Here is a 57,671-nt window from a genome sequence, read left to right on the forward strand (position 1 = left end):
CGTGCCATCAACGCCCTCTGGGAACTTTGGCATCATCACTGTGGCATCTACTTGCTGTGCTGCTTTCAATGCTTGCGTCAGGCCAGGATTCCCAGGCGTATGACGATCATTGTCAGCGGCGATGATAATTTTTGCATCGGGAAAACGCTCTCTCGCCCCTTGAGCTACTTTCACAAGGTTTCCTGCGTTCATTGCGCAAAGAACAAAGTCCCCCAGAACCTCGTGCAAACTTGCTCCTGTTGCCCAACCTTCACAGATCACCAACCTGGAGAAGCTGTTCATTGTGTCCAATCCGATGGGGCAATACAGACCGCTTACCCTTCCACCGGATTCAAAACGCTTTTCTCCATTGGCATAGATGGTCTGGAAGTTCCAGAGCATCCCATGAAAGTCCATAAGCGGTACAAGCAAATGGTTCTTTATTTGCCTCAGGTTATGCGTCCCTACCTGCTTTGTTGTCAGATAAGGGTGTTGTGGATTTACGGGCGACGCACTGAACCATTTTCTCTGAGACAACTCCGCTACAGTGATATGATCCTTATATCGATCGACCTTATAGTCACTTCTTGCTTTGTCGATCTGGGCTTTTAGATGTTCACGAATCTGATCCGACACACGAGAGCCTTTGGAATACCAAGTAAACTTTTCACCTGTCCTCCATGATCCATAAACGCCAACCTCACCGTAAAAGACATACCATCCGTTGTTCTTCCCTGGCTTGTCACCAGAAACATGGAATCGATGAACCTTGCCATCGGCTACGATAGGCTCCTTGCAAACCAGCCCTTGAAATCGCATGGCTTCTTCAAAATTCTGCATATTATTTGCGGCGTGCATGGACATTCCCCCTCTGCTTTTCGGGGAGGTATCCCTCAAGTGTCGATAGCCACGTTTCGAGACTGGCTTTCGTTACGCAGGTACGCTTGCCAATCTTGACTGCTTTCAGTCGCCCACTGTTCAGCTCCTGATACAGCCGCGTGCGCCCGATCCCAACCATTTCGATGATCTCAGGCACAGAATAAAGTGCCCTTTCTTTAGGTTTCGTCATATCTTTCTCCTTCTTTTCGTACAGGCGTGAATCATTCAGCCCGTGTACGAATCAAGATAAAAGACCGCGAACCTAAGCGGCACTGGGGAGAAAACGCGAAATTCTCCCCAATCAGGAATTTTCGGAGTTGGAAGCTGCCAGAGCTTCTTTCGCTACAGCTAGCAAGGCGGTACGATCATGTTTGCGGGTCTGATACCTGTCATACTTCTGCGCCCACAAATACAGGAAAAGCGGCTCTTTGGCCCAGGTGTCTACCGTACGACGATAATCACGCTCGTCATTGCCAGCCTCATCATCCAAAGGGCGTGCGGCCTTTAACACTCCGCCATGCTCTTTCAGAATCTCAGAGATTCCGGTTTTCGCACCCTCTGGTAAACCTTGCCCAAGCTGCACTGGTTCGTAGTTCTGCGCCAAGAAACTGATAGCGGCAAACTTTGCAACAGGCCAATCATGCCGATCTCCGAATAAACAACCAACTAGCATGACTAGATCAACAGGCGGCGCGGTTTCTTCAAGATGGCACTCCCAAATCAATCGCATTACATCACGTTTGTATTTATCTTTCCATTGACCAACTCTCGGCGTCTCTGCATCAGCTCGCAGAAATGTCTTCATCATCTCTGCCGCCTGCTCTGTAATAGACGCACTCTCATCTATTTTAAAAATCATGGTCTATGCTCTCTTCTTTCTAAAATCCGCAAAAACAATCTTGCCTCCAGATTCCACTGAATCCAGATAGTCGGCCCATTCCTGCATCATCACAATGCGATCAGGAAGAAACTTGGAGCGGTCGTAAGCGCGGTCAATTTTACTTTTGTGGGCATGTGCCAACTGACGATCAACAATCTCATGGCGATACCCCAGATTTTCCTTGATCGTGGACATGGCCAGCGCACGGAAACCATGACCCGTCATGCGCCCTTTATACCCCAGCCTACCGATAGCAAAGAGAAGCGTGTTGTTGCTCATATGCTCCTTTGGACGCACCTGACTTGGAAATACCCATTTGACGTTGAGATGCTCGGTTTCTTCCTTCAGTTCTTTCAGGATTTTTATGGCCTGTCTGGACAACGGTACGGTATGCGCACCTCCGACCTTCATACGCTCTGCGGGGATCACCCACCGGCCCTCTTCCAAATCGAACTCATCCCATGTCGCCTTAATCAATTCACTGGTGCGAACAAAGGTCAGCATCAGTAGCCGGATTCCCTTGCGCGTGCGGCTGAAAAGCCTTGGTTCATTACGCTCCAGCGCTTTCAGAAATTCCGGCATTTCCTTGATGTCCAGCGCTGGATAGTGCTGGGTCTTGGCTGTTTTCAAGGCTCCCCTAAGATCGGCGGCGTGGTCACGCTTGCAACGCCCTGTTGCAATGCCGTACCTGAAAACCTGTCCGCAAATCTGCTTTACCCGCGCCGCCACGTCCAGTGAGCCGCGCTTTTCGATCCTCCGCAGCACTTCCAGCAACTCAGGCGCATCAATGTCAGCAATCGGGCGGGAACCGATATAGGGAAAAATATCAATATCGAAACGTCGCATGACGTTGAGGGCGTGGTTTTCGCTCCAACGGTCGAGCTGCCTCTCATGCCATTCGAGCGCAACGGCCTTAAAGGTATTCTGGGCGTTGCGGACTGCCGTGCGCTGCGCAGCCTGCTTCTGGGCCATAGGGTCTTTGCCATCGACCAGAAGGCGCTTGGCATCATCTCTGCGCTCACGGGCATCAGCCAGCGATATGAGGGGTATGGCCCCAGCGCCAGCAGCTTCTCCTTGCCCAGAAAACGGTATTTCAGCCGCCAGTGCTTTGAGCCGTTGGACTTGACTAGCAGATACAAACCGCCGCCATCGGCCAGTTTGTAAGGCTTTTCTCGGACTTCCGCATACTTGCAATCGTTGTTCGTCAGCTTCATCGTACCCCCATCTCTTGAACTGTACCCCTAAAACGTACCCCCAATTCTTCTGACTGTAGGCAACCAAGGACGAATCCACGGTTATCCAATCGCGTGAAAAATGCAATAGCATCAATCACTTGCAAAACATCAGCGAATTGTGGTGAACATCTGCGGAAAAAGAAATGGAGCGGGTGAAGGGAATCGAACCCTCATAGCCAGCTTGGAAGGCTGGAGCTTTACCACTAAGCTACACCCGCGCTCCGATTGGATGGACCATATCTAAAGCACGAAGGGGCAAAAATCAAACCGAAATCCACGGTTTTCCGCCCGTTTTGCCGCGATCCGGGCCAATTAACAGAATCATAAAGCTTTTCGCCCACAATTCCCCTGAAGAACCATGAGGATTGGACCGCGATGGCCGATGAACCGAATGCCACCCAACCGGACCAGGATGTCCCGCTGAAGCCCGTGGGCAAGGCCGGGAAGGTTATTGCCCCGACCGCAACGCAATCGGGCGCGGGGGTGGCGTGGAGTAACGGGGCCGCGACCTATGCCGGCAGTGACGGCAAGGACATGTTCAATGGCAGCGAGAAGGACGATATTTTCCTGTCCAACGGATCAACCAAAAACACCGACCCATCCGATCCGGGTCGTGACCGTGAAACCATGAACGGGCACGCGGGGCACGACGTCGCCGTTCTGCCCGGTTTTCGTGAGGATTATAAGGCGGTGATGCCGCACGCCACACAATATCCGGGCGCCAATTCCCCGGCATGGGAAAACACCGATACGCTGTATGGCCGCGTGATCGCGCTGGAGAATATTCATACGGGCGAAAGTTACGTGATGAGCAATGTCGAATCCGTTGTGTTCGACAAGGGCGACCCGTTTGCCAACCCGAAACAGGCGGTGCAAAACCTGCCCGAAAAAATTGCAAGTGGCGCGATGCAAAGCGCCAGCACACAGGAATTGCATTTACAGGCGCAAGCCGATTTGTCGCCCGCCGAGCAACGCACCGCCAAAATCGCCGCCACCCGCGAATGCGCGCAAGAGGTGGCCGGACAATATAAGCTGGGCATGGGCGTTGAGGGCATGATCGACATGGCCGATCAGGTCGTGCAAAAACTGGATCAAAGCGGAATTGAGGTGGATAGCCGCAAGCCGCCGGAAGCCGACCAGCCAACATCGAATGTCACGCAACGCGCCTTTGCCATGGATATAAAGCCGATGTAGGCCACGGCTTTATTTTTTCAGCGTTTCAACACCGGAACCGCCCGGCCATCCTTGCGGTAATCGCAAGCCGATCCGCCCGCTTCATAAACACTCTTCAAATAATCGAAATAGGATTTCACAACCCCGTAGGCGCGCGGATAATGGCGCGACAGGTTGCTACCCCCCTGCCCTGAGGCTTCGGCCCAGAGTTCCGCGAAGACTTCACGGCGCAGGCGCTGGCCTTCATCCTGTTTGCCGCCGATACGGATCGGCATGTAATAATCCAACGCCACCACATCCGGCTTTGTCCCGCGAATATGGCGCAGATCGTCGGCAATGGCGGTGCGATAATCACGGCGGTCGGTTAAGCGACCTTCGGCACGGGTGCCGCTTTGTTCAAAACTGTAATTACCGAGAATATCATCCACCATATGACCCGTTTCATGGTTGGCAATGCGTACACCGCGCGCGGGTTCTTCGTAAAACCCGATGGAGCGGTACGTGCCGTTTTTGTTTTTACGCACATCGGCCAACATGAAGGGAAAATACAGACGGCGTTCATATTCCAAATACAGCCCCGGCGTGGTGTAGCCATTGGCCGCGTTTTTGCGCGATGGCAACGATTCCGCCAACCCGTACCGCGACCACACAAACACACCGCCATCATTATAGGTCAGGGCCCGTGTATGGTGCGGGATGGTTGCGTAAATTTTATCGGCCCGCGCGTGCATTTTTGCATCGAAATGGGCCGATTGCATGACGTAGGTCAGCCCCTTTGTCCGGTATTCCGGTGCCGGATCAAGGCCGGACGTCACGGGGATGATCGCGGCGCGACGCTGCATTTCCTGCACCGCGCAGGATGCGCCGAGCCGCTTGCTCAGGCCCGCATGATCAAAGGTCGCCGCAAGATCGGCCGCCTGCACCGCGGATAAACCAAGCCCGGCCACAGCCGCGCAGAAAATTTTTGTAAGGGTCATAATGCCCCGCCCCAGTTCGTTTTTTATTGTTTGATGGGCGCGACGCTATAACACCCCGCGCCGCCTGCGCAAGAATAAAGAAAAAGCCGCTGAAATCAGCGGCTTTTTCCAAATCTTCAAAGGCCTTTTAGCGCCAGTTGACCTTAATCCCGCCCGGCGGGGTGCCGAAGCTTTTCGAGGCGTTGCCGCCGCGTTTGACCATTTCGGCAAATTCCATGCGCGATCCGTCCGGCAAGGCCCAGCCCGAGCTGCCCTTGGCCAAACAATATTCACCATCCGCCACGGCAAAAATGCCCGTGCCGACCATGGCCACCTGTTCCCGGCCATTGATTTCCACGGTGACCTTTTCACCGTGATGCGCATCCAGATCCTTGGGATCGATCGAGCACTTCAGATTGCCGTACCCATCGGTGTAGACAACCACGTTTTTCGGCAACGCATCCGGCACGGTGTGGGTGACATCATCACCCAACAGGCTTTCATCCCCGCGCGCAATCGCTCCCACGGCCACCGGAAAATTATCCCGGGACCGGAATTGCGACCCCGCCGCAGAAACCTTAATCAAACGGATGGAATCGGTGAACGGTTTGATCAGGGTCAGGGAATAACCACTGTTCACCGCCACCACCCGCACGCCGTTTTTCAATTTGGCGTAGACCAGACCTTCGCCTTCGTTATCGACGCGGGCTTGCGCCTTGTCCTTGCGCGGGGCCGTATTGACGTAGAAAATATGGCGGTCACCCAGCGGAGAATTCACCGCCAACTGCGCCAGCATAAAGCCCGTGGCGATCGTGTCGAAGACGGGAACGGACGACAAACGCACGCTGAAATGCGCGCCCGGAATATCCATCAACTGCGCATCCAGACGGTCAGACACCTCGGCAAAGGCCATATCGCCCAACTGGCCGTAATCACCAATCACCCGTACGAAATATTGTGTTGTCATGTTTGCACCCTTTTGTTGCACGTTCAGATTTTGAATTTAAAGCCGCGATCCAACATGTGGTCGACCAAAGCCAGCGTGTCATCGACAATATCGGCCTGATCATGCGCCAGGATGATATGCGCCGTATCGGTGCGTTGCAGCCACGGATCGTTATCAATTTTCGCCTTCAAATCATCCAGCGTTTTATAGGGCCAATTACCCTTATGCCGCGGGGTAATCATCCAATCCGAAGTTGAAAAAGTAAACATGGCATCAATCGCCTGCGCCATTTCGGTATCGCGATACCAAGGCAGGGCGACATTGTTAAAGGCAGGTTTGGTAAAGCCGTTGGATTTCAGCCACAATTGCAATTGCGCCTTTTTCCCCTTGGCTTCTTCACTGGGCGGGTCCATCGACACGTTCAAACCATCGGCGAACAATTTAATCAGAATATCCCGATGTTCGTCGGGAACCTTTTGAAAATCTACAACCCAACCGCCCGTACCGCGATCCATGTGGGGAAAGCGGAAATATTTCGGCCATGTATCCATACCTGCATCGGCCCAGCATTGGTCGAGCAATTTTTGCGTCGCCGTGATTTCCGCCGTGATTTCATCGAATGAAATCTGACTGGAACGGCGGTGGTTATAGGCGTGGTTGGCGGCGATAAATCCCTTTTTAATTGCACGCGTGACCGAAGCACGGTTTTTTTCCAGCAAATCCCCACGGCAAAAGAAAATTGCCGGAACACCGGAAGCCTCCAGCGCATCCACCATATCATCCATACGGGATGACGGTGAATCATCAATCGTCAGATAGGCAATACGCTCAGTCATCTATCCATTCTTTCTGTTACTGCGATCCATGGCAATCAAACCGCGCAGGGCGATATACGGATCATTCACGATAAACACGGGTGTTTTATCCAGATCGGCCTTCACCGACGGCGCGGGCTTCAGGGTCATAAAGTCCAAAACACGCGCATGATCAAACAAACCCTTTTCATACAGACGGGCCGTCAACCCGCCATCCAGATATAAACCGCCATACGATTCCAACGTAATCGCCACATTGTGCATAAACAGCCCCAGAAATTCATGGAACAGGCGCAACGTTTCAACCACCGACGGATTATCGGCATAATCCAGAACATGGGCCGCGTTTTCCAGCGGCAGTGGTTCATCGCCGTTCATCTGGCACACGGCACGGTACAGGGTCGGTAAACCGCGGCCGCTGACCACATCTTCGACAATGACCATGCGATCATGGCCATTCAACCGTCCAACCAGTTCGCAAATCAGATGATGTTCATCATTCAAACACGACGCCATCATGTGGCCGCCATGCGTCCCCTGCACGCGCCAGCGCCCGTTTTCCAAAGGCAGCGCATAGGCCAACCCCAGCCCCGTCCCCGGGCCCAGAATGGCACGCGGGTAATGATGATCAGATTGCGTCCCCCGAATGGCGTACAAAGCATGGTCCGGCACGCACGTCATGCCCCAGGCAGAGGCCGCGAAATCATTGATAACGCCGTCCAGAGCCATACCGCGCTTGCGCAGGGCCGCCGGATCAATCGCCCAGCCTTCGTTGTTGAAAAACCGGTAAACCCCATCCCCCGCATCATTCGCGGCGGCGGCAACGGCCACAGAATCCGGATCATGGATATCCGTTTCCATACAATAAAATTCAACGGCATCATACAGGTCGGAAAAATTGGATACGGCATAACGACGCGGATCAACCGGATCACGGCCGCCGTGGTCTTGGGCCAGACGAATATGCGTTCCGCCAATATCACAAATCACGCGCATTAATGATGCACCCCCGGCACGGAATGGCGACTGTCGTCAATATCACCAAGCGGGTCCATATGGATCATCACTTCGGCATTCGGAAATTCACGCACCAATGCAATTTCAATATCGCGCGTAATATCATGCGCGTGAATCAGTTTCATGTCCGGGTCCAGTTCGACATCGAAATAAATGTAAATCTGCATTCCCGATGCCCGGGTGCGCAGATCATGGATACCGTGAATGCGCGGCTCGGCGCGAATGATCTCCTCAATCCGCGTCCGGGTTTCGCGCGGCAATTCGCGGTCCAGCAGCATGTCGATCCCCTGCCGCCCGATGCCCCACGCCAACCATCCCAACCAGCCCGCCACACCCAGGGCAAAAACCGGATCAATCCACCACGGCCCCCCCATGGATTGCACGGCCAGCGCCGCAATCACCCCGCCATTGACGACGATATCGGATGAATAATGCGCCCGGTCCGCCTGCACCGCCAGGGACGGCGCGGCCCGCAGGATGCGATTTTGCACCAGCACCAGACCAACGGAAAGCACAATGGCAATCGCCATGACGATGATGGCCACGCCATGGGCTTGAATATCCTGTGGTTCCGCCAGACGGCGCACCGATTCCAACGCCAGGAAAACCCCGGCTCCGGTAATAAAGGCCGCCTGCAACAAGGCTGCCAACCCCTCAACCTTGCCATGACCGTGGCGATGATTCTTGTCGGCGGGCAACAGGGAAATATGGATGGCCAGCGCATTCATCCCCGACACAACCGCATCGGACAGAGAATCGATGAGTGAAGCCAAAATACTGACCGACCCCGTCATAAACAGGGCGATTGTCTTGATAACAATCAGCACGCTGACCGTCACGATCGAGGCGATCGCGGCGTGCATGGCGCGTTTGGGTTGATAAATCGGCGTATCCGTCATAGCTCGTGCAGGATGCCATGATTTGCGCCCCCGTTCCAGACAGGCACAAAAAAAGAGCGGATTTAACCGCTCTTTTTCGTAAGGTCCGATATAGGCTTATTCCGCGTCAACCGCCGCCAGTTGCTGGGCGCGGGTGGATTTGGACGCGGCACGGTGATCTTTTGCCAGAATCGTGTATACGGACGGCAGCACGAACAGGGTGAACAGCGTCCCGATCAGCATCCCGGCCACAATCACCACACCGATGGAGAAACGGCTGGCTGCCCCGGCCCCGTCGGCCAGAACCAGCGGGATCAGACCCACGACCATCGCCGCCGTGGTCATCAAAATCGGACGCAGGCGCACACGGGCGGCTTCCTCAATCGCGGCGCGGCGGTCCAGATCATGTTCCACCTGGGCCTTGTTCGCGAATTCGACCATCAAAATCCCGTGCTTGGAAATCAACCCAACAAGGGTAATCAAACCAATCTGGGTATAGATGTTCATGGTCGCGACACCAAGGAACAACGGCAACAGTGCACCGGACATGGCCAGCGGCACCGTCATCATGATGACCAACGGATCGCGGAACGATTCAAACTGCGCCGCCAGAACCAGGAAAATGGCGATAATGGCGAAGCCGAACGTGATGTAAAGCTGGCTACCCTCGTTCACAAACTGGCGAGAATCGCTCATCCAGTCATAGCTGAACCCCTTAGGCAGGATTTCATCCGCCTTGGCCTGCAGGAAGCTGACAATATCACCCATCGCCACACCCGGCATCGGAATGGCCGAGAAGGTGGCGGAGTTCAGCTGGTTAAACTGGACCAGTTTGTCAGGGGAGGATTTCATGCTGACGCTGGCCACGGTGGACAACGGCACCATATCGCCATTGCCGGCACGCACATAATATTGCGTCAACGATTCCGGCGTAATTCGGTCGGCACGCGGCACCTGCGGAATAACGTCATAGGACCGCCCATCCAGGTTAAAACGGTTCACATAGTTTTCACCCAGCATCAGTGCAAATGTATCGCCGATATCACGCATGGTGATGCCCAGCTGGTTCGCCTTGTTCCGGTCAATGGTGATTTCAACAACCGGGGTGTTAAAGTTCAGATCGGAGTCGGTCATCATGAACATGCCGCTTTCCGCCGCCGCTTTTTTCAGATCTTCCATCACGCGGTAAACGGTTTCATACCCTTCGGTCGAACGGATAACCATCTGCACCGGCATACCGCCCGTGGACCCCGGCAGAGCCGGCAGAGAGAAGGTAAACACCAGTTCCCCATCAATCGCACCCACCTGTTGCTGGATATCCTGTTGAATTTGCGACGCGGACCGATCCCGCTCCGACCAGTCTTTCAACAACATGCCACCAAAGCCGTTGCTGGGCCCATCGGTGCCGACCAGAACGAAGGTCGAGCTGACCTCGGGAACGGCGCGGAAGATTTTTTCAACCTCGCGCCCGAACGCCATGGAATAATCCAGGTTGGCATATTGCGGTGCCTTGGTCGCGGTCAAAACAATACCCTGGTCTTCTTCAGGGGCCAGTTCACTGCGGGCACCACCGAACAGCAAGCCCAGCGACATCAGGATGCAGAAGCCGAAGAACAAGGTCACCGGACGGAATTCCAGCGTGCCGTGCAGGCGGCGCGCATAAAATCGTTCCAACTTGCTGAACGTTGCATCGACCTTGCGCGCAAACCATGTTTCGTTCATGCCGTGTTTCAGCAGAACCGAACACATCATCGGCGACAGGGTCAGGGCGACGATACCGGAAATAATCACGGCCCCGGCCAATGTGAAGGCAAATTCCTTGAACAGTGAACCCGTCACGCCCCCCATAAACCCAATCGGCGCATACACGGCGGCCAAAGTAATGGTCATGGCGATAATCGGACCGACGATTTCACGGGCGCCCTGAATGGCGGCCTGAACCGGGGTTTTGCCGTCTTCGATATGGCGGAAAACGTTTTCCACGACAACGATGGCATCATCCACCACCAGACCGATGGCCATAACCATGGCCAGCAGGGTCAGCAGGTTGATCGAAAACCCCAATGACAGCATCAGGAACGCCGCGCCGATCAGCGACAGCGGAATGGTCACAATCGGGATGATAACCGAACGGAACGTCCCCAAAAACAGGAAGATCACAACCATAACAATCGCCATGGCTTCGATCAGGGTTTTTTGCACTTCATGAATGGCGGCATTAATGAAGATGGTCACGTCAAACGGAACAGCCACCTCCATCGACGGTGGCATGGTTTTTTCCAATTCCGGCAACATCGCCCGCACTTCCTTGACGATGTTCAGCGGGTTACCGGTCGGGGTGGCGTTCACACCGATATAAACAGCACGCTTGCTGTCCATCAGCGCGGCTTGATCGTAGTTTTGCGATCCCATTTCGATGGTACCGATATCGCGCATCCGCACAATCGACCCATCAACGGTTTTTACAACCATGTTGCGGAATTCTTCAACATCAACCAGATCGGTATTGGTTTCGATGTTGGTGATGATATAGCTGCCCTTCATCTGACCGGGCGCGGATTGATAGTTGTTGGCCTGGATCGCCTGTGCCACGTCGGATGCGGTAATTTTTCGCGCCGCCATTTTTTGCGGGTCCATCCAGATCCGCATGGCCAGCGTCTGCCCGCCAATCACATCGGCGGACGCCACACCCTCAACCGTGGCCAGCATCGGCTGAATCACGCGGATCAGGTAATCGGTAATCGCCGATGTCGGCAATTCGTCACTGGCAAAGCCCATATACATGATGGCCGACACGTCACCCGTGGATTTCAGGATGATCGGGTCGTTCGATTCCTGCGGAATCAAATATTTCACTTGGTTCAGCTTGGCCTGAATATCGACCATCGCCTTGTCGGAGTCGGAGTTCAGGCGCAAGTGTGCCGCGACCGATGACCGCCCCTGGGACGAGCTGGAGACCAGATACTCAACCCCCTCCGCCGTGGCGATGGCCTGCGCGATCGGGGTGGTCACGAAACCCTGCATCAATTCCGGGGACGCACCGGGATAGCTGGTCGTCACGGTGATCACGGCCTGTTCGATTTCCGGATACTGACGGATCGGCAGATCAAAGGCCGCGCGCAGACCGACAAGCAGAATCAGGATGCTGACCACAACGGCCAGAACCGGGCGCTTGATGAAAATATCGGTGAAAACCATGGTCTTTCCCGTTTCTTTGAACACTTGAAGAAGGTTACGCCCCCGCGCCATAGGTGGCGCGGGTCGGATTGATTATTCCTTGCGGTCGCTGTTTTCGTTGGCCTTGGTTGTTTCGGCCAACGTGTCTTTGGTTGCAATGGTCACGGCCCCGCCGGACGTCAGCTTCAGCTGACCGCCCGTAACGACGCGGTCCCCTTCGTTCACACCCTCCAGCACGACCACCTCGCCCTTATAACGGGGGCCCGTCTTGACGTATTTCCGCGTGGCCGTCAGGGTCGCCTCACCCGCTTCATTCTTGCCCTCGGTCACGATATAGACCGAGTCACCATAGATGGTGAAGTCGATGGCCGTTTCCGGCAGGATTACCTGATCCGCGCCATCGGGCAGCAGCACCGTCGCGCGGGCAAACATACCCGGTTTCAATTTACCGTCTTCGTTCCCCAGGATCGCCTGAACCTTCACGGTCCGGGTTTCATCACCCACTTGCGGTTCAATCGCATTTATTTTTGCGATGAACACATCAGCCGGGTACGCATCCACGCGCAACTCCACCGCTTGTCCAACGGCGATATCGGCCAGCGTTTGTTCCGGCAGGGTAAAGTTCACAAACAATTCAGACAGGTCGGTCAGCGTCACAATCGCATCACCGGGGTTCAGATATTGCCCCAGATTGACCTGACGAATACCCAGCACACCATCGAATGGCGCGCGGATTTGTTTCTGGCGGATCACGGCTTCGGTCCGGGCGATGCCGCCTTCGGCTTCGTTCAATTCGGCACGGTCGCGGTCAACGGTGGACCGGGTCGATGCCACATCGACCAGCTTGCTGGACCGGGTCAAATTTTGCTGGGCCAATTTTGCCTGGGCCTGAAACCGGGTCAGATCGCCCTTGTCCGGTTCATCGTTCAGCTGCACCAGCAAATCGCCCGCCGCCACCAGAACGCCGGCTTCGAATGTAATGTTGGTCACGCGGCCACCCACTTCCGGCGATACGGTCACCTGACGCACGGCTTCCAATGTGCCGATGCCATCCAATGTGCGGGACACGGGTTTTTTGTCGGCTGTCACGACCACGACCGGGGCCGGGGGCTGGTGCGACATCATGGCCAGGAACTGCCCCATCATCTTCTTCTTGAACATGTCAAACCCGATCAGCCCCGCAAACAGGATACCGACCAGAATCAGGACGATGATGAAACGCTTTGCCATGATATTACCCTTTGCCTTTTTATACGCGAGCGCACGTGTGGTTCACGCCCACCTTGTATATAAACTGTGTGGTTTAGTCTACTTGATTCGCCAGACACGCACCAGAGCGGGCCAGATCGTCCGCCAAAATGCTGAAATTCCTATGCAATAATCTTGCCAGCGCGCCAGACCGTCACGGCAATCGAGATATGACAAATGGAAGGCTTGTCTATCCCCACGCTATTCACGGTCGGAATCCTCGGCCGAAACCCCAGCTTTCAAGACCCGCAGGGTCCGGGCAATCAGGTCGTCGGGCATGAATGGTTTGGCGACATAATCTTGCGCTCCGGCCTCCATCCCGCGGTCAATATCCCGCTGATCCTTATGACCGCTGAGCATAATGACGGGGATGTCTGCAGTTGCCGTATTGGACCGCACCCGTTTGAGCAGGGAAATGCCATCCACCTCGGGCATCATCACATCCAGAATAATCAGGTCGGGCGGATTAACCCGGATAATGTCGAACGCATCCTTGCCATCGCCGGCCAGCACGACCTTAAAACCACGATTGCGGAATTTGCTTTCCAGCAATTGCAGGATCAACGGGTCATTATCCGCGATCAAAACAGTATAACGGCTGGCATCCAGGATTTTTTCCACGCGTGAGACCAGATGGTCCGGATCGAACGGCTTGACCACATAATCAATCGCACCGGAATGCAGCGCGCCGACGACATCCTGTTGCTGGGCCCGCCCGGTCAGCATGACCACCGGTACATCGACATAGGTCGGATCCTGTTTCAAGCGGCGCAAAACCTCATGCCCGCTTAACCCCGGCATCATAATATCCAGAATGATCAGGTCGGGAACACCCTTCTGACATTGTGACAGCGCAGACGCACCGTCACGGGCGTTGATAACATGAATTCCCTTCTGCGCCAGCTTCAAGGACAGCATCCGGCTCAAACTCTCATCATCATCAACGATCAGGACATTCAGCACATCCTTCACATGCCCGTCACGGGCGGCGGCCTGGTCCTTTGGAATTGCCGGGCTATCGCCCCCTTTGCTGACGGCGTTACGGCATGTGCCCTGCAACACCTTCATCAGCATTTCGAATTCGGGATAGGATTCATCGTCCATCGTGCCATCATCAGGCATGGCACGGATCAAACGTTCCAGAAAAACATCCGCCTTGCGCCCGGCATCGCTGACCGCCGAAAATCCGAACGTCGCCCCCGACCCGGACATGCCATGCGCCAGCATCTGGGCGCGCAGCAAATCATCCTTGGTCAGAGGATTTAACTGGCGTTGCGCCAGAATGTTATCAATCGCCTCCACCGATTTTTCGAGCCGGCGGATATATTCGTATAAAAGCTTCTGGTACGTCTCCTCGTACGAAGGGCGTTTGACCATTTCAATGTCATCGGGATTATGCTGATTCGTCATACTTGTCTCTTTCGAAAAATTCTATTTATCCTGAAATGTATTCCAAACATTGCGCACCTGATCCGCCAGCGTCATGGGATCGAACGGTTTGGCAATGACCCCCGCCACACCCAAACGCATCAGGTCCGAAATTTCTTCCGGTCGTATTTTGGCCGTCATAAAGGCCACTGGTATATCCGCCAACTCCGGGTCCGCGCGCAGGGCCGCAAACGTTTCCGGTCCGTCCATGTCCGGCATCATCACATCCAGCAGTATCATTTGCGGTGGGTTGGCGCGGGCCGCATCCAGCCCATCCCGCCCGCAACAACACACGGCCACATTCATGCCGCCCACCATTTCCAGCGCCATTTGCGCCACGGTGCGGATGTCCTCTTCGTCATCAATATATAAGATATGTTGCAGGGGGGCCTTTGTCATTTCTTCCATCCCGTCACGGTTTTATCGGTTTCACCCAGCAGGGTCTTAATAATTTCGATCATTTCCGATTCCGGCGTCCGCGCTTTGACCAGGCAGGCCGCCGCCAGCGGCTTGATATCATCCGGAATGTCATAAGCCGAGATCACCACGATCGGGCATTTATCCTTATGCTTGATATGCTCCAGCAACGACAAACCACTGCCATCGGGCAGACGCAGGTCCAGAATGATCAAATCAAAATCGCGCCGGTCAATCATAATGTCTGCATCGCGTAATGTACGGGCATTACGCACGACGATCTGCGGTTCCAGTCCACTGCGGATAACGCGATAAAAATCCGGGTCATCTTCGACATGCAGAACGGATTTTTTCAACTGGTCCACCAGCGGGTCTTCGTCATTGGCCGTCTCTGCCGCGTTATAGACGGGCAGTTCAATAAAGAACGTCGTCCCCTGCCCCTCTTCCGTTTCAAAGTACATCCATCCGCCCATGCGTTCACACAGACCCTTGGCAATACTCAGTCCCAATCCGGTCCCGCCCTGGGCCCGGGCATCGGACGAATCGGCCTGTGCGAATTTTTCAAAGATGCGCGATTGGAATTGCCGCGGAATGCCGGGGCCATGGTCGCGCACATGCAGGCGCACACGCGATCCGTCAATGACATACCCGGCCTCAACCGTCGCCCCACGGGGGGAAAATTTAATCGCGTTGGAAACCAGATTCGATAAAACCTGCTGAAAGCGGTGCTGATCCACCAGGACGGAAACGGGGCCGGGGGCCGGACCGAGCCCCAGTTGTACACCGTATTTATCGGCATAACCCTGATTGGCCTCGACCATCTCCTGTAACACCATGCCCATATCATGCGGGGCCATATTCAATTCCAGCTGGTCCGCCTCCAGCTTGTTCATATCCAGAATATCGTTGATCAGCAGGATCAGGCGGTCTGAGTTTTTATAGGCAATATCCACCAGCTCCTGTGCCTTTTGCGGCAAGACGCCCGCCACACCGCCCGCGACCAGACCCAACGACCCACGGATGGATGTCAACGGCGTACGCAATTCATGGCTGACGGTTGAAACGAACTCGTCCTTCATCCGCTCCATGTCTTTGCGCTTGGTAATGTTTTCGACGGAAATAATGATCCCGTCCGACTGCCCGCCTTTTACATTGCCCCAGGGATGCAATTCCCATCGCGCCCAGACAGCCGGACGCCCGGGCTGGGTAATCTTGTCTTCGGAAACCACAACCGTTTCGCCGTTCAGGCATTTTTCGACCGCCTGTTTCCAGTCATCACGTGTTTGCAGGTACGGCAAAACGTCTTTCAGCTCCATGCCTGTGGCACTGCGATACCAATGACTGTCAAATTCGCTGGACCATCGGTCACTGGCGATCACGAAACGCAGATCGCGGTCCAAGGCACCAATCGCAGCGGGCGCGTGACGGATAAACGCGCGCAACTGTTCATCGGTGCGTTCAATCCGACGACGGTCACGAATGGCGCGCTCACGACTGGCCGCCAACCCCCAGAAGGACAGCAGCAACAAAACACCCAGAACAATATTGCCAGCAATCACAAAGCGGGAATACGACGCCATGCGCAAATCTGTTTCATGCAGCATTGTGCGGGCGGATTCTTCGCGAATAGCGATCAACTGTGACACAACCGCGCGAATATCGTCCATTGCGGCCTTGCCCTGACCACTTTTTATATTCTGAACTGCGTCATCAAACCCGCGATCCCGCACCAGCCGCAGCGTATCATTCGTCACCATACGCTTGCGATCTACCAGCGTGCGCAGATCATTCACCAGCGCAAGACTGTCCGCATCATCGGCCAGCTTCTGTTCAAGATGACGGATTTCATCCACGATATGGGCGGGAGCCACACTCTGATCCAGAAACGGGGCAGAGACGATCCGGCCATCATCGGCAAAATCCAGTTCATCGACCCGCATGTCATAGAGATGAAGAAATGGGCCCAGAAAATCCGGGTCGCGGGTCAGGATATACCCGCGCTGGCCGGTTTCCATGTCCTGCATCGTATTCATCAGGTGGTGCAATTCACCGATGACAATGTAGTCCACCGTCACCCGTGCATCAGCATTGCGAAAGCTGGACCACTGGATATAGGGCAAAACCCCCAGCACATTGACCAGAAGAACCAGGATCAGAAAACCAATAATCGCGTAATATCTGACTTTCACAGCAAACTTGTCCGGCGTGGATTCGATTGTGGATGACGGCCTGATTCCATTTAAGCGTTATTTCGCCTAAGAAAGGATGAAGGAACGGGCTGGGGTATGCAACCCAGCCCGTTGATTTTTCAAAATTTTTCCATATAACACGCCAAAAGCGGGACCTTCGCCCACCCCGGAACGATCAGGCCCGGTTCCAGGGCATACGCCGCAACACCATCGCCAGACCGCACCATCCGGTCAGCCCCGCCACAAACAAGGCTACCCCCAAAATCCCCGCCAGCACAAATCCCAGCGTCAGTCCCAGAAAACCAACGATCACCAACGCCGCCACCAGCGCCCCGACAATCACCTGAACCTGACGAAAAATTGACAGTGCCGGGCTCGCCGCACCGACGACGGGCAAGCCCGCATGCTTCCATGCGGTGATTCCGCCTTCAATGTTGTAAACCTCATAATCACCCACGCGATCCGCGGGCAACGCCACACAGGCGCGCCCTCCGCGCCCACCCATCAGGCATTGAAAAATTATCTTGCGCCCCTTCGGCACAGCCATTTGATCAAACAGGTCCGGAATGCGGGACAACGGCACAGACGCTGCACAGGCGATGTGCTCTGCGCTGAATTCATCGGCTTCGCGCACATCGATCAAAATGGCCTCACCGGATGACAGCCACCGATGGGCGGTTTGCGCATCAATATTGTTCACGCTCATTTCACACCTTTTTTCTTGGTTTGCGGGGTACAGAATTTTTCATACAGAATGCCCATGATCTGCACCACGTCATGCTGGGCGATGGTGTAATACAGGATGCGATGCTCACGGCGATAGGTCACAATGCCCTCGCGTTTCAATTTCGCCAAATGTTGCGACATGGATGTTTGCGGAATACCCGTCAGGGTGATCAGGTCGCTGACGTTTTTTTCACCATCCAGCAAATGACACAGGATCATCAAACGGTGACCGTTCGACAAACCTTTTAAGAACGCGGCGGCCTTGTCGGCCTGTGCCAGCATATCGTGCATTGAATGCCCCTTTACAATTTATATTTTTATGATATTATATTTTTATGAATTGATCAAGGAGAATGTCACCATGACAAAAGATTACAAACAGCTCACCCAGGATATTTCGCAATATATGGCCGAATTGCGCACCCTGACCCCCGATGCGATGCAGGGTTTTTCCGCCATGGCCAAGGGCGCGACCGCCGATGGTGCGCTGGACAAGAAAACCAAGGAATTTATTGCCCTCGCCATCGGCGTCAGCCAGCGGTGTGATGGCTGTATCGGCTTTCATGCCAAGGCTCTGAAAAATCTTGGGGCGACGCGACAGGAAATCGCCGAAGTGGTCGCCATGTGCACCTATATGGGCGGCGGACCGGCGTTGATGTACGCGGCTGACGCCCTGCGCGCCTTTGACCAGTTTAGCGCCGAAGGCTGATCCGAATACAAAAACCCCCGGCCTTTCCAGCCGGGGGTTTTTATCATTACAGCTGAATAAAAACCTGTCTATTGCATCGGCGGCACATGCAGGACAATTTCTTGCCCCTGAGCATTCCGCAAAATCACCGTCCCATCCCGCTGCGCCTGCAACTCTGTCATGCTGGTCAGCAAGGCGGTGAAAGCCGCTTCCTGCTGTGCAACATCGTCGGACAGGCACGCCATGCGCGTCATCGCCATATCCGGCTTGATGGCCAGACCATCACGGCTCAGCTCATACGTCCCGTTAAAACGGTTACAGCCGGCAAACCCGCTAATCCGCCCCTGATCATCAAAACGCACGGTCAACGGACGGTCCCCGACCGGAGCGGTATCGTTCATCATCTTCACCTGCCATTCGGTGTTTTGCACGGATGATGTTTGCGCCGGGATCTGGTTCACACTATCGGGCGTGCCCATTTTTGCGCCCTGAACCTGGCAGCTCATCTCGCCATGACCGGGAATATTCGCCAGCGCCTCATCCCCCTTGCTCCACAACATGGCAGCAGGCGTGACGCCGGAGGCCGTTTCATATTTCGCGCCCGATGCGGATACAACCGATTGCAGATGATATGTTTGATCACCCACCATCATCACGACCTTGTCCTGCCCGTCAAAAGCGGCCTGCACGATCACTGATCCGCAATTAAAAATCACAGCCCCCTGGGACAATGTTGCCAAGTCCGGTGAATCTGCTTCCGCTTGCTGGGCGTCAGAGGCCCCCGCATTCCCTGTATCCTTGTCCTTTTTCGGCAGGCATCCGGCCAGCGCCAGCGTGGCCACACCCATTAAAATCATCATCCGAACCATGGTTTCCTCCTTTTTGTGGGGGTAGTGTATCACACCTGTTTATGGCGGAAACAATCGATTGTGTGATCATTGACCATGCCAATCGCCTGCATATAGGCATACATGATCGTCGGCCCAACAAACGTCATGCCGCGTTTTTTCAGATCCTTGGACAACGCCACGGACTCCACGCTTTGGGCTGGAACATCCTTCATCGTTTTACGTTTATGGTTGATGGGTTTGCCCTCCACAAATTGCCAGACATACGCATCGAAGGAGCCGAATTCCTTTTGAATCGCCATGAATGCAATCGCATTCTTCCGCGCCCCGAACACTTTCAGCCGATTACGGATAATATCACTGTCTTTCAATAATGCGTTCAGATCCGCATCGGTCATTTTTGCAACCTTTTTGACATCAAAATTCTTGAACGCTTTGCGATAAGATTCGCGCCGTTTCAAAATCGTGGCCCAGCTCAAGCCGGCTTGCGCACCTTCCAGAATCAGCATTTCAAAATGGTGGCGGTCGTCATGCACGGGCACGCCCCATTCCACATCGTGGTAATGAATGTAATAATCAGCCCCGGATTCAACGAATCCCGCCCCAGCCCAGCCACAGCGTTGCTTTTCTTTAGGCATTTTTAAGCCCTCTTGCCCATTGTCAAAACCCATCTAGTTTTATCCGCACGTTCACATTTTGGCCACGACCATTTTTAAAAGAAGGAATCTGTCGCTATGTCCACCAAAGCCTACGCCGCACAAACCGCCAAAACGCCACTGGCTCCCTTCACGCTGGAACGCCGGGCGGTTGGAGCCAACGATGTCGCGATCGATATTTTATTTTGCGGCGTCTGCCATTCCGATTTGCATACGGCCCGTGGCGAATGGGGTGGCGTGAAATTTCCGTCGGTCCCTGGCCATGAAATTGTCGGGCGGGTCACTCAGGCGGGCGGTAACGTCAAAAATTTTAAAGTCGGGGACATTGTCGGCGTCGGGTGCATGGTCGATAGCTGCCGTACCTGCCCGTCTTGCAAAGACGGGTTGGAGCAATATTGCGAAGGGCCCGACGGTTTTACAGGAACCTATAACGGCACGATGAGCGGCCGTGGCGATAACACATTTGGCGGCTATTCCACCGATATCGTTGTGGATCAGCATTTCGTTCTGAAAATCAACCATGACGAATCCGATCTGGCCGGCGTGGCTCCGTTGCTGTGTGCGGGCATCACCACCTGGTCCCCGTTACGCCATTGGAACGTTGGCCCCGGAAAAAAGGTTGGCATCGTTGGCATTGGCGGGCTGGGCCATATGGGCATCAAACTGGCGCATGCGTTGGGCGCCCATGTCGTGGCCTTTACCACATCGGAATCCAAGCGTCAGGCTGCATTGGACCTGGGTGCGGATGAAGTGGTTATTTCAAAAAACAGCGCGGACATGAAAAAACACGCGCTCAGCTTTGATTTCATCCTGAACACCGTGGCCGCACCGCATAATCTGGATGCTTTTATGGCGTTGTTGAAACGTGACGGCACGATGACCCTGGTCGGAGTCCCATCGGAGCCACACCCATCGCCGTTCGTCGGGAATCTGATCTTCAAGCGCCGTCAATTGGCGGGATCCTTGATCGGCGGCATTCCGGAAACGCAGGAGATGCTCGATTTCTGCGCCAAACACAACATCACCGCCGATATCGAGATGATCAAAATGCAGGACATCGAAAACGCCTATGAACGCATGTTGAAAAGCGATGTGAAATATCGCTTCGTCATCGACATGAACAGCCTGAAAACAGCTTAAAATCACCACAGAAGGAGAGAAATCATGAAAAAAATCGCTTTATTATCCGCCACCATCGCAACCCTGGGATTGGCCACGGCCGCACAAGCCGAATATACGGGACCGGGCGCAGGCACACCAGCCCCCTCCACGGTTGCCGCAGTTTTGAGCGAAGGCCACGACGATCAGGATGTCACCTTGCGCGGACATCTGGTCGAAAAAGTCGGCAAGGAAAAATACATTTTCGCCGACGACAGCGGGAAAATCCGCGTTGACATCGATCATGATGATTTTCCAAACGCTGCCGTTGACGAAAAAACCATGATCGAAATCACCGGAGAAATCGAAAAAGACTTCATGGAAAGCCCGGAAATTGACGTCGACAAACTCACTATCGTGAAATAAGACACAGCATATAAAGAAAACCCCCGCACCACATGCGGGGGTTTTTTATTAATGCGGCAGGCTTTATAGTGATTCGCAACGCCGATTTCAAACCGAGGCCCCGTATGAATACACCCCCGCCGTGCCCACAATGCCAATCTTCCTACACCTATCATGACGGCGTTTTATATAACTGCCCAGAATGCGGCCATGCCTGGTCCGCTGAAATTTCCGGAACCGCACAGGACCCAGATGAAAAGATTGTCCGTGACGCCAACGGTACAGTTTTGAATGATGGCGATACCGTCACCGTTATCAAAGATTTAAAAATCAAGGGATCGTCCGACGTGGTCAAAGTCGGAACCAAGGTCAAAAATATCCGCCTGGTCGATGGCGACCATGATATTGATTGCAAAATTCCGGGCATCGGCCCCATGGGGCTGAAGTCTGAATTTGTGAAAAAGGTCGTAGACTAGAGGCCCATCCTATGAACGTTTACGCATCCGTTAGCGATGCGGCCGTGCGCGCAATCAAAACCTTATCAATCCGCAATCCATCCATATCGATGATTTCAAAGCGGTATCCCTTGAAATCAAAAGACATGCCGGCGCTTAATGATCCGCGCAGATGCATCATCACAAAACCGGCAATGGTTTCATAATCATCATCGGCAGGAACATCCTCAATCCCCGTTACCATGTGAATTTCTTCAATCGGTGTCAGCCCATCGACCAGCCATGATCCGTCTTCGCGCTGGACAATCAACGGCCCTTCATCATGGTCATAGTTGGAGGGCATCATTCCCACAATCGCTTCCAACAAGTCTGACGTCGTAAAAAGCCCGTCAAACGTACCGTATTCATCAATCACCGCCGCGATATGCAGGCTCTTGCGGCGAAACAGGCCCAGGACATCAAGGCAAGACGTGCTTTCATTCACGAACAGGACATCCTGCATATAATCGCGCACGCGGAAATCCTGATCTTTTTTATATCCGGCCAACATCTGTTTGGCTTTAACAAAGCCCAAGACATGGGTCTTGTCCTTATCAATCACAGGGTAGCGGGAGTGCCCGGCCTCGGCGATTTTGCGGCACACATCTGCAAAACTGTCATCAACATCAATAAAGCTGACATCGGTGCGGTGGGTCATGATGGATTTAACATCGCGATCCCCCAGACGGATCACACGGCGGATCACATCATGTTCTTCACCCTCAATCGCGCCACTCATCACACCTTCGGCGATCATGGCGGTGATTTCTGTTTCGGTAACACCCTCGTCCCGCGGCTTAATCCGCATCACAATCATCAGGAACCGAGCCGATAATTCCAATACCATCACAACCGGCGTACAGATTTTTGACACCAGCTTCATCAGCGGTGCCACCAGCATCGCGAATTTTTCTGAATTGTTCAGCGCCAGCTGCTTGGGCACCAACTCACCGACAACAACGGAAAAATAAGTAATCAGACCCACCACCAGCATAACGGCAACCGTTTCGCCATAGGGTGAAATGAACTCGATCTGGTTGAACGGTTCTTTTAATTTTTCGGCAATCGTCGCGCCGCCATACGCGCCGGCCAAAATCCCGACCAATGTAATGCCCACCTGTACCGTCGACAAAAAGCGCCCGGGATTTTCCGCCAAGTCCAACGCCGCCTGCGCCGCCTTTTTGCCCTGTTTGGCGTATTGACGCAGCAGGGGCTTGCTGGACGACACAATGGCCATTTCCGACAATGCAAAAAATGCGTTCAACAGCAGCAAAAAGGCAATAATCAAAATCTCGTTCGACATGGTGGTCCGTATGCGGTGGAAATGAAAAACAATACCCGCTTTTTCATAGCATATTTTTTGTTCTATCAGAACCATTTAACGGCCCGCAGACGCCATAAAAAAGGTGTCGCAACGGCCGTTGCGACACCTTTTCATCTTTTCACCATTTATAAGATCAGAGCAAATCAAACCGATCCGCGTTCATCACCTTGGTCCATGCGGCAATGAAGTCGTGGACGAATTTTTCTTTGTTATCGTCCTGGGCATACACCTCGGCATAGGCGCGCAGGATGGAGTTAGACCCGAACACCAGATCGACACGCGTCGCGGTCCATTTCACCGCACCGGTTTTGCGATCACGGATTTCGTACAAATCCTGGCCTGCCGGCACCCATGTATAGTGCATGTCTGTCAGGTTGACGAAGAAATCCGTGGTCAGCGCGCCTTCACGGTCGGTGAAAACACCATGCTTCGTGCCACCGTGATTGGTACCCAACACCCGCATTCCGCCGACCAGAACGGTCATTTCCGGCGCCGTCAGTCCCATGAGCTGGGTGCGGTCGAGCATCAATTCCTCGGTGCTGACAACGTAATCCTTTTTGACCCAGTTACGGTAACCATCATGAATCGGCTCCAGCGGGGCGAAGGATTCCGCATCCGTCATCGCCTGTGTGGCATCGCCACGGCCGGGGGCAAAGGGAACCGTAACATTGAATCCAGCCGCTTTCGCCGCTTTTTCAATTCCAACATTCCCGCCCAGAACAATCACATCGGCCACGCTGACTCCTGTGTCTGCGGCAATTTTTTCATAGAGAGCCAGAACCTTGGACAGGCGGGCAGGTTCGTTCCCCTCCCAATCCTTTTGCGGGGCCAGACGAATGCGCGCCCCATTGGCCCCGCCGCGACGGTCAGACCCGCGGAAGGTCCGCGCGCTGTCCCATGCGGTTGTGACAAGTTCGGAAACGCTCAACCCTGCGGCTTCAATCTTGGCCTTCACCGCGTTGACATCATATGTCGTTTTTCCCGCCGGAATCGGATCCTGCCAGATCAAATCTTCCTGCGGAATATCCGGGCCGATATAAATCGATTTCGGACCGAGGTCGCGGTGGGTCAATTTGAACCACGCACGGGCAAATGCATCCGAAAACGCATCAAAATCATTCATGAAGCGCAGGGAAATTTCGCGATAAATCGGATCAACGCGCAACGCCATATCGGCATCGGTCATCATCGGATTGTGACGCATGGACGGGTCTTCGACATCGACGGGTTTGTCTTCCTCCTTGATCGAAACCGGTTCCCATTGCGTCGCCCCCGCCGGGGATTTGCGCAATTCCCATTCATGGCCGAACAGCATTTTAAAGAAGCCGTTATCCCACTGCGTCGGGTTGGTCGTCCATGCGCCTTCCAGGCCGCTGACCATCGTGTCACGGCCAATGCCGCGCCCCTTGGTGTTCATCCACCCCAACCCCTGATATTCCGGGCCTGCGGCTTCCGGGTTCGGGCTCAAATCCGACGCCTTGCCGTTGCCATGGCATTTGCCAATGGTGTGGCCACCGGCGGCCAGGGCCACAGTTTCCTCGTCATTCATCCCCATCCGGGCGAAGGTTTCGCGCATTTGCGCAGCGGTCGCCAACGGGTCGGATTTTCCGTTCACACCTTCCGGATTGACGTAGATCAATCCCATCTGCACCGCGGCCAGCGGGTTTTCCAACGTGGATGGATTTTTTACATCGCCATAACGACTATCGCTGGGGGCCAGCCATTCTTTTTCATCGCCCCAATAGATGTCTTTTTCCGGGTGCCAGATATCTTCGCGGCCGAAGGCAAAACCAAATGTTTTCAAACCAGCTTCTTCATACGCCATGGTGCCGGCCAGCATGATCAGATCAGCCCAGCTGATTTTATTGCCGTATTTTTTCTTGATGGGCCACAACAGACGGCGGCCTTTGTCCGTGTTGACGTTATCGGGCCAGCTGTTCAGCGGGGCGAAACGCTGGTTGCCGGTGTTGCCACCACCACGACCATCGGTGTTGCGGTAAGACCCGGCGGCATGCCAGGCCACGCGGGCCATCATCCCGACATAGCTGCCCCAATCGGCGGGCCACCATTCTTGCGAATCCTTCATCAGCGCGCGCAAATCCGCTTTCAGCGCAGCAACATCCAGTTTCTTCAACTCTTCGCGGTAATTAAAATCTTTGCCCAGCGGATTGGTTTTCGCATCGTGCTGATGCAGGATGTCGAGGTTCAGCGCATTCGGCCACCAATCCATCACAGACTTACCCATCGCGGTCATCCCGCCATGCATAACGGGGCATTTACCGGCATTTTTCATGATTGTCTCCTGTATGAGTGTTTGACGCAGTGTTTTGACCAGAGGACTCCTGACACGATGGACAGACGCCCCAGAAAATCACCTCGGCCTGATCAATGGCATAACCATGGGTGCTGGCCGGGGACAGGCACGGGGCCAGGCCCTTGCAATCCGTATCCTCGATATGGCCGCACGTACGGCAGACAATATGATGATGATTGTCCCCCACCCGGGTTTCATACAGCGACACCCGCCCCTTGGGCTTGATCTCCTGAATGATCGCGGCCTCGGTCAGGGCGTTGAGATTGTTGTATACGGCCTGCAATGTGGCGGTTGGAATTCGCTGCTGGACCGCCGCGAAAATCGTGTTCGCATCGGAATGCGGATGATCATGCAACGCCTGCAAAACCGCCAAACGTACGGCGGTCAGACTGAGGTTATGATCTTTGAGCAGATGGGTAAAATCGACGTTCATGGCAGTTTTTATAGCAGATTAAAAAATTGAATCAATCAATTTTTCTTGGGCCGGCCCCGCATTATCGCAAATATTCCAGCCTTTCACACCCTCTCGCCCTGATCCAACATCCTGAAAAATCGTTTTGTATCGGCACGCACCGCGTCTTTTTTTTCATCATCCATGGCCCCAAGGGTACGATAGGTATGCGCCAGGCGCGGATTGGTTCGAAAAACATCCGCATGCCGCAAAAAGAAATCCCAATACAGATAATTGAACGGGCACGCATCGGCGCCATTCTTTTTCGCAACTTTGTATGAACAATTTTTACAGTAATTTGACATGCGGTTTATGTAGGCGCCGCTAGCCGCATACGGTTTGCTGGCCAAAAGACCGCCATCAGCATACAGGATCATGCCGCTGACATTGGGCATTTCCACCCATTCATAGGCATCGGCATACACGACCAGATACCATTCATTCACCTCATCCGGGTCCAACCCGGCCAGAAGTGCAAAATTCCCCAGAACCATCAAGCGCTGGATATGGTGCGCATAGGCATGGGCTTTTGTTTCCATGACGCATTGGCGCAGACAATTCATCTTTGTTTCACCGGACCAATACAGCCACGGCAACGCCCTCTGCGCCCCAAGATAATTTTCACGGGCGTAGTCCGGCATTTTCAGCCAGTACAGGCCCCGCACATATTCACGCCAGCCCAAGATCTGGCGAATAAAGCCCTCGACCGCATTTAAGGGAGCGATTTGATTATAATAGGCTTCCTCGGCCCGGATAATCACCTCATGCGGCAGCAACAGGCCGCAATTCAGATAAAAGCTGATATGCGAATGAAACATCCATGGCTCACCCTGTAACATCGCATCCTGATATGTTCCAAAATTTTCCAGCCGCTCTGTCATAAAATGATCAAGGGCTTTTAACGCATCATCACGTGTGACAGCGTAGTGAAATGGTTCCAGATCGCCAAAATGATCACCAAAACGCTCCGCCACCAGATTTATACAGGATCGGGTGATTTCATCCGGCGGGACGCTGAACGGCTTTGGAATTTTTATTCCGTCCTTTGGCGGCTGCCTGTTATCCGGATCATAATTCCATTGCCCGCCGACAGGGTCAGTGCCATTCATCAGGATCGCATGACGTTTGCGCATATCACGATAAAAGAATTCCATGCGCAGCTGCTTGCGCCCGGCAGCCCATGCGGAAAATTCCTCAGGCGACGATAAAAAGCGATCATCCGGGCGAATATCCACCGCAACGCCAAAATCTTCCGCCCACGCTTCCATGTCCTTCAAGACGCGATATTCACCCGGAAACGTCACCACAATGCGGTCAAACAGTTCGCCAGCCAACGCCCGCCGGATTTCACCGCGGAAGGATCCGGCATTGTCAGCATCATCCAGCTTTGTGTAACACACACGAAATCCAGATTGCACGAGTTCCCCGGCGAAATGCCGCATGGCAGAAAATAAAAAGGCAATTTTCTTTTTGTGATGCTTGACGTAGGTCGCTTCGTCCCACACTTCGCACATTAAAATCGTGTCGCTTTCCGGATTGCAGTCCTTCAAGCTGGATATAGCGTGCGAAAGCTGATCCCCCAGAATAAGACGAAGCGTTTTCATGGCGGCCTATCGCTTTATCCCGCGCATCAGACGGAAATAAAACGGATAGGGAAGAATCCGCAACAGCTTCATCAAAAACGTAAATTTTTTGGGAAAATGAATTTCAAAGCGTCTACCCACCAGCCCATCGGCAATCGCCCGCGCCGCCGCTGGCGGATCAATGATCATTGGCATGGCAAAATCATTTTTATCCGTCATCGGCGTTCTGACGAACCCGGGGCTGATTAAACGGACATCAATATTGTCATCCGCTACCTCAGCACGCAGGGATTCTGCGATACTGATGATGGCCGCTTTTGTCGCGCTATATGGTTGCCCGCCGGGCAATCCCCTATATCCTGCGACACTGCCGCACAGGGCAATCTGGCCGAAGCCCTGTGCCCTGTAATGTGGAATCACATGGCGCAGCAATGTCAGCGCTCCCTCAAGATTGATGGACATGGTTTTTTCCACATCCGCCGCCTTGATATCGGCAATTTTTCCGGGCGTGTAGGTTGCAGCCAGATAGATCACACTGTCAATTGTACCGACAGCCTTGAAGGCTTCTGAAAATTTATCCTGATCTGTAACGTCAAATGCGATGACCTTATGCCGCCCATCCAAAATCCCATTCAATCGCGACAAGGCCGCATCATCCCGTGCCGACAGGATCAAGGTCGCACCACGGTTATGCAATTCCTGGGCAAGGGCGTGGCCAATTCCCGAACTTGCGCCGATAATCCATACCGTCTTTCCCGTATAGTTTTTCATTTATGTCTTTCGAAAAAATCAATCATATCATCGCGGACCGGGGCTTTATCTTGCCACACCCAGCTCAGCGCGCCTATGATTTCCTTGTGGTCAATGCCGGGGTAAATATTCGATTCAACCACACCACCACGGTCATCAATTTTTGCTTTCAAGCGATCCAGATTACGTTGAATAACATCAACGTCATCCGCCCCATGCAGCAGAAGCATGGGTGGCTGGTGGCCATCCACGAATGTCGGCACCTGCATGCGCGGGTAATGCTCTGGCGGGCCAAACATGTCTTTTAGATCTTCATCCTCGGGGATGAAATCATAAGGGCCCGCCAACCCGGCGAATCCGGACACAATCGTCCGATCCTTGCCCATATTTTGCAGGTAGACCGGATCAACTGCCACAAGCGCCGCAAGATGCGCACCAGATGAATGACCCGAAAGATAAAGACGGCGGTTGTCACCATGATACGCACCAATATGGTCATAAACCCACGCCGTGGCCTGGGCTGCATCCTGGGCAAAGGTGGGGAATTTAACCCGTGGGTATTTGGAATAATCGGGAATAACAACAATATACCCCCGCTCAACGAACGGAAGCGCAGCAAAGGCATATTGTTCCTTGTTACCAAACGTCCATCGACCGCCATAGAAGAAAACCAGAACTGGCGCTGGTGCGGAAACGGTTTTGGGCACAAATATATCGAGCTTCTGCCACTCTTCCGCGCCATAGGAAATGTCGGCATATTTTTGCGCATCGGTGAACGCAACGGGCATATTGGCCACAAAAAACGATGTCGGCGCACAGGCGGCAACCCAAAACATGGCCAACACGGCCAGAATCATCGGAACGCGCCGGGCCATCGTTTTATTTCTTCTTCATAAAGATCGTCAGTTCGGCCACCGTAATCCCGAATTTTTTGATGTATGAACGATTGATCAAGACGCCATCTTTCATGGCAAACATCCAGTCATCGAACGTGACAAGATATGTTTTTCCATCAACCTCAAGGTTCATCTGATATTGCCACTGCACAGCATTACCATTGGTTTGGCCACGGGCCTTGCCCTTGATATCGCTGGCTGTGCCTTCATAATCCTTGTCGGAAATTTTGGTGATATTCCATACACGGCGCTGTGTCTTGCCATTATCATAGACAAAATCTTCTTCCAGCGTGCCGGTGTCACCGTCCCATGACCCCACCATTTCAATGTCGAATTTACGCGTCACGTTGCCACGCCAGTCCTGAACAACACCCCAGGCCTGAATGGGCCCGTCGAAATATTCCTTGATATCAAGCGTTGGCGTCGTGTTGTCGTAATGGCTCAACGACGGTGATGTGCAGGCACTAAGAACCATGACCGCCCCCAGAAGAATGAGATTTTTCAGGCGATTCATGATCGTAGTCCTTTCGTGAATGATTCAAATTCAACAAACTCTGCCGCAGGGCGGGCGTGCTGGTCTGTGCATCAAACCAGATACGGAAAAATTCGCGACCGAACGCGGGATCATTCACGCGTCCAATCTGTCTGTCTTCTTCGAAGAAAATCGCTGGACCGCCGGGAACATACACACCTGTGATCACGCTGCCCGGGGATACGTCGGGGAAAATGCGGCTCATCTGGTCATGCCAGGCCGCGAGCTTGACCTCGTTTCCGTATCCAAGACGGCGCATTTCACTCACGGCATGGTCGGCAATTTTGCGACCTTCCAATTCTTGAAGATAATTCAATTCCAGTGCAAAAGGCTTGTTATGATCATAAACACCGCGCGGCGCATAAAGCTTCGCCTCATACACATCCCAGAGCAAAACCTGTGCCCGCCCTTGCCCGACCAGCTTCGCTTCCGGGACATGGTTGCTGACATACTCCGCCGCATAAACCGGCGTAATTCCAATCATCGCCAGCGCGCAGGCGGTCCGCACGACGCTACGCATGGGAAACCTCAACCTGCATGACATTTGTACGGCCCGCACGAAAACCGCCCGCACAAGCCCCAAGGTAGAAGCGCCACAGGCGAATAAACCCATCATCAAAACCAAGGGCACGGACCTGATCCACCTTTTGGTCAAAGGTTTTAAGCCATTCGATCAAGGTGCTGGCATAATCCTGGCCAAAGAAGAATTCGTTCTTCACTTTCAAGCCAGCTTTTGCAGCTTCCTGGCGGAAACGCGACGGGGACGGAAGCATTCCGCCAGGAAAGATAAAGCTCCGGATAAAATCACCGCCAACACGGTAGCGGTCAAAATCCGTGTCATTGATTGTAATTGTCTGAATAACGGCCTTGCCATCCGACTTCATCAAATCACCCAGCTTTTTAAAATAAGCGGGCCAGAAACGTTCACCAACCGCTTCAAACATCTCAATCGAAACGATGCGGTCATACAGGCCGGATTGATGTCGGTAATCTTCCAGCACAATATCGGCATACCCGGCAGTCCGCTTTTTCGCGTAATCATGTTGTTCATCAGACAGGGTGATACCCTTCAACGCAAAATCGCCGCGCGCATGGGCGCGCTCCGCAAATCCACCCCATCCGCATCCAACCTCCAGCACACGCCCGGACGCAGTCTCCATACGGTCCAGAATCCGGTCATATTTATTCGTCTGCGCCTGCGCGAGGGTTTCGGAATCATCTTTGTAAAGAGCCGATGAATACGTCATCGTTGGGTCCAGCCACAGGGAATAGAAATTATTCCCCAGATCGTAATGTTCATGAATGTTCCGACGGCTGCCCTTCACCGTATTCATTCTAGCCAGATAAGAAAACATCGACGCCGTTCGCATGATCTTGCTGCCGGCAATCAACCCATCGAGCGCGCGGCGATTTTTTAATCCGATCGCGGTAAAATCAACCAGATTGTCCGCCTGCCATTTACCGGCGCGATAATCCTCGGCCAGACCAATATCGCCCTTACAGATCATATTGGTCACCACGCTCCAATCATGCAGCTCCAGATGCGCTGTCTCACCCGGCTTCCGCCCTTGGAACACGCGGGTTTTGCCATCGGGCGTCGTAACCGTCAGCGTGCCGGATTCCAGGGAATTCAGACGCTTAAATAACTGATCTGATGCAAGCTTTTCCAACATAATTAAATTGTATCTCCTGCGGCCTTGAGCCTGGGTTACATCAACATTAAATTTTTTTCAGATTCCCGGTCGCGCTGACATGGCGCGGATCCTGCGGCGGTTTGGGGATATACCGAATGCCCTTCATCATCAGCTTTAACGCCTGATAATGAATAAGCGTAATGGCCTTGAGGGTAATCAATGGATAAGCCCAGATCATACGGCGGCATGATTGCTTCGTCATGGCGATATAGGATCCAGCCAGCGTCGTGACCAATTTTTTCTGTCCCTCTCCATCGTAATAATCAATCCAGACCTTGAATCGATCATCTGTGGAATCGAAACGAAATTCATAATGCCCTTCCCGTTCCAGAAAGGGCGAAACGTGGAAAATTTTCTGCGCCGTCAGGGTTTCATCAGGCGTTATGGCGCGGCCATCATCATGCGCACACAGATATGTATGCGCCTCACCAAACGTGTTGTGAACTTCACACAACACGGCTTTTAAGACACCTGATTTATCGTGACACAGCCAGAAACTGACCGGATTGAACACATAGCCGAAAATGCGCGGCATACAGACCAGAATAATGTCACCATCCAGATGGATATTCGATTGCCCCAATATGCCCCGCGCCCATTCTTCCAGGCCGCCATCTGTACCATTCCCATGATCGCGATCGTAAAAACTCATCGCCCCGAAGGCATTATAGCGAACGGGCATTTTCCCCAGCATCGAAAGCGGCAAGGCCAGGTAATAAATGCCATAGCGAAAATGATTTTTACGCGGGAACAACCGCCCGTGCATCACATGGCCGGTCATAAGCTGGGGGCTGGTCACGACCATGGTATCGCCACCCCCATTTTGCGCGCAATATTAACCGCGCTCCACAACCCATCTTCATGGAAACCATAACGTTGATAAGCCCCACAAAACCACAATCCGTTGCGGCCTTGTATTGCGTCTATTCGCGCCTGCGCACGAATGGCCGATTCATCAAAGACAGGATGGTGAAAAATATGTTCATCATAAACCCGGGACGATTCCGGCATACGGCCCGGATTCAACGTCACCAAAATCGGCGTTGATGTCGGCAATGATTGCAGATTGTTCATCCAATAACTCAAAGACACAGAGGACTTATCGTCCCTGGGCGTATCATTCAGGTAAATCCAACTGGCCCAACAGGCGCGGCGCCGTGGCATAAAACTTGTATCGCCATGAACCACAATTTTGTTTTCCTGATACCGAAAACTGCCGATAACCGCTGCCGTTTCGGCCTCTGGATCCTGGATCATCCCGATGGCTTCATCGGGATGACAGGCGAAAATAACCTGGTCAAAAAGATAATCCGCACCGTCCTGATCCACCAGCCTGATCTGGCCATTCTGGCTGATTACCTTTTTTATGCTGATCCCGGCACGAATCTGATGGGAAAAATCCTGAGTCAGGCGACGGATATATTCACGGCTCCCTCCCTTGACCGTGTACCATTGCGGGCGATTTTTAATGTTCAGCAACCCATGATTCTTGAAAAACCGAACATAGGTCGCGGCAGGGAAGTCCAGGATCGTGTTGATCGGGCAACTCCAGATCGCCGCCCCCATGGCCAGAAGGTAATAGCGACGGAACCAATCCCCCATCTTCAATTCGTCCAGGCACTGGCCCAGTGTCACCGACGGGTCTTTTTCCAAATATTGTTCGGCGCGCTTATTAAACCGCAGAATATCAATGATCATGCGCCAATACGCAGGGCGCAGCATGTTGATTTTCTGCGCGAACAGCCCGTTTGAACTGTACTCCAGCAGATTGCCGATGCGCACGCCGAACGACATGTCGCTTTTTTCATACGGCACGCCGATATGATCGAACAATTCGAACAGATTGGGATAATTCCAGTCGTTAAAAACGATAAATCCTGTATCAACAGGGACCGTCGCGCCATCCGCAGGAACATCAATTGTCCGGCTGTGCCCACCGACATAGGCATTTTTTTCAAAAACGGTAATATCATGGGTGTGCCGGAGCAGCCATGCCGCTCCCAACCCGGAAATTCCAGCACCGATAATTGCGATTTTCATTTGGTTATGATGCGACAAGCGGACTTACGCGTCCATGGATCAATAATTACAAAATGGTAATAATTGAAAACCCGTCCGAGGTGTTTTCGGCCCGAACCTGCCCGTTATGCAGCGCGACAACCGCCGCAACCAGACTGAGCCCCAATCCGGTTCCCGCCGTGCTGCGGCTTGCTTCCGTCCGGTAAAAACGCTCAAAAATCTTGTCCAAATCCGTGCTGGCCACACCGGGGCCGCTATCCGTCACGCACAGGCGGATGCACTCCCCTGTATGCTCCAGCACAATCCCAATCGTGCCGCGCACGGGGGTGTATTTGAGAGCGTTGTCCAGAATATTGGCAAAGGCCTGAAACAGCAGATCCCTGTCCCCGTCCATCGGCGCGCTACTTAAGGAGAGATCAAGAGTGATTTCTTTTTCTTCCGCTAGCGGCTCATAAAAATCAACCACATCGCGCACCACATCGCACAGATCGATGGCCTGAAACCGGCTGCGCTGCCGCTCTGTCTCAATACGCGAGATTCTCAGAAGCGCATTGAACGTGGACAGAAGATGATCCGCCTCCTTCAAAAGCTCATCCTTCTTCTCACCATTTGTGGATTCAATTTTTTGGCGCAGTCGCGTCAATGGCGTGCGTAGATCATGGGCGATATTGTCGGACACCTGCCGCACACCGGTCATCAACTGCTCAATACGCGATAACAGCATATTCAAAACGGTCGTCATATTTCCCAGATCATCCCAGCGTGATCCAATATCAATGCGGCGGGTCAAATCGCCCGTTTCGATAATTTCGCGCGCCGTATTTGCGATCTTGTTCGTGCCCTTAACGACGAACACGCTGATAATATAGCTGACGAACACAACGATCATGACAAACGCAATGCTGCAAATACCAATCCACTGCATAAAACGAAAATCATGGACAATCTCGGTAATGTCATACCCGACCAGAAGACTTCGCCCATCCGGGAACTGATGGATTTTTGCGGCATACCGACGCCCATCTTCCGGATAAACAAAGACCAAAATCCCTTCACGCAAAACCGAAAGGTCAGGCTGCACATCGCCGGGGATTGTTCCATCATCATCCAGCGGGAGATAAAGCCGGCCGGGATTCATGGGCAGGGAGGGCTGGCCCACTTTTTCTTCAAGATAACGAATTTCGGATTCAAGCACGGCTTCCGTGCTTTGTTCAAAATGTCCGCGTGCGAAATAGTTGATGAAATACCCAAGGCTCAAAGCCGCCGCACCACACAAAATGGTAAACAGCATCGCCATGATGAAGCTGGAGCTTTTGATATAGCGACGGCCAGTCATCATACTATTCATCCCGGATCATATACCCCGCACCGCGCACAGTATGGATCAACGGATTTTTTGCGTTTTCGTCGATCTTGCGGCGCAGCCGGGAAATATGAACGTCAATCACATTGGTTTGTGGGTCAAAATGATAATCCCACACATGCTCCAGAAGCATGGTGCGTGTTACCACCTGCCCCTTGTGGCGCAACAAATACTCCAAAAGTTTGAATTCACGGGCCTGAAGATCAATGTCACGCGATCCGCGGGTAATTTTTCGGGACAACAGGTTTAGCGTCAAGTCACCCGCGGCCAGAATTGTCTCCGCCGTCTGCGCGCCATTCCCGGTTCGTCGCGCCAGAATTTCAACCCGGGCCAGAAGTTCGGCAAAGGCAAAAGGTTTGACCAGATAATCGTCCCCGCCCGAGCGCAAACCCTTCACCCGGTCATCCACCTCCCCCAGCGCACTGAGGATCAAGGCGGGTGTCGTGTTTCCGGCCCCTCGTATGGTTTTGATCACGGTCAAGCCATCCAGTTCAGGCAACATGCGGTCAACGATCAGGACGTCATAATTTTCCGTGGTGGCCAGGAACAATCCCTCCTTGCCACTCGCGGTCGTATCGGCCGTATGGCCCGCCTCCCTCATCCCTTTGGCAAGGTAGGACAGAACTTCTGGCTCGTCTTCTATAATTAAAATGCGCATGGGATCATTATATTACACACATTCATGCAGCCCGCATAAGGCTATTTTGATTATGAATTATTTGTAATTCTGGCCCTCATGCAAAGGCGAGCGCCAGACAGGGTATCCCCGCCCGGCGCCCGCCTTGCACATGATTTCAGGACACGCGCATTTCCTTGCGGGTCTTGAGCAGGGAGAAAATAATCCCGGAGGCCAAAATCGTCAGGGTAATTCCCAGCGACAGCCCCGGGTCCATCTTGCCCACAAGCTGATTCCAGAAAATTTTTCCGCCAATAAAGATCAGAACCACCGACAGTGCATATTTTAAATACACGAACCGATGCATCATGGCGGCCAAGGCGAAATACAGCGCCCGCAACCCCAGAATCGCGAAAATATTGCTCGTATAAACAATATACGGATCCGTGGTAATCGCGAAAATGGCCGGAACGGAATCGACGGCGAAAATGATGTCGACGAATTCCACCATCAGCAAGGCCAAAAATAACGGCGTCGCATACCGTACATATCGGCCGGTTTTCGGGTCCTCTTTCTTGATGAAGAATTTTTGGCCGTGGATTTCATCCGTCACCCGCATATGGCGGCGCAAGAATTTGATGATCTTGCTGTCCCCCATATCCTTTTTTTCATCGCCGGAAAACATCATCTTAATCCCGGTCAGGATCAGGAACGCGCCGAATACATAAAGAATCCAGCTGAACTCGCTGACCAATGCGGTCCCAAACCCGATCATGATTCCGCGCAGGACGATAACGCCCAGAATCCCCCAGAACAAAACCCTGTGCTGGTATATCTGCGGCACGGCAAAGTACGTAAAGATCAGCGAGATTACAAAGATGTTATCCAGCGCCAACGTCTTTTCGACAAAAAATCCGGTCAGGTAATTCATACCGGATTCCCGGCCCATTTCCCACCAGACCCAGCCACCGAAAATCAGCGCAATGGTAATGTAACCTGCACTCATCCACAGGCTTTCTTTCACGCCAATGACGTGATTGTCCTTGTGTAAAATGCCCAGATCAACAACCAAAAGCGTTACAACAATCCCCATGAAGAGAAGCCACAACCAGGCCTCCTTGCCCAGGAACATCAGATTTAAAAAATCTAGCGAAAGATCCATTTTCCCAATCCTCAATAAGGAAGGGCGAAGAGGACTCCCCCCTTCGCCCCATTAAAATCAGAAGTCAAAGATGTCGACGATCCGCGACAACTTGCTTTTCTTCCCATGGTGACGATAATTTTTTTCATAGCGATCATCATCGTCGTCATCATCGCGTCCATATTTTGGGGCACGATGATCCGGACGCGAAGACGCATATGCGGCGGATGATTCATTCACTACATCGTCCTTGATAATCGCCATCAGCTTCTCAAGCTCACCCCTGTCCAACCAGATGCCGCCGGATGTAGGGCACACATCGATTTCAATGCCATAGCGGTGGATCTGTCGCATCGGCGACCCGTCAATCGGAGATATTAAAAGAGGCATAACACCTTTCCTTCGTTGTCATTGTTGTAAAAATCAGGGGATCAGTTGCGCCGCCATTTGACGCGGACCGGAATGGGCTGAGCCGTGGGGGCAATAGGCCCCCTCCACACGTCACGACCCTGCGCGACCCTGTAAAGACGGTCGCGGATCAGCAGGCGGAGCTTTTTTAATTTGAGAAGCCGCATCCAGTCTGGCCGTGGGCGTTTTTGCTCCCGCTCAATCTGCTCCTCAATACGGGCGGATTTGAACAAAAGCGACTTAAAATCGCTCGTTCGTAAGGACGTACCGGTTCGACCCCGGTCGGGGCCACCAATTAAATCAATAACTTATGGGATAATTTCCCCTCGTAAACATTCTGCGTTATACTTACACAAGACTTACACATTTTCACAGGTGGAGGCTCTTGATGGCAGAATCAGCAAAACACACCCTTATGGGTGGCAAACTCCACGTTTATAAGCGCGAAAACAGCGAGGTTTGGCAGTGCTCAACCTATCTCGGCGGCAAGAACAGACGCGTCAGCACCAAAGAAACCAGCCTTGCCAAGGCCAAGGATTTTGCCGAGGACTGGTATCTGGAATTATTCGGCAAACACCGCCGGGGCGAGATGAAAGATGAAAAGACCTTCAAACAAGCCGCAGATCAATTCCTACGCGAATACGAAATCATCACCGAAGGCCACCGCAACAAAGAGTATGTGAAAGGCCACGGTCGCAGACTCAACGCCCACCTCATCCCCTTCTTTGGCGAAATGGGCCTGTCCGAGATCACCGCCGGACAATTACAGGAATATCGAATCTATCGTCTTGAAAAAGCAGCAGAGCGTTGGGGGAAACCCCCAGCCCGAAACACCATCCACCAAGAAATCGTAACCCTACGCCAAACCCTAAAGGTAGCCCTGCGCCATAACTGGCTTGCCAACCTACCAGATTTTTCAGAGCCCTATAGAAGCTCCGGCAAAATCTCTCACCGTGCTTGGTTCTCCCCAGAAGAATATAAAACATTATACGAAGCCACGCGTGAGCGTGCCAAATCCCCTTTAAGAAAACGCTATCAATGGGAATCCGAACAGTTACACGATTATGTATTGTTCATGGCAAATACAGGGCTGCGCCCCGATGAAGCCATGCGCCTTGAGTTTCGTGACGTTGTCATTGTTGATGATGCTGGTACAGGCGAAACCATCTTAGAAATCAGTGTTCGAGGAAAACGCGGTGTCGGTTACTGCAAAAGTATGCCGGGAGCCGTAAAACCATTTGAACGCCTGGTCAAACGAAACAATCCACAAAAAACAGACAACCTATTTCCTAAAACACACAGACAATTATTCAATACAATTCTTGACGAGTTGGGTCTTAAATTTGACCGCGAGGGTAACCGCCGCACCGCCTACAGTCTCCGCCATACCTATATTTGTATGCGATTGATGGAGGGAGCAGACATCTATCAAATTGCCAAAAATTGTCGCACCAGTGTGGAGATGATCGAAAAATACTACGCATCACACATCAAAAACATGCTGGACGCCTCGGTAATCAACGTGCGCAGATCCAAAACAGGCAAACAGATAGAAAAAGACTTTCAATCCATCCTCGACGAGGATGGTCAACCTCTAAACAGAGGGTGAACACCCTCTGCCAAGGCGATGGGTTTGCCCCTAATCGCCAACTAGTCGCTTGGCGACATAAATGAAAGCAATCCTGAACTGCATTTTCGGAGAGATTCCCTTATATTTTCTTACATGTATTCTATAGTCTATAAACTTTTTCATAGATTATCGTAGGGACTTTCTAAACTGCCGGCTTTGAAAACCATCGTGGGGATAAACCTCACCGATGGGCTCGAATCCCACTTTTTCCATCATTTTATTTATTGCGGATTAGACTTTTAAAATGGAATTATAATCGAAAGAAAAACAGCTTCATTCATATCTTCCTCCTAACTAATCCTTCCTCGCCAGCGTAAAAGGCGCATTGCATTGGCCGTTACCAGCACGGTTGCCCCTGTATCGGCCAGAATGGCGGGCCATAATCCTGTAATACCCGCAATGGTCGTGATTAAAAATACGACTTTTAAACCCAAGGAAATTACAATGTTCTGGTGGATATTCTCCATCACTTTTTTAGACAGGGAAATCATATTAATGATATCAAGAACCCTGCCGTGAAGAATGGCAGCATCCGCTGTTTCCAAGGCAACGTCCGTGCCGCCGCCCATAGCAATGCCGATATCTGCCGCGGCTAAGGCGGGCGCATCATTAATGCCGTCGCCTATCTTGGCGACGATAAAACCGCTAGATTGCAGTTTTTGAATAATGGCCTGTTTATCTTCCGGCATCATGTGCGCGTAAATTTCCGAAATCCCCATGCTTCTGCCAATAGCATCCGCCGTCCGCTGATTATCGCCGGTCAGCATCAGCGTAACAATTCCTGCATCTCTTAGCGCTTTAAGCCCCTCAAGTGCATCTGCGCGCGGTTCATCACGAATTGCCAATAATCCCGCAATCTCTCCGTCCACAAGCAAAACCGACACGGTTTTCCCCTCATCGTTGAGAAGCTCGATCTTGGATATTTGATCTAAACTCAACGGGGCCACTTTTTGCGCCGCCGATGGGGAATATAAATAGACAGTCTGGTCGGCCACACTCCCTGAAACGCCTTTCCCTGCAATGGCTTTGGAATCCGACGCGATTGGAATATTCACTTGTGCAGCTTTTGCCCGCGCGACAATGGCAAGTGCCAGAGGATGGGAGGAACCTGTTTCTATGGCAGCAGCAAGCGACAGGATATCCGGCTCTGTACGCCCCAATGCGATTACATCTGTAACGACCGGCTTGCCTTCCGTGATTGTTCCGGTCTTGTCCAAGGCAACATGCGTGACAGATCGTAAATTCTCTAGTACCGCGCCGCCTTTCATGAGAAGGCCGCGCCGCGCGCCCGCCGCCAGTCCGGCGGCAATAGCGGCAGGCGTGGATATAACAAGGGCGCAGGGACAACCTATCAGAAGAATTGCCAGCCCTTTATAAATCCATTCATACCATGATTCCCCCATGAACAGGGGCGGAATAACCGCCACCGAAAAACCGAGCAGCAACACAGCGGGCGTATAATAGCGCGAAAACCGAGTAATAAATCGTTCCGTGGGCGACTTGCTTTCCTGCGCTTCCTCGACAAGCTTGATAATCCGGGCGATCGTATTGTCGCTGGCCGACGCCGTGACCCGAATACGCAGAACACCGTCGCCGTTGATTGTTCCCGCGAAAACCACGTCGCCCGTTTTCTTTTTCTTTGGCACGCTTTCACCCGTGACGGGAGCTTCATCTATTGCGCTTTCGCCCTCGATAATCTCACCGTCTGCCGCAACCCGATCACCGGGCCGCACCAGAATAACGGAACCGATAGATAAAGTTTCGGCCAGAACCTCGCTTGTTGTTCCGTCTTGTTCCAAAAAAGCCGTTTTAGGAATAAGCGCCGCAAGGGCCTGAATGCTGGCGTTCGCCTTACGCGTGGCTATACCTTCCAGCAATTCGCCAATCAGGAACAGCAATACGACCATTGCAGCTTCCTGCGTGGCACCGATAAAGAACGCCCCGGTTGCCGCAATCGTCATAAGCATTTCAATGGTGAAGGGATTTCCTTGTCTGGCCCCGTCATAAGCGCGGCGCATGATAGGAACTAGTCCCACAGCAAGAGCGACCAGAAACGCGATATCTTCTAAAGAAGGAATTAGAAAGCCAATAATATAGGCAAGTCCCAGCGCCGTGCCGCACAATACCGTCATTCGCATCTGAGGATTCCCCAACCAGCTTTTTTCCTGCGACTTTATGCTCTTCCCGCTGCTGCAACAGGATGACACTTTAGAATTCTGGTGGTGTTCGCTCATATCTTACTTTCTATAGTCTGATTACGGGAGAGCGCAGTTTTCAATCCGCGCTCTCTCTGTCATTTAATCAGGGCGTTGTCCCGGTTATGGCTGATAAAGTGATTTCACCAAATCCTTTTGTGAAACCAAAAGAGAAAGGGACTCGGATGCCCCCGCTTTGTCGTTATCTTCTGCCGCATGGTGAAAACGATCAACCGTCTTTGTAAGCTGCCCAAGGGCCTGTCCCAGTCTTTCATTTCCTTTATCGGCAAAACCATGGAGGGCCTCAATGGCAGCCTCAAGCTTTTCACCGGATTCATGCAAAACATTCGCATCATCCGTTTCGATAGCCTTTTGAGCCGCAATAATGGTTTCATTCATTAAATTCCAGGCTGCTTCCGTGCTGTCCGGCCTGGCGACCGAAAAATGAGGTTTTCCGTCATCATGACCATGTCCGTCGCTATGCGCCCCGGAAGATTCATGAGCATGTGCCTTATCGTCGGTATGGCCATGCCCATCTTCTGCGTATGCCGGAAATGATAAAGCCAGAACGGATAGTGTCGTTAAAAGCAGTCTTCGTTTCATTCTATTCACTCCTGTCAGGGTTAAAAAATTCGCTTCTATAATTAATCTTCTTTAAGCTTGCGAACATATGAACTGGGTAGTTTTTCTCCATCCAGGCGGTATTCTTTCTTGGAAATCACGCCATCACCATCACGATCAAAATTCGTTTGGTGTTTTTCCATGTAGGCCTGATATTCTTCCTGGGATATTTTTCCATCATTGTTTTTGTCCGCATTGTTATAACGATTCTTAATTCTGTTTGTCTGGCTCCTGCTTAATGCTTCACCATAAGCGCCGCCCGTTTCAGATTTAAATTTATCCAATGAAGCCGCCCGTTCCTGTTCGGAAATAACACCATCTTTATTAATATCCGCCGCGTCAAACTTCGTTGCCACGCTTTCCCGAAGTTCTTCAGCTTGCAGGACACCATCTTTGTTTTTATCAAATTTTTTCATATCTTCGACGCGCCGATCATACTTCTTTTGTAAGTATTCAGGCACTTCTTTCTTGTCATCTGCCATGGCGATGGATGGTATAGACAAGAGTGAAACCACCAGAAGCGTTCCTAAAGTCTTGGTCATCGTTTTTCTCCTTGTTAATGGGTTATGCTTTCTAAAAACTCTTCATCCGCAACAGCCTGATCTTTCTTTGAGAAAAGTTTGTAAAGCGCAGGCAGGACAATCAAAGTCAGTAACGTGGCCGTGACAAGGCCGCCAATGACGACGGTTGCCAGCGGTTTTTGTACTTCGGCCCCGGTACCGGTTGCCAAAGCCATAGGCACGAAACCAAGCGAAGCCACAAGCGCGGTCATAAGAACGGGCCGAAGGCGCGTTAAGGCCCCCTGCACAATCGCCTCGCTGGTCGCTATACCTTTTGCGACAAGGTGATTGATATAACTAATCATCACCAGGCCATTCAGCACAGCAATACCAGACAGGGCGATAAAACCTACTGCTGCCGGAATTGAAAACGGCATATCGCGCAAAAATAAGGTCAGAATGCCGCCCGATATCGCCAACGGAACGCCGCTAAAGACGAGCAACGCTTGTTTGGTCGACCCAAGGGCCGTAAACAGCATCATGAAAATCAGGAAAAAACACGCGGGGACGACGATCATCAAGCGGGCACGCGCCGCCTCAAGATTTTCAAACTGTCCGCCCCAGTCCAGCCAATAGCCTGAAGGAATTTTAACCTGTTCATTCAGCACATCCTGTGCCTCTGCCACAAAAGAGCCTATATCCCGGCCCCGGACGTTGGCCTGTACGACCACGCGCCGTTTGCCGTTTTCGCGGCTAATCTGGTTCGGCCCTTCGGAAAGGCGGAAACTGACCAATTCCTTCAAAGGCACGAACGCGCCGCGCCCACCGTTTTCATGCGGTACGGGAACGGGCAGGTTTTCAAGCGCAGGGATATCCTGCCTGATTTCTTCTGGCAAACGCACCACGATAGGGAAACGCCTGTCGCCTTCAAAAATGAGGCCCGCCTCCTGTCCGCCTATCGCCACCGCAACCAGATCAAGAATATCTCCGATATTAAGGCCATAACGGGCGATCGCTCCTTTATTCAGGTCGATATCCAGCATGGGCAAGCCTGTTACCTGTTCGACTTTCACGTCCGCTGCGCCATTAACCCTACGCAAGGCAGAGGCGATTTTATTTGCTGTTGCGCTCATGACGTCAAAATCATCGCCATAAACCTTGATCGCCACGTCGCTGCGGACGCCCGCGATCAGTTCGTTAAAGCGCATTTGAATAGGTTGGGTATATTCATAGTTATTACCCGGCACCTGTTCGACGGCCTTGGCGAGCTTTTCAATGAATTCAGGCTTGGTCATGGATTTATCCGGCCATTCATCTTTAGGTTTCAGAATAATGAATGTATCCGATACGTTCGGCGGCATAGGGTCGGCGGCCATTTCAGCCGTGCCGGTTTTGGCATAGACAAACGCCACTTCCGGCAAAACGCTGATTGCTTTTTCGACTTGCAGCTGCATAGCCGTGGATTCGGATATACCGGTGCTGGGGATACGCATAGCGTGCATGGCGATATCTTTTTCATCGAGCGTCGGGATAAATTCCTGTCCTAGTCGCGTTCCCACCAGCATTGAAAACACAAAAAACGCAAGCGCGGCGAGAATAACCGTTTTTGGTCTTTTTAGGCTCCAATTCAGCATAGGCGCATAAGCGGATTTCGCTTTCGCAATGATACGGTTTTCCTTTTCCTCGACCTTGCCACGGATAAATATGGCGATCATGGCCGGAATGAAGGTGATGGACAGAATGAAGGCGGCGACCAGCGCGATAATGACCGTCATAGCCATCGGCTCAAACATTTTGCCCTCAACGCCCGAGAAGGTCAGCAACGGCAAATAAACCGTGATGATAATAGCCTGTCCGAAAACGGCGGGCTGAATCATCTGGCGACTGGCCTCCATCACTTCTTCCATGCGCTCCGACAGGGTTAGAAGACGTCCCTCATGGTGTTGCCGTTCGGACAGACGGCGCAAGCAGTTTTCAGTCACGATCACCGCGCCGTCCACAATCAGGCCAAAATCCAGAGCGCCAAGGCTCATAAGGTTCGCACTGATACCCATTTTCAACATGCCGGTGGCGGTCATCATCATGGCGATAGGAATAACAAGCGCCGTAATCAGGGCTGCGCGGAAATTTCCAAGCAGCAAAAACAGAACGACAACGACCAGCAATGCGCCTTCACCAAGGTTTTTTTGTACCGTGTGAATCGTTGCATCTACCAGCTTGGTGCGGTTCAGGACTGTTTTTGCTTTGACACCCTCGGGAAGAGTTCTATTGATTTCCGCAAGTTTTGCGTCAACAGCCTTGGAAACAATCCGGCTGTTTTCACCTTTCAGCATCATGGCCGTCCCTACGACGACCTCATGCCCGTTTTCGCTGGCGCTTCCTGTCCGTAATTCCTTGCCAAGCGCAACATTTGCCACATCTTTCACATATAAAGGAATCCCGCCGCGGGTTGATAAAACGACATTGCCGATTTGTTCAATCGTTTCCAGCCGCCCGTCTGCGCGCACAACATAAGATTCTCCCTTTTGTTCAAGAAATCCCGCGCCGGTGCTGGCGTTATTTCGTTCAAGCGCCTCGATCACATCGGAAAAAGACAGACCAAGCGCGGCTAGTTTTTGTGGGTCTGGCTGCACATGATATTGCTGCGCGTACCCGCCAATGGCGTCCACTTCCGCAACCCCCGGAACGGTTTTAAGCTGTGGACGGATAATCCAGTCCTGCACCGTTCGCAGATACATGGCTTTTTCAAATTCATTTTGCAGCACCCGGCCTTCGGGCGTGGTATAAGGCGCGTTCGGGTCTTCATATTCGACCGTCCACATATAGATCTCGCCAAGACCGGTTGAAATCGCGCCCATGCGCGGCTCCGCGCCTTCCGGCAAGGACTCTTTAGCCTGCGCCAGACGTTCATTGACCTGCGCGCGCGCAAAATAAAGATCGACGTTATCCTTGAAAATCACCGTGACCTGCGCAAATCCGTTACGAGATATCGACCGCGTATAGACTAGGCCGGGAATGCCAGCCATTGCCGTTTCGATAGGATAAGTGACTTGCTGCTCTATCTCGAACGGGGACAAAGACGGCACTTCAATATTGATTGCCACCTGATTGTTTGTGATATCCGGCACGGCGTCGATAGGAAGCTTGCTCAGGGAATACATACCATAAGCGGCCAGAACGGCGGTCATCATGACGATTAACAGCCGGTGAGCGATAGAAAATTTAAGGATACGTTCAATCATAATAATTACCAGCTTTCTTAGTGGGCGTGTTCAGCTTCGGATTTTCCAAGCTCGGCCTTGAGTGTGAAGGTATTGGACACGGCAACGGGTTCGCCAAATGTAACGCCGGAGATAATCTCCACATGGCGACTATCTTCCCGGCCGATCGTTATGTCGCGCTTTTCAAAGCCGCTGCCCGTTCGTACAAAGACGGCAGGCTTGCCTTCAATGGTTTGCACCGCCTCTTTCGGAATAATCAAATCTGTTTCCTGGGCGGAGGTCACAATCGCGGCATTTGCAAATTCACCTGGCCGCCACGCGCCGTCTGCATTGTCCAGTGCAATAATGGCTTTGGCAGAGCGCGTTTCAGAGTCAATGGCAGGGCTGACGAAAATCAATTTTCCTTCAGCCTTGCCACCACTTCCCGTTATCACGGCCCCTTGTCCTTCCTTAACGAAAGCCAGATCGCCCGGCGCAATGGCCGTTTCTACCCAGACCGTGCTTAAATCCGCAACCGTATAGGCGGAATGCGTGGAATCCACATATTCCCCTAACGTTAATTCACGCGCAATCACGCGCCCCGGCAGGGGGGAGCGCAATTCATGAAACCGCAATCTGTCGGCATTGGTGCTTTCATAGGCTTTAAGCGTATCGGAATCATGACCTAAGGCCTGTAACTTCTGGCGGGTCAGATCAAGGCGGATTTTGGCCTCTTGATGCGTGTTTTTTGCGCTTAAGTAATCCTGTTCCGCCGTGATTTTCTTATCCCACAATCCTTTTTCACGGTTGAAATTCGTGCGGGCGAGTTCTTCGGCACGTTTTGCGGCCAGATAATCCGCAAAAGATTCTGCCATTTCCCGGCTTTCAATCAGGGCCAGTATTTCGCCCTGCTCGACCGTATCGCCTAAATTCTTTCTGGCTTCTGTAACAGTGCCGCTAACTTTAGGAACAATCTGCGCCATGCGGTCGGCAGACGCGACGATCCTGCCCGGTACTGAAACCTCGCGCGCCAGCTTGCCAGGGCCGACAACCGCTACCTTGATACCCGCAGCCGCGATTTGTGCCGCGCTTAAAGCAACCTGTCCCTCTTCCGCATGGCTGCCTTCGCCGCCGTGACCGTGTTCCTCTTCATGGGCGTGACCGTGCTTTTCTTCGCCTTTATCATGGCTTTCCTCACCTTCCTCATGGGCATGTGCGTCGCCATGTTCCTCAGCTGCATAACTCGGTGGCGTGAATTCATTATAGGCAAGCCCACCGAGCAATGCGGCAATCGCCACCGACGCAATCAGAAATGTTTTTAACTTTGTTTTCTTCATGGTTTTATTCCTTGTTAGACGTGTTTTCATGCGCGTGAATTGCGGTCATACGTTCGATCGTGGCGCGCTGGCGGTAATAATCGAAAATGGCTTCGTTATATTGCCTGCGGGCATCAAACAAAGTGCGCTGCGCGTCCAGGACCTCCAGATAGCCAAATTTTCCCGCGTCATAACCCTGCCGGGAAAATGAAAAAGCTTCCTCGGCTCCCGGCAGTACGGAATCATTCAGGGTGCTTGCTTCGCGGTATGCGCTCACAAAATTCTCATAAGCTTCCGTTAGAGACGCTTCTAATGATAATTCTCCACCGCGCTGTTCCAGTTTTGCGGCGTTCAATTCATGCCCGGCGCGCTGTATGCCCGCGCGATTGATATTGAAGACCGGAAGCGGAAATGAAACGCCTGCCACGAAAGCTTGGCGATCATCTTCGCGGAATTGTCTTACGCCAAAGCCCACTGTCGGGTCGGGGAAAGCACTGGCTTTTTCCAAGGAAAGCATGGATTGCGCTTGTGTAACATCGGCCTCAAAGCTTTTAACGTCCGGGGTTCTGGCAAGCTGCTCCCTATAATATAAGAATGGCTCCGGCTCTGTGGGCGCGGGAAGGGTTTGTGCGTCAACGGTAAAATCGCCTAAATTACCGCCCATTAAAATTTCCAGCGCCTTCTTTTTTGTGTTCACGGAACGGCGCGCGCGTTCAAGCGCAATATCGCTTGAAGAAAGCTCAATCTCCGCCTTGTTCCTTTGAATAGGCGGCTCTTTTCCGGCATCCACTCTGGCGGCGACGCTGTTCCGCACTTCCGCCGCAAGGTTGCGTTCTTCCGCGATCACGGCAAGGTCACGCTGCGCGGCGACCAATTCCGCATAGGCGATTGTGACGTCCCGTATCAGGTCAAGCCGCGCGCCGTCGCTGGCATAATGAATCTTTGTTTTTTCTGCTTCGGCCACCCGGATACGATTGCCGCGCTTCCCCGGCAATTCGACAAGTTGCGAAACACCATAGGTGATTTCTGCAACGTCCACTCCATCATAAGGACCGTCACCGTAAATATTTTCAGCTTCAACAGATATTTCCGGGTTTGGCAACGCGCCCGCCTGTGACCGGCTGGCATTAGCGGCGTCGGCACGGCTTGCTGATGCGCCTAGCACGGGCGAATGTTCCAAGGCCCACGCTATAGCCTGATCGAGAACAAGCGTTGCGGGCACATCAACCGTTTGTGCGAAAGTGGGGGAAGATATTAAAAAGGTAGTCGCCAGAAGCCCCGCCAGAAGCAGGCGTTTTGCAGAAACGATCATTTTGAAGTTCCTTGTCGTGATTAAATTGCATCAATCGCAATGCCGCCTTTGCAGGGCGGCGTGAAGGGGCGGGCCTAATCAGGCCGGAATCCCTTTAATCAGACGAGAGCTTTTGGGGGGCGTAAAAGAGAAAAATGGTAATCGCCAATAGGGCGATCTTTCAATATAGGGAAAACTTTTCTGGCTTCCAGATGAAACTTTAGAGAGTAACTTGATGCATTGAATGCATGACTAGTGCAGCAATGGGCACAATCGAGGCATTTTGATTTTTCTGCCTTATCGTGACTGGCCTTCTCTTTCTGATCTTGGTGATGATCAGAGCACCCCTCATGGTTTGTATCTGCTAGTTGGGAAAGGATTGCAGAATCGCATGAGTCCTTTGAAAATGCATAGGCAGCAGCTGGAAAGCCGCTGAATCCAATAGCAAAAACAAGGATCATGAGTAAGATGCGCATATGTAAAGATATAGCATCGCTATAGTTAGTTAACAATAGGCTTTTACACAGAAATACATATTCACCAAGGCTAACAATGCGTTTGCTCCCTACTCCTGATCCCGCACCTGTATCTTTGTCCGTTTCTTTTGCCGCAGAGTGAGTAATTGCTTTACAGCGCGACTGAACAAGGCCGGGGGCAGGAAGCCGTAATCATACCGCCCCTGCGCACCCGGTACAGGGCGCAAATCAAACCCCGGCCATGCAAAGACGTTCAGATCGTTCAGCACGATCCATGACCGCTCCATATCCAGCCCCAAATGGTTTTTTACGCGCGGGGGGATTTCAAGGGCCGTTTCCGGGTCTTGGGGCGGTGTATGCGTGACGGGTGCCACGGTCACGGTCTTGATGCCGTCCTGATCCTGTATGGAAAGAATGATGACGCAGGGGCGGTTTTTGACCCCTTCCTCCTGCCCGGCTTCGGCCTCATGCCGCCAGAGATAGGCATAGGAAATGACAAGGCCGACTTCCGGCTCCGGTAAAGGCATCCCGTCTAGCCTTTATCGTCAAGAAGATCATTCAGGTGATCGTGGCGAGAATCCATCTTGACGGTTTTGAGGGCTGCAACCAGGTTGTCCGGCAGTTCAGCAACATCATAGGCTTTGACGGCGCGGGCTTTCAGGCGGGTATATTCGGCATATTCATGTTCCGATACAAAATACCCGCTGGTGCGCCCGTGGCTGGTAATGGCAACGGTTTCACGTTGCGCCAGTTCTTTATACCGCCCGAAATTCTTAGCAAATTCTGTGGCTGGAATCTCGATCATGGCAACCTCCTATATTCCGCATATTCTTCATATTACGGGATTTCCGTATATTTGTCAAAGTCTAGAATAAGCACTGGAAAACATAGCCAAAACCCCATCCCCTGCCTTGAGTAAAGCACCAGAATCAGCCTAAAAGGAGGGGATCAGACCTCGGCAACCCCATAGCCGGAAGAACATGGCAAACGGCCCCCTTGAGGGCGTTTTCTGATTCTTAAGAGATTTCATCCAGAATAGAAGAAGGGCTTAAGAGCGCACTTACGCAAACTGCGTTTGCAGTGCTTAAGGGTGCGGCCCTGCCGGGCCTTGGATGCGGCTGCGCCGCATCGTTGTCGAATCGCCCGGCTGTTTGGGGCCGGGCGATTCGACAACACAATGAACAACGATAAATCGCCCATGGGGAAAGAAAGGTTTCGGGGAAACCTTGGCGATTTATCATTGTTCATTGCGGGTGTTCTCACGGTCAGACGGCCACTCTGCCGTGGCCGCCGCCGCATACCGCGCCGGAGCCGTTATCCACGATGAACGCGCCGGACATACCCACCGTTATCAAAACCGCAAAGGCGTTGTTTCTTCCTTCATCGTCGCCCCGGCTGGTGCCCCTGAAACCACCTACACCCGCGCCCTGTTGTGGAACGCGGCTGAACGGGCTGAAACCCGTAAGAATTCCCGCGTGGCGCGGGAGGTTATTCTGGCCTTGCCGCATGAACTGCCAGCCCCGGCCCGCGAAGCCCTTGTCCGCGATATGGCCGGGTGGCTGGTCGAACGCTACCGCGTGGCCGTGGATGGTGCCTTGCATTCCCCTGTCCCCGGTGACGATCACGACCCCCGCAATCATCACGCCCATCTTCTATTCACCACCCGCGAAATCACAAAAGACGGGCTTGGCGCTAAAACCCGCGTCCTGGACGATAAGGAGAAAGGCCCGCATGAGATTGAGCTGATCCGCAAGGTTTGGGAAACCCTCGCCAATGACGCGCTGCAAAGAGCGGGTTTTGAAGACATCCAGATCGACCGCCGGACGCTGGAAGACCAGGGCATCGACCGTATCCCGCAAATCCATATCGGGCCGGAAGGTAAAGCCGCCGATAAGAACCGCAAAGAGGATGATACGGACGATGACGGCGACGATGAGGAGGAAGGAAAACAAGGCAGCCAGTCATCCGGGTCCGGTGACAAATCCCCTGCACCAGCCCCGGCCAAGGAGCAGGAAAAAGAAACCGGGAAAGATACGGGCAAAGACACTGAAAAAGACAGCCGGGTTGATTATCAGGCTATCGACCAGAACCGCAGCCGGGCTGAACTGGTCGAGGAAATCAAGCGGCTGAACGCGGAACGCACCCAATGGCCGGATATTCCGCTGGTAGAGCAGATTCAGACTATCGAGAAAGAAATGACCCGGCTGGATAAGCGGGTGCATCATTTTGAAAATCTCTACACGAAAACGAGTCTGCCATCCGCGATCAAGAAAGCGATTACCGAGATTATAAGATTTTCAAAAGAGCTTTTATTCACCCGCATCCTGAATCGCAGTGCCCTGAAACTATCAAATCAAGAATATCAAACCCGGATAGTCCGGCAAAATTTCCGCTATGGCCGGTCTTATCGTGTTGGCATTCACGATCAAATCCAGACCATGCGGACCCGCTTGCATGTTTTGGAGAACATGCAAGCCAGCTATATAAAATACAAAACCTTTGTCGTTTCGATTGAAAAAGCGATAGCGAAAAGTCCGACAATTCAATTTGCAGAGAAGCCGCAAGCAAAAGCCGTTACCACGCAGGAATCCAAAATCAAGATAACCCTTAAAGCGGCTTTATTGCGTGAAGGAATACCGGAACAATTCAAGCCGACAGAAGGCAAAGAGATACCCAGCATTACAAAGGTCTTTAACGCCCAAAACCCTGTTGTACAAGCACAAGAAATCAAACAGACGATCACCCATGATGCAAAAGGACACATAGCAAACCAGCCATTCCATGCCCCGCCGCAAAACCGGGAACGGAAAGACTGGTTTATTCCTGCTAATGAAAAAATGCGGTCATTCGGCCAGCATATCGACCACGAATTAAGTATGCGCGGGCATCGCGTAGAAATGCCCGATAACAGCAGTAATAATGACTCAAGCTTGCAGGGTGCGTTCCAATCAGGCGCAACGTCCGGCAAGCAAACCACTTATGAAACGGTGAAAGAGAAGGTCAAAACAGAAGCGCAGGACAAGCGCGAAGATATACCGCCACAATACAAACAAGAACCTTACGAACCTGAAACACCCCAAGAATCGAAAATGTCTGGGGCTTTCAGCAGAGCCAGCGCAAATGACGTGCCCAAGCAACGGCATTCCTCTGACCCCAGCTATGACCTATAAACGTATGCGGTCCGAGGTAAGTCCTTATCAAGCGCAACTTTGAGAGTTTTTAAACACCTTAATAGGTTAATTTTACACAGTTTCTTACACATAATCGCAAAATTTTAAAAATAGTCGTTATATATCAGTCGACTATAGTTATACATAATAAACTTGAAATGCTGAAATGACATGGTTCCTCCTTTAAGTCTGAGTTTTCAGCCTATTCGGGAGGTTTTTCGGTGTGGGGGTATGAAAATAGAACGAACCAACACCGGAAATTCCTTCCCGATGCGGTCCGACATCACGGCAAACCTGACATATTATGGTCTGCCGCCAGAGGGGCCCGGCCCGCTTACTCTTCCATATTTAATCCCGGAATGTGGCATTTCAAGGGCCAACCAAAACACCCGAAACGCTGCAGCCGCCAACTAACATATTGAAAACAATAAACAATAAAAACCAGGCGTAAGCCCAGAAAAGCAAAAAACCCGCACAAGGCGGGCTTTTTTGGCTTCATCCATCTGCGGGAGAGGGCCCGCAATGAAATGGTGGAGGGGACAGGATTTGAACCTGTGTACTCGTAAGAGGCCAGATTTACAGTCTGGTGCCATTAACCACTCGGCCACCCCTCCATGCCCTTGAACAGGCCCGGTGAAGAAAAAGGTTTTTGCATTTTCTGTCAAGACATGATTTATGAGGCCACCCGTAAAATACAGAGAAAAAGCGAAAAAACCCATGGCACCCAGACAAAATCCCCCCGGTCGCGGCCCACGCGCAGGCAAAGGACCCACAGATCGATCCACAGGACGATCCACAGGCGGACGCTCTGGTGGCCGTGACGGTGGTCGCGATGGCTTCAAACCCCGCCGCGAAGGTAGTTTCGATAAGCCGCGCCGCGAGGGTGGATTTGACCGTCCCCGCGATGATCGCCCGCGTTCCGACCGCCCGTATGGTGATCGCCCCCGCCGCGAAGGCGGTTTTGACAAACCACGTCGTGAGGGTGGCTTTGACAAGCCCCGCCGTGAAGGTGGCTTCGACCGCCCGCGTTCCGACCGTCCTTACGGTGATCGCCCGCAACGCGAAGGTGGTTTTGACAGACCGCGCCGCGAGGGGGGATTTGATCGTCCGCGCTCTGATCGCCCGTATGGTGATCGCCCCCGTCGTGAAGGCGGCTTTGACAAGCCTCGTCGCGAAGGCGGCTTCGATAAACCACGTCGTGAAGGTGGCTTCGACCGTCCCCGTGAAGATCGTCCGTATGGTGATCGTCCGCGCCGTGAGGGTGGGTTTGATCGCCCCCGCCGCGAAAGCGGTTTTGATAAACCGCGTCGTGAAGGCGGATTCGACCACCCGCAACGCGATGGTGGTTTTGACCGCAAACCGCGCCGTGATGACCGCCATGAAGGCCGCGCCCCGTTCAAAGGCCGTGGTGAAGACGTAGAAACCACGGACACAGCCGTCGAACAGCCGAAGCGCGACCAAATGCGCCTGAAGGCTGGCGGGCGCCCGAGCCACCGCCCGAACCTGTACGGCATGCACGCCGTACGCGCCGCATGGTTGAACCCGAACCGCAACATCCACGCTTTGTATTTGAGCGAAGCCGCGATGGAAACATTCGCCCCGGTTCTGGAAGAAGCGGCGAAAGCCGGCCTGAACCGTCCGGAACCGCTGGCGGTTAGCAAGGACGACATGGATCGCCTGTTCCCGCCGGGTGCCGTGCACCAGGGTATTGCCTTGGCTTGCGGCCAATTGGAAGATGTATCGGTCGAAGACCTGATCATCAGCGGCAATGCAAAAGAGCGCAGTGTGATTGTCATGCTGGATCAAGTGACCGACCCGCATAACGTTGGCGCGATTTTGCGTTCGGCGTCGGCGTTCGGCGCAACCGGTGTCGTGATGCAGAAAATGCACGCGCCGGAATTGATCGGCGTTCTGGCCAAAACCGCATGCGGTGCCGTGGACCATTTGGACGTGGCCTATGAAACCAACCTGTCCCGGACGCTGGAAAAGCTGAAGGAAGACGGATACGTAACCATTGGCATGGACGAGCGTGGCGAAAAAACCATCGCCGAACTGGACCGTCCGGAGAAATGCGTCATCGTTCTGGGCGCCGAAGGCCCGGGCATGCGCCGTCTGGTGCGTGAAAATTGTGACGTGCTGGTCCGCCTGCCGACACACGAACCGATTGCCAGCCTGAACGTATCCAACGCGGCGGCTGTGGCCCTGTATGCCATGCTGGCCTAAGACCCGCTTAAAAAATCGAACTTTAAAAACCCTTCCGGCCCGCCGGGAGGGTTTTTTACATACAGATAAAACGCCCCCCTTGAACCCCGGCGGTGATGGCCTAGGTTGAAAGCGGTCCATACGCAACAAGGGGAAACATTATGTCCTATACACTTTACTACAAACCGGGTGCCTGCTCGATGGCGATGCACGTGATCCTGAACGAACTGAACGTCCCGTTTGAGGCCGTGAAGCAGGATGATTTGAAAGCACCCGATTTCCTGAAACTCAACCCGCGTGGTCAAGTTCCTTTGTTGCTCGTGGACGGTGAATCGGTGAAAGAAGGCGCAGCCATCATCACCTATCTGCTCGACACCCATGCCAATGACCTGATGCCAACATCCGGCATTGCCCGGGCCAAGGCGCTGGAATGGCTGATGTGGTGCAATGCCTCCCTGCACCCGGCGTGCACGCGGATGTTCTGGCTGAACAAACAAACGCTGGATGAGGCGACAAAGGCCCAGCTGGTCCCCTTGTTCCTTGCTGGTATCCAAACCCTGTGGGATGAGGCGGACGCCCGCCTGGCCACCACGAAATATCTGGCCGGTGATAAAGTCACCGCGGCCGACATTTTGTTGTCCGTCATTGCCAACTGGGGCCTGCCGGTCACGCTGGGCGCGAATGTGAAGCGCGTTTTGAAAGACGTGAGCAGCCGCCCGGCCTATCAAAAAACACTGGCCGCCGAACAGATTGAATACAAGGCCGCCGCATAAGATCGGTCCCACCATTTAAAAAGCCGCCCTTCACCGGGCGGCTTTTTCATGCGCACCTGCAACACGGGTGACAATTGCCCTTTGCGCCATGCTCACGTACCCTTTTGTCCAACAGAACCCGTCACCCCGGCAAAAGCCGGAATGACGCGCAGGAATGAACGAAGGGAAACACCATGGGCGAATTATGGACCACGCTGAAAAGCGACCGCATGTTGACGCTGGCGATTTTTGTCGCGGCGCTCGGATATTTTGTCGATGTGTATGATCTGGTTCTGTTCAGCGTGTTGCGCGTCGCCAGCCTGAAGGACCTTGGCCTGTCCGGGGACTCCCTGACCGACAGCGGCGCGCTTCTGCTCAACATGCAATTGATCGGGTTTTTGATTGGCGGGTTGATCTGGGGTGTGATGGGTGACCGCGTCGGCCGGAAACAGGTTTTGTTCGGGTCCATCCTGCTTTATTCGCTGGCCAACATTGCCAATGCTTTTGTCACCGATATTCCGCAATATGCGCTGTGCCGCCTGCTGGCCGGGATTGGTTTGGCCGGGGAAATCGGCGCGGGCATTACGTTGGTCAGTGAAATGATGCCGCGTCATTTGCGCGGATACGGCACCACCATCGTCGCTACGGTCGGCGTGATGGGCGGCGTGGCCGCCGGGTTCACCGGACATATGTTGCCGTGGGAAACCGCCTATATCGTTGGTGGGGTGATGGGGCTGGCGCTGCTGCTGCTGCGCGTATCGTTGTCTGATTCCAAAATGTTCAAAACTGTCCGCGATGATGACACGATCAAGCGCGGGGATTTGAAAATGCTCCTCACCTCCGCCAGCCGGATGAAGCGTTATATCGCCTGTATTCTGGTTGGCACGCCACCATGGTTCGTGGTAGCGGTGTTGATTACGTTCGCCCCGGAAATTGGCGCGGCGATGAATGTAACCGGGCCGCTGTCTGTCGCAACCGCGTTGCCGCTGTGTTATCTGGGTTTAACCGTCGGCGATGGGGTCAGTGGGATTTTGAGCCAACGTCTGCACAGCCGGAAAAAAGTGATCGGTCTGTTCATGGGGCTGGGCACGATCCTGACCATCATCTTCCTGAATTTGAACGGCATCAGCCCGACCACCTACTACGCCTTCTGTTTCGCCATCGGGTTTTCGATGGGGTTCTGGGTGTTGATGCTGACCTCTGCCGCTGAACAATTCGGCACCAATCTGCGCGCCACCGTGGCGACATCGGTGCCCAATTTCGTGCGCGGCACAGGGGCGTTGGTCATCTCCGCGTTCGTCATGCTGAAACCCGATCTGGGCGTGGTCAGTGCGGCCATGATTGTGGGCCTCGCCACCTACGCCATCGCCGCCGCCGCATTGTGGGGCATGCGGGAGACCTGCAACGTCGATCTGGATTTTATCGAGGACAGCGTGCCCGCAAAAACGGCGTAAATCCGGTCCGCACCAACCAACGCCCCACCCTGTCATCACATTATGTAAATATTTGAAATTGCAGTTTAACTTCGCTTTAACGCCTACGTTGTATAAAATAACCATGCGTACGATTTTTTAAGGGCTGGGGCTGTCCACCCCGGCCCTTCTCTTTTTCTTCTCTCCTGCTTCCAATCGCCTTTTTCAAGACCGGGGATTTTATTTCATGCGTGGTTTCAAAATAGCTTGCCTGAGCGCCGCCCTCTGCGCGCTGATCACCAGCGGCGCAGCCCACGCCAAGGACCCGGCCGAACATCTGTACAAACCCGATCCCGCATATCCGCCGCAACCGGCGATGTTCGTTCTGCGCGATCAGGATTCAACGATTTATATGTTTGGGTCCGCCCATAAAATTGAAAAGCACATGAAATGGCGTACACCGCTGTTTAACGAAGCGCTGGCGAAATCAGATACGCTGTGGCTGGAATCCACCTACACCAACATGCTTGATCCGTCTTTGCGCCGGGAACAGGCTCTAAGCTCGTTTGACACAGGCACCAGCCTGTCCCGCCGCCTGACCCCGGAACAACGGGAAAAAATGGAAAAATTGATGGCCGAGAGCGGCCTGCAATGGACCGATCTGGACCGCATGAAACCCTGGCTGGCCGCCGATGCCTTAAGCGCGGAATTTTATGGCGCGAAAATGCAGAACAACCACAAGGAAACAGACAAAACCCAGAAATACAAACGCCGTAAAATTACGGGTGGCGTTGAATATATTCTGGAGACCAGTGCCCTTGGCATCCCGCGCAAGGCCATCGAACCAATCCGCGACCATTATTTGCTGTTTTCCAACCTGCCCGATGCGGACCAGATGGATTACCTGACCTATACCGTTGACCGCCTGCTGGAAGAAACAGCGGAAAAAAGCGACCATAAAATCGACTCTCTGCAAAAAGCGTGGCTGAACGGCGATTTACCAACACAGGATGAACTGGCCAATGGCGACATGCGCCGGAAAATGCCTGGACTGTACAGCGCCATGATGCCGGAACGGAATATACGCATCACGGATGCGATTATCCGCGAACTGAACGGATCAGGGGATGATTTCATCGTTATCGGCTCCGCCCATTTCGCCGGACCGGACAGCGTTTTGCGCATGTTGATCGAACGTGGCTATACACCGGAACGCGTATACGACACCAATGAACCGGAAACATCGTTCAGCAATAAATCTTTCTATCCTCCACTGTATGGTGAAGGAAAAATCATGCCCAAAGCGGTCACGATGAGCCTGCTACCCTCCAAGACTAATCGCGTGGACGAGGTGGTGGTGCGATTAACCACGCCGGTGGCTTATCATTTCTGCGGTCGTGTATCACCGATGCTGCACATGATTATTCCGGAACAGGATTCCATGACCATTTACACCGGCCCGTATTACATCACCCAATATCCGAAGGAAAAACAGGATGATTGCGGCAGCCCGACCAAAACATCCACGCTGGATATTCCGCTGGCGCTGGACCAGCTGGTTGGCGACAAACCCCGCATTCTGCAATTCTGGGCCGCGGGGCGGATGGATTCGTTCAAGGTCTCGCTGGTCGACAACACCCTGACCTTTGAACCGATGGGTCCCAATTTGTATTTCAAACCCGT

Annotated in this window: 53 protein-coding genes, 3 tRNA genes and 1 pseudogene (2 of these 57 only partly in view); 12 read left to right on the forward strand and 45 right to left on the reverse strand. The window is 53.0% G+C overall.

The window, feature by feature from the left end; genetic code table 11:
- The 6 genes and pseudogenes from MICA_RS10350 to MICA_RS10370 all read right to left on the reverse strand — a co-directional run.
- Nucleotides 1-843, reverse strand: partial view of a toprim domain-containing protein gene (locus MICA_RS10350; protein WP_081463081.1) — the 5' portion only. The gene continues 42 nt to the left of window position 1, outside the view; 843 of the gene's 885 nt are visible here — the first part of the coding sequence; it begins with the start codon at nt 841-843; the stop codon falls past the left edge of the window.
- The gene (locus tag MICA_RS10355) at nt 821-1,048 is read right to left on the reverse strand and encodes a helix-turn-helix domain-containing protein (RefSeq protein WP_041794067.1); all 228 of its coding nucleotides are present in this window, start codon (nt 1,046-1,048) and stop codon (nt 821-823) included. The genes MICA_RS10350 and MICA_RS10355 overlap by 23 nt, the downstream gene beginning before the upstream one ends.
- Nucleotides 1,049-1,159: 111 nt before the next feature.
- Entirely contained in the window at nt 1,160-1,717 is a 558-nt protein-coding gene (locus MICA_RS10360) for a hypothetical protein (protein WP_041794068.1), read from the reverse strand.
- A 3-nt stretch (nt 1,718-1,720) separates the two neighbouring features.
- Nucleotides 1,721-2,710, reverse strand: a complete 990-nt coding sequence (locus tag MICA_RS12495) for a tyrosine-type recombinase/integrase (protein WP_014103705.1) — start codon at nt 2,708-2,710, stop codon at nt 1,721-1,723.
- A gap of 39 nt (nt 2,711-2,749) precedes the next feature.
- A pseudogene (locus tag MICA_RS12500) lies at nt 2,750-2,952 on the reverse strand (Arm DNA-binding domain-containing protein); the annotation flags it as partial.
- Between the two features lie 165 nt (nt 2,953-3,117).
- Nucleotides 3,118-3,191, reverse strand: a tRNA-Gly gene (locus MICA_RS10370).
- Between the two features lie 157 nt (nt 3,192-3,348).
- Between MICA_RS10370 and MICA_RS10375 the strand changes: the two genes are divergently transcribed.
- A complete protein-coding gene (locus tag MICA_RS10375) occupies nt 3,349-4,167 on the forward strand; it encodes a hypothetical protein (RefSeq protein ID WP_014103706.1) in 819 nt (272 codons plus the stop codon).
- Nucleotides 4,168-4,184: 17 nt separating this feature from the next.
- On the opposite strand, the gene MICA_RS10380 is transcribed toward MICA_RS10375, so the two are convergent.
- The 12 genes from MICA_RS10380 to MICA_RS10435 form a co-directional block, all read right to left on the reverse strand.
- Entirely contained in the window at nt 4,185-5,123 is a 939-nt protein-coding gene (locus tag MICA_RS10380; protein ID WP_014103707.1) for a hypothetical protein, read from the reverse strand.
- A 127-nt stretch (nt 5,124-5,250) separates the two neighbouring features.
- Nucleotides 5,251-6,069, reverse strand: a complete 819-nt coding sequence (locus MICA_RS10385) for an SAM hydrolase/SAM-dependent halogenase family protein (RefSeq protein WP_014103708.1) — start codon at nt 6,067-6,069, stop codon at nt 5,251-5,253.
- Nucleotides 6,070-6,092: 23 nt separating this feature from the next.
- On the reverse strand, nt 6,093-6,884 hold the full coding sequence (locus MICA_RS10390; RefSeq protein WP_014103709.1) for a polysaccharide deacetylase family protein: 792 nt from the start codon (nt 6,882-6,884) through the stop codon (nt 6,093-6,095).
- Nucleotides 6,885-7,859: a glucokinase gene (locus MICA_RS10395; protein ID WP_014103710.1), complete on the reverse strand. Its 975-nt coding sequence runs from the start codon at nt 7,857-7,859 to the stop codon at nt 6,885-6,887.
- On the reverse strand, nt 7,859-8,779 hold the full coding sequence (locus MICA_RS10400) for a cation diffusion facilitator family transporter (RefSeq protein WP_014103711.1): 921 nt from the start codon (nt 8,777-8,779) through the stop codon (nt 7,859-7,861). Before MICA_RS10400 ends, MICA_RS10395 begins: the two co-directional genes overlap by 1 nt.
- Nucleotides 8,780-8,875: 96 nt before the next feature.
- On the reverse strand, nt 8,876-11,956 hold the full coding sequence (locus MICA_RS10405; protein WP_014103712.1) for a MexW/MexI family multidrug efflux RND transporter permease subunit: 3,081 nt from the start codon (nt 11,954-11,956) through the stop codon (nt 8,876-8,878).
- Between the two features lie 72 nt (nt 11,957-12,028).
- Nucleotides 12,029-13,165, reverse strand: a complete 1,137-nt coding sequence (locus MICA_RS10410; protein ID WP_014103713.1) for an efflux RND transporter periplasmic adaptor subunit — start codon at nt 13,163-13,165, stop codon at nt 12,029-12,031.
- 219 nt (nt 13,166-13,384) lie between these two features.
- Nucleotides 13,385-14,593 (reverse strand): response regulator, encoded by a 1,209-nt coding sequence (locus MICA_RS10415; protein WP_014103714.1) that lies wholly within the window; start codon nt 14,591-14,593, stop codon nt 13,385-13,387.
- Nucleotides 14,594-14,614: 21 nt separating this feature from the next.
- Nucleotides 14,615-15,010, reverse strand: a complete 396-nt coding sequence (locus tag MICA_RS10420; RefSeq protein WP_014103715.1) for a response regulator — start codon at nt 15,008-15,010, stop codon at nt 14,615-14,617.
- Complete coding sequence (locus MICA_RS10425) at nt 15,007-17,217, reverse strand: ATP-binding protein (RefSeq protein ID WP_014103716.1); 2,211 nt, start codon at nt 17,215-17,217, stop codon at nt 15,007-15,009. The genes MICA_RS10420 and MICA_RS10425 overlap by 4 nt, the downstream gene beginning before the upstream one ends.
- A gap of 175 nt (nt 17,218-17,392) precedes the next feature.
- Nucleotides 17,393-17,923, reverse strand: coding sequence for a rhodanese-like domain-containing protein (locus tag MICA_RS10430; protein WP_014103717.1), 531 nt, complete (start codon nt 17,921-17,923; stop codon nt 17,393-17,395).
- Nucleotides 17,920-18,234: an ArsR/SmtB family transcription factor gene (locus MICA_RS10435; protein ID WP_014103718.1), complete on the reverse strand. Its 315-nt coding sequence runs from the start codon at nt 18,232-18,234 to the stop codon at nt 17,920-17,922. Before MICA_RS10435 ends, MICA_RS10430 begins: the two co-directional genes overlap by 4 nt.
- Nucleotides 18,235-18,304: 70 nt before the next feature.
- Here MICA_RS10435 and MICA_RS10440 point away from each other — a divergent pair, with 70 nt between their 5' ends.
- Complete coding sequence (locus tag MICA_RS10440; RefSeq protein ID WP_014103719.1) at nt 18,305-18,652, forward strand: carboxymuconolactone decarboxylase family protein; 348 nt, start codon at nt 18,305-18,307, stop codon at nt 18,650-18,652.
- A gap of 68 nt (nt 18,653-18,720) precedes the next feature.
- On the opposite strand, the gene MICA_RS10445 is transcribed toward MICA_RS10440, so the two are convergent.
- Nucleotides 18,721-19,500: an META domain-containing protein gene (locus MICA_RS10445; RefSeq protein WP_014103720.1), complete on the reverse strand. Its 780-nt coding sequence runs from the start codon at nt 19,498-19,500 to the stop codon at nt 18,721-18,723.
- A 29-nt stretch (nt 19,501-19,529) separates the two neighbouring features.
- Entirely contained in the window at nt 19,530-20,117 is a 588-nt protein-coding gene (locus MICA_RS10450; protein WP_041794586.1) for a DNA-3-methyladenine glycosylase I, read from the reverse strand.
- Between the two features lie 96 nt (nt 20,118-20,213).
- Here MICA_RS10450 and MICA_RS10455 point away from each other — a divergent pair, with 96 nt between their 5' ends.
- The 3 genes from MICA_RS10455 to MICA_RS10465 all read left to right on the forward strand — a co-directional run bounded on the left by MICA_RS10455 (nt 20,214) and on the right by MICA_RS10465 (nt 22,114).
- Nucleotides 20,214-21,275, forward strand: a complete 1,062-nt coding sequence (locus MICA_RS10455) for an NAD(P)-dependent alcohol dehydrogenase (protein WP_014103722.1) — start codon at nt 20,214-20,216, stop codon at nt 21,273-21,275.
- Nucleotides 21,276-21,299: 24 nt separating this feature from the next.
- Nucleotides 21,300-21,659, forward strand: coding sequence for a YgiW/YdeI family stress tolerance OB fold protein (locus MICA_RS10460; RefSeq protein ID WP_014103723.1), 360 nt, complete (start codon nt 21,300-21,302; stop codon nt 21,657-21,659).
- 104 nt (nt 21,660-21,763) lie between these two features.
- Nucleotides 21,764-22,114, forward strand: a complete 351-nt coding sequence (locus tag MICA_RS10465; RefSeq protein WP_014103724.1) for a zinc ribbon domain-containing protein YjdM — start codon at nt 21,764-21,766, stop codon at nt 22,112-22,114.
- A 19-nt stretch (nt 22,115-22,133) separates the two neighbouring features.
- On the opposite strand, the gene MICA_RS10470 is transcribed toward MICA_RS10465, so the two are convergent.
- From MICA_RS10470 to MICA_RS12505, 16 genes are all read right to left on the reverse strand, one after another.
- Nucleotides 22,134-23,435 carry a hemolysin family protein gene (locus tag MICA_RS10470; RefSeq protein WP_041794589.1) on the reverse strand — a complete coding sequence of 434 codons (1,302 nt, stop codon included), beginning with the start codon at nt 23,433-23,435 and terminating at the stop codon, nt 22,134-22,136.
- A 154-nt stretch (nt 23,436-23,589) separates the two neighbouring features.
- Nucleotides 23,590-25,749, reverse strand: a complete 2,160-nt coding sequence (gene katG, locus MICA_RS10475; RefSeq protein ID WP_014103726.1) for a catalase/peroxidase HPI — start codon at nt 25,747-25,749, stop codon at nt 23,590-23,592.
- The gene (locus tag MICA_RS10480) at nt 25,733-26,203 is read right to left on the reverse strand and encodes a Fur family transcriptional regulator (protein WP_014103727.1); all 471 of its coding nucleotides are present in this window, start codon (nt 26,201-26,203) and stop codon (nt 25,733-25,735) included. The genes katG and MICA_RS10480 overlap by 17 nt, the downstream gene beginning before the upstream one ends.
- A gap of 83 nt (nt 26,204-26,286) precedes the next feature.
- On the reverse strand, nt 26,287-27,825 hold the full coding sequence (locus tag MICA_RS10485; RefSeq protein WP_014103728.1) for a cryptochrome/photolyase family protein: 1,539 nt from the start codon (nt 27,823-27,825) through the stop codon (nt 26,287-26,289).
- A 6-nt stretch (nt 27,826-27,831) separates the two neighbouring features.
- Nucleotides 27,832-28,575 carry an SDR family NAD(P)-dependent oxidoreductase gene (locus MICA_RS10490; protein ID WP_014103729.1) on the reverse strand — a complete coding sequence of 248 codons (744 nt, stop codon included), beginning with the start codon at nt 28,573-28,575 and terminating at the stop codon, nt 27,832-27,834.
- Complete coding sequence (locus MICA_RS10495; RefSeq protein ID WP_041794069.1) at nt 28,572-29,429, reverse strand: alpha/beta hydrolase; 858 nt, start codon at nt 29,427-29,429, stop codon at nt 28,572-28,574. Before MICA_RS10495 ends, MICA_RS10490 begins: the two co-directional genes overlap by 4 nt.
- Nucleotides 29,430-29,433: 4 nt before the next feature.
- On the reverse strand, nt 29,434-29,964 hold the full coding sequence (locus tag MICA_RS10500; RefSeq protein WP_014103731.1) for a DUF3833 domain-containing protein: 531 nt from the start codon (nt 29,962-29,964) through the stop codon (nt 29,434-29,436).
- The gene (locus tag MICA_RS10505) at nt 29,915-30,502 is read right to left on the reverse strand and encodes a chalcone isomerase family protein (protein ID WP_014103732.1); all 588 of its coding nucleotides are present in this window, start codon (nt 30,500-30,502) and stop codon (nt 29,915-29,917) included. Before MICA_RS10505 ends, MICA_RS10500 begins: the two co-directional genes overlap by 50 nt.
- Nucleotides 30,495-31,655, reverse strand: a complete 1,161-nt coding sequence (locus MICA_RS10510) for a class I SAM-dependent methyltransferase (protein ID WP_014103733.1) — start codon at nt 31,653-31,655, stop codon at nt 30,495-30,497. The genes MICA_RS10505 and MICA_RS10510 overlap by 8 nt, the downstream gene beginning before the upstream one ends.
- Nucleotides 31,656-31,701: 46 nt before the next feature.
- A complete protein-coding gene (locus MICA_RS10515) occupies nt 31,702-32,481 on the reverse strand; it encodes a DUF1365 domain-containing protein (RefSeq protein ID WP_014103734.1) in 780 nt (259 codons plus the stop codon).
- Nucleotides 32,472-33,716, reverse strand: coding sequence for an NAD(P)/FAD-dependent oxidoreductase (locus MICA_RS10520; protein ID WP_014103735.1), 1,245 nt, complete (start codon nt 33,714-33,716; stop codon nt 32,472-32,474). The genes MICA_RS10515 and MICA_RS10520 overlap by 10 nt, the downstream gene beginning before the upstream one ends.
- A gap of 46 nt (nt 33,717-33,762) precedes the next feature.
- On the reverse strand, nt 33,763-35,034 hold the full coding sequence (locus MICA_RS10525) for a sensor histidine kinase (protein WP_014103736.1): 1,272 nt from the start codon (nt 35,032-35,034) through the stop codon (nt 33,763-33,765).
- Between the two features lies 1 nt (nt 35,035).
- Nucleotides 35,036-35,716 carry a response regulator transcription factor gene (locus tag MICA_RS10530; protein ID WP_014103737.1) on the reverse strand — a complete coding sequence of 227 codons (681 nt, stop codon included), beginning with the start codon at nt 35,714-35,716 and terminating at the stop codon, nt 35,036-35,038.
- A 136-nt stretch (nt 35,717-35,852) separates the two neighbouring features.
- The gene (locus MICA_RS10535; RefSeq protein WP_014103738.1) at nt 35,853-36,836 is read right to left on the reverse strand and encodes a TerC family protein; all 984 of its coding nucleotides are present in this window, start codon (nt 36,834-36,836) and stop codon (nt 35,853-35,855) included.
- A 57-nt stretch (nt 36,837-36,893) separates the two neighbouring features.
- Entirely contained in the window at nt 36,894-37,205 is a 312-nt protein-coding gene (locus MICA_RS10540) for a TFIIB-type zinc ribbon-containing protein (protein ID WP_014103739.1), read from the reverse strand.
- A 41-nt stretch (nt 37,206-37,246) separates the two neighbouring features.
- A complete protein-coding gene (locus tag MICA_RS12505; RefSeq protein ID WP_014103740.1) occupies nt 37,247-37,456 on the reverse strand; it encodes a DUF465 domain-containing protein in 210 nt (69 codons plus the stop codon).
- Here MICA_RS12505 and MICA_RS12170 point away from each other — a divergent pair.
- A tRNA-OTHER gene (locus MICA_RS12170) sits at nt 37,442-37,517 on the forward strand. The two genes, MICA_RS12505 and MICA_RS12170, sit on opposite strands and share 15 nt — an antisense overlap.
- A gap of 94 nt (nt 37,518-37,611) precedes the next feature.
- Nucleotides 37,612-38,832 (forward strand): tyrosine-type recombinase/integrase, encoded by a 1,221-nt coding sequence (locus MICA_RS10545; RefSeq protein ID WP_014103741.1) that lies wholly within the window; start codon nt 37,612-37,614, stop codon nt 38,830-38,832.
- A gap of 311 nt (nt 38,833-39,143) precedes the next feature.
- Here MICA_RS10545 and MICA_RS10550 read toward each other — a convergent pair whose 3' ends face one another.
- From MICA_RS10550 to MICA_RS10585, 8 genes are all read right to left on the reverse strand, one after another.
- On the reverse strand, nt 39,144-41,087 hold the full coding sequence (locus MICA_RS10550; RefSeq protein WP_148260470.1) for a heavy metal translocating P-type ATPase: 1,944 nt from the start codon (nt 41,085-41,087) through the stop codon (nt 39,144-39,146).
- Between the two features lie 84 nt (nt 41,088-41,171).
- Complete coding sequence (locus MICA_RS12175) at nt 41,172-41,651, reverse strand: hypothetical protein (protein WP_148260471.1); 480 nt, start codon at nt 41,649-41,651, stop codon at nt 41,172-41,174.
- Nucleotides 41,652-41,692: 41 nt separating this feature from the next.
- A complete protein-coding gene (locus MICA_RS10560) occupies nt 41,693-42,211 on the reverse strand; it encodes an EF-hand domain-containing protein (protein WP_014103744.1) in 519 nt (172 codons plus the stop codon).
- Between the two features lie 14 nt (nt 42,212-42,225).
- Nucleotides 42,226-45,411 carry an efflux RND transporter permease subunit gene (locus MICA_RS10565; RefSeq protein WP_041794072.1) on the reverse strand — a complete coding sequence of 1,062 codons (3,186 nt, stop codon included), beginning with the start codon at nt 45,409-45,411 and terminating at the stop codon, nt 42,226-42,228.
- A 17-nt stretch (nt 45,412-45,428) separates the two neighbouring features.
- Nucleotides 45,429-46,706, reverse strand: a complete 1,278-nt coding sequence (locus MICA_RS10570) for an efflux RND transporter periplasmic adaptor subunit (RefSeq protein WP_014103746.1) — start codon at nt 46,704-46,706, stop codon at nt 45,429-45,431.
- Nucleotides 46,707-46,710: 4 nt separating this feature from the next.
- Entirely contained in the window at nt 46,711-47,997 is a 1,287-nt protein-coding gene (locus MICA_RS10575; protein ID WP_014103747.1) for a TolC family protein, read from the reverse strand.
- 544 nt (nt 47,998-48,541) lie between these two features.
- Nucleotides 48,542-48,979, reverse strand: a complete 438-nt coding sequence (locus tag MICA_RS10580) for a type II toxin-antitoxin system PemK/MazF family toxin (protein ID WP_014103748.1) — start codon at nt 48,977-48,979, stop codon at nt 48,542-48,544.
- 5 nt (nt 48,980-48,984) lie between these two features.
- A complete protein-coding gene (locus MICA_RS10585; RefSeq protein WP_014103749.1) occupies nt 48,985-49,257 on the reverse strand; it encodes a type II toxin-antitoxin system Phd/YefM family antitoxin in 273 nt (90 codons plus the stop codon).
- Nucleotides 49,258-49,735: 478 nt separating this feature from the next.
- Here MICA_RS10585 and MICA_RS11945 point away from each other — a divergent pair, with 478 nt between their 5' ends.
- A complete protein-coding gene (locus tag MICA_RS11945; RefSeq protein WP_014103750.1) occupies nt 49,736-51,622 on the forward strand; it encodes a MobA/MobL family protein in 1,887 nt (628 codons plus the stop codon).
- Between the two features lie 528 nt (nt 51,623-52,150).
- Here the strand turns inward: MICA_RS11945 and MICA_RS10595 are convergent.
- Nucleotides 52,151-52,236: transfer RNA gene (locus MICA_RS10595), tRNA-Tyr, on the reverse strand.
- 103 nt (nt 52,237-52,339) lie between these two features.
- Between MICA_RS10595 and rlmB the strand changes: the two genes are divergently transcribed.
- The 4 genes from rlmB to MICA_RS10615 form a co-directional block, all read left to right on the forward strand.
- The gene (rlmB, locus tag MICA_RS10600) at nt 52,340-53,845 is read left to right on the forward strand and encodes a 23S rRNA (guanosine(2251)-2'-O)-methyltransferase RlmB (RefSeq protein WP_014103752.1); all 1,506 of its coding nucleotides are present in this window, start codon (nt 52,340-52,342) and stop codon (nt 53,843-53,845) included.
- Nucleotides 53,846-53,985: 140 nt separating this feature from the next.
- Entirely contained in the window at nt 53,986-54,597 is a 612-nt protein-coding gene (locus MICA_RS10605) for a glutathione S-transferase family protein (RefSeq protein ID WP_014103753.1), read from the forward strand.
- A 173-nt stretch (nt 54,598-54,770) separates the two neighbouring features.
- On the forward strand, nt 54,771-56,030 hold the full coding sequence (locus MICA_RS10610) for an MFS transporter (protein WP_014103754.1): 1,260 nt from the start codon (nt 54,771-54,773) through the stop codon (nt 56,028-56,030).
- Nucleotides 56,031-56,235: 205 nt separating this feature from the next.
- Nucleotides 56,236-57,671: the 5' portion of a TraB/GumN family protein gene (locus tag MICA_RS10615; protein ID WP_014103755.1), read on the forward strand. The gene runs 46 nt beyond the window's last position; only the first 1,436 of its 1,482 coding nucleotides appear in the window; its start codon is at nt 56,236-56,238; its stop codon lies beyond the right edge, outside the window.

Origin of the sequence: Micavibrio aeruginosavorus ARL-13 (assembly GCF_000226315.1) — a bacterium.
Classification (GTDB): domain Bacteria; phylum Pseudomonadota; class Alphaproteobacteria; order Micavibrionales; family Micavibrionaceae; genus Micavibrio; species Micavibrio aeruginosavorus_B.

Coding starts and splice junctions, on each gene's coding strand:
- MICA_RS10355 (WP_041794067.1), bottom strand. CDS start 1,048: ATGACGAAACCTAAAGAAAGGGCACTTTATTCTGTGCCTGAGATCATC.
- MICA_RS10360 (WP_041794068.1), bottom strand. CDS start 1,717: ATGATTTTTAAAATAGATGAGAGTGCGTCTATTACAGAGCAGGCGGCA.
- MICA_RS12495 (WP_014103705.1), bottom strand. CDS start 2,710: ATGGCCCAGAAGCAGGCTGCGCAGCGCACGGCAGTCCGCAACGCCCAG.
- MICA_RS10375 (WP_014103706.1), top strand. CDS start 3,349: ATGGCCGATGAACCGAATGCCACCCAACCGGACCAGGATGTCCCGCTG.
- MICA_RS10380 (WP_014103707.1), bottom strand. CDS start 5,123: ATGACCCTTACAAAAATTTTCTGCGCGGCTGTGGCCGGGCTTGGTTTA.
- MICA_RS10385 (WP_014103708.1), bottom strand. CDS start 6,069: ATGACAACACAATATTTCGTACGGGTGATTGGTGATTACGGCCAGTTG.
- MICA_RS10390 (WP_014103709.1), bottom strand. CDS start 6,884: ATGACTGAGCGTATTGCCTATCTGACGATTGATGATTCACCGTCATCC.
- MICA_RS10395 (WP_014103710.1), bottom strand. CDS start 7,859: ATGCGCGTGATTTGTGATATTGGCGGAACGCATATTCGTCTGGCCCAA.
- MICA_RS10400 (WP_014103711.1), bottom strand. CDS start 8,779: ATGACGGATACGCCGATTTATCAACCCAAACGCGCCATGCACGCCGCG.
- MICA_RS10405 (WP_014103712.1), bottom strand. CDS start 11,956: ATGGTTTTCACCGATATTTTCATCAAGCGCCCGGTTCTGGCCGTTGTG.
- MICA_RS10410 (WP_014103713.1), bottom strand. CDS start 13,165: ATGGCAAAGCGTTTCATCATCGTCCTGATTCTGGTCGGTATCCTGTTT.
- MICA_RS10415 (WP_014103714.1), bottom strand. CDS start 14,593: ATGACGAATCAGCATAATCCCGATGACATTGAAATGGTCAAACGCCCT.
- MICA_RS10420 (WP_014103715.1), bottom strand. CDS start 15,010: ATGACAAAGGCCCCCCTGCAACATATCTTATATATTGATGACGAAGAG.
- MICA_RS10430 (WP_014103717.1), bottom strand. CDS start 17,923: ATGAGCGTGAACAATATTGATGCGCAAACCGCCCATCGGTGGCTGTCA.
- MICA_RS10435 (WP_014103718.1), bottom strand. CDS start 18,234: ATGCACGATATGCTGGCACAGGCCGACAAGGCCGCCGCGTTCTTAAAA.
- MICA_RS10440 (WP_014103719.1), top strand. CDS start 18,305: ATGACAAAAGATTACAAACAGCTCACCCAGGATATTTCGCAATATATG.
- MICA_RS10445 (WP_014103720.1), bottom strand. CDS start 19,500: ATGGTTCGGATGATGATTTTAATGGGTGTGGCCACGCTGGCGCTGGCC.
- MICA_RS10450 (WP_041794586.1), bottom strand. CDS start 20,117: ATGCCTAAAGAAAAGCAACGCTGTGGCTGGGCTGGGGCGGGATTCGTT.
- MICA_RS10455 (WP_014103722.1), top strand. CDS start 20,214: ATGTCCACCAAAGCCTACGCCGCACAAACCGCCAAAACGCCACTGGCT.
- MICA_RS10460 (WP_014103723.1), top strand. CDS start 21,300: ATGAAAAAAATCGCTTTATTATCCGCCACCATCGCAACCCTGGGATTG.
- MICA_RS10465 (WP_014103724.1), top strand. CDS start 21,764: ATGAATACACCCCCGCCGTGCCCACAATGCCAATCTTCCTACACCTAT.
- MICA_RS10470 (WP_041794589.1), bottom strand. CDS start 23,435: ATGTCGAACGAGATTTTGATTATTGCCTTTTTGCTGCTGTTGAACGCA.
- katG (WP_014103726.1), bottom strand. CDS start 25,749: ATGAAAAATGCCGGTAAATGCCCCGTTATGCATGGCGGGATGACCGCG.
- MICA_RS10480 (WP_014103727.1), bottom strand. CDS start 26,203: ATGAACGTCGATTTTACCCATCTGCTCAAAGATCATAACCTCAGTCTG.
- MICA_RS10485 (WP_014103728.1), bottom strand. CDS start 27,825: ATGAAAACGCTTCGTCTTATTCTGGGGGATCAGCTTTCGCACGCTATA.
- MICA_RS10490 (WP_014103729.1), bottom strand. CDS start 28,575: ATGAAAAACTATACGGGAAAGACGGTATGGATTATCGGCGCAAGTTCG.
- MICA_RS10495 (WP_041794069.1), bottom strand. CDS start 29,429: ATGGCCCGGCGCGTTCCGATGATTCTGGCCGTGTTGGCCATGTTTTGG.
- MICA_RS10500 (WP_014103731.1), bottom strand. CDS start 29,964: ATGAATCGCCTGAAAAATCTCATTCTTCTGGGGGCGGTCATGGTTCTT.
- MICA_RS10505 (WP_014103732.1), bottom strand. CDS start 30,502: ATGCGTAGCGTCGTGCGGACCGCCTGCGCGCTGGCGATGATTGGAATT.
- MICA_RS10510 (WP_014103733.1), bottom strand. CDS start 31,655: ATGTTGGAAAAGCTTGCATCAGATCAGTTATTTAAGCGTCTGAATTCC.
- MICA_RS10515 (WP_014103734.1), bottom strand. CDS start 32,481: ATGGTCGTGACCAGCCCCCAGCTTATGACCGGCCATGTGATGCACGGG.
- MICA_RS10520 (WP_014103735.1), bottom strand. CDS start 33,716: ATGAAAATCGCAATTATCGGTGCTGGAATTTCCGGGTTGGGAGCGGCA.
- MICA_RS10525 (WP_014103736.1), bottom strand. CDS start 35,034: ATGATGACTGGCCGTCGCTATATCAAAAGCTCCAGCTTCATCATGGCG.
- MICA_RS10530 (WP_014103737.1), bottom strand. CDS start 35,716: ATGCGCATTTTAATTATAGAAGACGAGCCAGAAGTTCTGTCCTACCTT.
- MICA_RS10535 (WP_014103738.1), bottom strand. CDS start 36,836: ATGGATCTTTCGCTAGATTTTTTAAATCTGATGTTCCTGGGCAAGGAG.
- MICA_RS10540 (WP_014103739.1), bottom strand. CDS start 37,205: ATGCCTCTTTTAATATCTCCGATTGACGGGTCGCCGATGCGACAGATC.
- MICA_RS10545 (WP_014103741.1), top strand. CDS start 37,612: ATGGCAGAATCAGCAAAACACACCCTTATGGGTGGCAAACTCCACGTT.
- MICA_RS10550 (WP_148260470.1), bottom strand. CDS start 41,087: ATGAGCGAACACCACCAGAATTCTAAAGTGTCATCCTGTTGCAGCAGC.
- MICA_RS12175 (WP_148260471.1), bottom strand. CDS start 41,651: ATGAAACGAAGACTGCTTTTAACGACACTATCCGTTCTGGCTTTATCA.
- MICA_RS10560 (WP_014103744.1), bottom strand. CDS start 42,211: ATGACCAAGACTTTAGGAACGCTTCTGGTGGTTTCACTCTTGTCTATA.
- MICA_RS10565 (WP_041794072.1), bottom strand. CDS start 45,411: ATGATTGAACGTATCCTTAAATTTTCTATCGCTCACCGGCTGTTAATC.
- MICA_RS10570 (WP_014103746.1), bottom strand. CDS start 46,706: ATGAAGAAAACAAAGTTAAAAACATTTCTGATTGCGTCGGTGGCGATT.
- MICA_RS10575 (WP_014103747.1), bottom strand. CDS start 47,997: ATGATCGTTTCTGCAAAACGCCTGCTTCTGGCGGGGCTTCTGGCGACT.
- MICA_RS10580 (WP_014103748.1), bottom strand. CDS start 48,979: ATGCCTTTACCGGAGCCGGAAGTCGGCCTTGTCATTTCCTATGCCTAT.
- MICA_RS10585 (WP_014103749.1), bottom strand. CDS start 49,257: ATGATCGAGATTCCAGCCACAGAATTTGCTAAGAATTTCGGGCGGTAT.
- rlmB (WP_014103752.1), top strand. CDS start 52,340: ATGGCACCCAGACAAAATCCCCCCGGTCGCGGCCCACGCGCAGGCAAA.
- MICA_RS10605 (WP_014103753.1), top strand. CDS start 53,986: ATGTCCTATACACTTTACTACAAACCGGGTGCCTGCTCGATGGCGATG.
- MICA_RS10610 (WP_014103754.1), top strand. CDS start 54,771: ATGGGCGAATTATGGACCACGCTGAAAAGCGACCGCATGTTGACGCTG.